We start from the raw sequence: 56,739 nt of genomic DNA, 5'->3' as shown, positions 1-56,739 counted from the left end.
TATGCCTATCAGGCCGGATTGACCAGCGCCAGACAGTCTGCCGCCTGGAGAGAGATTGTTGAGGCTGTCCATGGTCAGGGAGGTCATATTTTCGCCCAGATCCAGCACGCTGGTGCGCTCTCGCAGGGTAACAATTTCGAGGAGGGCACCGTTGGGCCCTCAGCAATTCGTCCTGTCGGGAAGCAGATGTCATTTTATCGGGGCGAAGGTGAGTATCCTGTTCCGCGAGAGCTGGCAGAGGCGGAGATCCTCGGCATTATTGCCAGCTTTGCCGATGCCGCAGCACGCGCGGTTGAGGAAGCCGGTTTTGATGGCGTAGAGATCCACGGGGCGAACGGTTATTTGCTTGATCAATTCTTTACCGACTACACCAACCTGCGTACCGACAGATGGGGCGGGGACATCGCTGGACGGCTCACCCTCAGCCTGGAGACGATCAAGGCTGTCAGAGCACGCATAGGTCAGAGCGTCCCCGTAGGGATCCGCATCTCACAGGGCAAAGTTAATGACTTCTTCCATAAGTGGGCCAACGGTGAAGAGGATGCCCGGACGGTATTCACGTTACTTGCCAATGCAGGTCTGGACTATCTGCATCTGACCGAGTACGAAGCGTGGCAGCCTGCCTTTGCAGATAGTCCGCTGTCGCTTGTTGCTCTTGCACGAAAATATGCGCCAGAGTTGACGATTATGGCTAACGGCAGCCTGCAAGATACAGAAAAAGCGCTGGAGGTAATGAATTGCGGAGCAAACTTTATCGCCCTGGGGCGCGGGGCGCTGGCTAACCATGACTGGCCATTACGCGTTGAGCGTGGTCAAGCGCTTCAGCCATTTGATAACGCCATCCTCGGTCCCATCGCGAATATCAAAGAGTGCGAACTACCCCAGCCGTAGCGCCGATCGGGCTTTAGAAACAGGCCGGGCAATGACGGATGTACCCGGCCTTTCACCATTTCACACGCTTCTTCTCCGCTCACAGAGCGTGATCCTTTTCTCTTTTTAAGAAATTACCTGCGCAAACCGTAGACAGTTTACCCACTCGGCTTTATCGTTAATTTGAATAATAAATCATTATTGAATAAATATTCAATGTGGAGAAAACGATGAACGCTACCTTTGTAAAATCCGTCCTGCTCGCTTCCATGATTGCCGCTTCCGGTTCGCTGTTTGCTGCTGATAATGGACTGATCGCTATTATTACCCCTTCACACGACAACCCTTTCTTTAAAGCAGAGGCCGACGGCGCGGCGGCGAAAGCCAAAGAGCTGGGGTACACCACCCTTGTCGCCTCACATGATGATGACGTAAACAAGCAAAACCAGCTAATTGAGACCGCCATCGCCCGCAAGGCGAAAGCGATTATTCTCGATAATGCCGGGGCTGACGCCACCGTTGGACCGCTGGAGAAAGCCAAGGCCGCAGGCGTTCCGGCCTTCCTGATCGATCGTGAGATTAACAAAACCGGCATCGCCGTGGCACAGATTGTCTCCAACAACTATCAGGGTGCGCAGCTCGGGGCTGAAAAGTTTGCCAAGCTTCTGGATGGCAAAGGTAAATATGTTGAACTGCTGGGCCGCCAGTCGGATACCAATGCCAGCGTCCGCTCTCAGGGTTACCACGATATCCTGGATGACTACCCGGACATGAAAATGGTGGCGCAGCAGACCGCTAACTGGAGCCAGACCGAAGCGTTTAACCGTATGGAAGCCATTCTGCAGACCAACCCAGACATTGTGGGCGTCATCTCCGGCAACGACACTATGGCATTAGGTGCCGAGGCCGCGCTGAAGGCTGCCGGGAAAACTAACGTTATCGTTGTTGGCTTCGACGGCAGCGACTACACCCGCGACTCCATTATCAACAAAGGCAATATCAAAGCCACCGTACTGCAGCCAGGCTGGGAGCAGGCGCAGATGGCCGTTGTCCAGGCGGACTACTTCCTGAAAAACGGCAAAGCGCAGAAAGATGAAAAACAGCTGATGGATTGCGTCCTGATCGATGAGTCAAACGCTAAAAAACTCAACATGTTTAAACTCGGCGAGTAAGGCGGAGGCGCTATGGGCTTAAAACAATGGGGTGTCGCGCTGATAGGGTGCACCACCCTGTTGCTAACGGCCTGCACGGTGGTGGATCTGGATGAAAACGGCAAGCCAATCATGCCTGCCGATCCAAATGCGAAACAGAGTTTCGACAATCTGACCCCGCAGCAGATCGCGCAACAGACATGGCAGCCCCGCGTTATGGATGCCGCTAACCAACACGCGCTGGATGCCAGCGCGTTTACCAGCCAGCTGAAAGCCGCCAGCGGCGCACCGAAGAGCGTTTTTGTTCGTCTGACCAGCCCGGTCACCGCGGTTGACGTCAGTAATGCGCGCGAGCAGAAGCTGACGTTCACCGTCGACAACCAGCCGCTGACCATCCAGCTTGGGCCGGTGATGCGCGGCAACGCCATTCGCGATGCCACCGGCTTTAAGTTTGAAGATTTTACTAACCAGGTGCAGTTTGCCCAGCTCTCTCGCGCCTATAACCGCGAAGCCGCGAAGCACCTGCCGAAAATCGACGCCAGCTGGAACGGGAAACCGGTCACCGTGCTGTTTGCGGTGACGCTGGCCAATGGCAAAGCCCAGGACGCCGCAGCGCTGGATGTTAAACAGGAGGCACAGTAATGAGCGTTACCCCTGTAGATGACATTATCCTGCGCACGCGTGGTATCTCGATGCTCTTCCCCGGCACCATCGCCCTGGATAACGTTGACTATAACGTCTGGCGCGGCAAGGTTAACGTCATCATTGGCGAGAACGGGGCTGGTAAATCGACATTAATGAAGATCCTCGCCGGCGTGCAGCAGCCCAGCCTCGGTGAGATCCTGCTTAACGGCGAACCGGTGCACTTTCCGAGCACCCGTGCAGCGGCGGCGCACGGCATCGGCATGGTGCACCAGGAGCTTAATCTGTTTGAGAACCTGAACGTTGCCGAGAATATCTTTCTTGGCCGCGAGTTGCAAAAAGGCGTCACGCCCATCAACGAGGCCGAGCAGGAGCGCCGTACCGCCGAGCTACTGCAACGCCTCGACCAGCCTATTTCGCCCAAAGATCTGGTGGGTAACCTGAAGGTGGGCCAGCAGCAGCTGGTAGAGATCGCCAAGGCGCTGGCGGAGGATGCGGACATTCTGATCCTCGACGAACCCACCTCGGCGCTAAGTAAAACCGAAGTGGAGATCCTGTTTCGCGTGATCCGCGAGCTGACCCGCCAGGGGGTCTCTATCATCTATATCTCGCATCGCCTGGAAGAGCTGATGGCCATCGGCGACGTCATTACCATCCTGCGCGACGGCAAGTTCCAGGCGGAAGCGCAGGTAAAAGATATCGACGTGCCGTGGATTGTCCGCGAGATGCTTGGCAGCGATCCGGTAAGTAACTTCCTTGAACCGGGCCGTACCTTTGGTCCCCCGCTGCTGGAGGCGGAGCACATTACCTGCGTTAACGCCGCGGGAAACACGGTGGTTAACGACGTCAGCTTTAAGGTGCATGCCGGGGAGATCGTCGGTATCTACGGCCTGATGGGGGCCGGACGCACCGAACTGTTCGAGTGTCTGCTGGGCACCGAGCGCAACTACTTCGGTAAACTGTGGCTGGACAGCAAGCCGGTCCCCCAGCGGCTGGCGACCGCCGACCGCATTCGCATGGGGATGAGCCTGGTGCCAGAAGACCGCAAGCGGACCGGGATCTTCCCCATCTCCTCGGTAGCCAGCAATCTGACCATCGCCAGCCTCTGGCGACGCCTCCAGCGCGGGCTGACCATCGCCAGAAAAGAGGAGGATGCTGTCGTGGCCGGTACCATTGGCGACCTGTCGATCAAGGTCTCCTCACCGGAGGTAGAGATCCAGGCGTTGAGCGGCGGTAACCAGCAGAAGGTGGTGATTGGCCGCTCGCTGCTGACCAATCCGAAGGTGTTGTTTCTTGACGAGCCGACGCGGGGTATCGATGTCGGTGCCAAGGCGGACGTGTTCCGTATGATGGTACAGCTCTCTCAGCAGGGCATCGCGGTGGTCTTCTCCACCTCGGATTTGAAAGAGATCATGGCGGTTTCCGATCGTATTCTGGTGATGTCCGGCGGCAAGCTTACCGCCGATATCGTCCGCGATCGAGCCGAAGAATCAGCGCTGGTCACAGCAAGTGCTCAGGGGTTTTAAAATGAAAACAGTCCAATCGGCCACGTTGACGCCGCGCGGCGGGGCATCGCTGTCCCGCGAGAATATTCTGCTTATTCTGTTGAAACTACGTACGTTTATTGCCCTTTTTCTTATTGTCGGCTTCTTCACCGCGATGGTGCCGGGGTTTCTGTCCGCAGGCAGTATGGTGATCATGATTAAGCATATCGCCATCAACGCCTTTCTGGCGCTGGGGATCACCTTTGTTATTATCACCGCCGGGATCGACCTCTCCATCGGCGCGACGCTGGGCCTGTGCGGGATGATTGCCGGGTGGATGATCACCAAAGGCATCGTACTGCCGATGTTTGGCATCGCTATCTTCCCCAGCGTCTGGGTGATTGTGCCCGTGGTGTTGCTGATCGGTGCGCTAATAGGCGGGGTGAACGGCTGGATCATCACCCGCTACAACGTCGCGCCCTTTATCTGCACCCTCGGTACGATGTACGTCCTGCGCGGTGCGGCGATGCTCACCTCCGATGGCCAGACCTTCCCGGGACTGTCCGGAAACCCGCTGCTGGGCAATACCGGTTTTGACGAGATTGGGGCCGGCTCGCTGTTCGGCATTCCGTGGGCAATCTGGATGATGATCGTGCTGGCGCTGATTATCGCCTACGTCGCCCGTCGCCTGCCCTTTGGCCGCCACGTCTACGCCATTGGCGATAACGAGCGCGCCGCCGAACTCTCCGGCGTGAAGGTGAAGCAGGTTAAGGTGCTGGTCTACATGCTCTCCGGCTTCTGTGCCGCCATCGCCGGGATCGTGGTCTCTGCCCAGCTGGTGGCCAGCCATCCGGCCAACGGCACCGCCTTTGAGATGAACGCCATCGCGGCGGTGGTGCTGGGTGGTACCTCGCTGGCGGGCGGGCGCGGCACCATTCTCGGCACGCTGATCGGTGCCTTCGTCATCGGTTTCCTGGCTGACGGGCTAGTGATGATGGGCGTCAGTGAATTCTGGCAGATGGTGATTAAGGGCATCGTGATTATCGTGGCGGTGATCATCGACCAGATGCAAAACCGGATGCAGCAGAAAGCGGCGGTGGTGGCGCAGAAAGCGGTGATGGAGGGCAAGTAGCGCCCGGCCCTCTCTTCCCGGGCGATACGGCCCGGGGAGTTTCACCCTACTTTTTCATCAGGCTGCGCGCCGTCGCGAAGTCGGTAATTAACACATCGATGTAGTTACCCTCCAGCGCGCCGCGAATGGCGTTGCTTTTCTCTAAGCCGCCCGCCAGGGCGATAACGTGCTGGCAGGCGCGCATCTGTGCCAGCTCCATACCGATCACCGGATCCTCCTCCTGGCTCAGCACCGGATTACCGGCGGCGTCGTAGTAGTGCAGGCAGATATCCCCCACCGCACCGCGCTCTGCCAGCAGGGTCAGCATCTCTTCGTTGTAGTAGTTGCCCGAGTTTTTCAGCAGCTGAGACGGCTCCAGCTCACCGATGCCGACGATAGCAACATCTACCTCATCAAACTTCGCCACCGCCGCCGCCACGTCCGGGCTGTTAACCAGCCGGGCGCGCTCCTCCACCGAGTGCTCAATGCTCTGGGACGGCAGCAGCCACGCCGGACAGCCCAGATGCGCCGCCAGCTGCTGGGTAAGAATGGTCGCCTGCACGTTACCGTTGGGACCGACGCCCCCCAGCAGCTGGATGACCCCGGCCGCGCGGATATTCTGCGGATGCATCTCGTCCACCATGCAGCGAATGGTGCTGCTCCAGGAGGAGATGCCCACCAGATCTTCTGGCCGGACGCGGGTTTCGACATAGTGCGCCGCCGCGCTGCCGATAGCGTGTTTAAGCTGTCCATTGCTGGCGTTCTCGCCAACGTCCACCACGATGGCCTGACGAATGCCGAAACGCTCCTCAATGGCCTTCTCCAGCTCGACAAAGATATTGGTCGGCTGAACCACGGTAATTTTGACCAGCCCCTCTTTCTGGCAACGCGTCAGGGCGCGTGAGACAAATGATTGTGACAGGTGCAGCAGCGAGGCGATTTCAGACTGCTTTCTGTTTTCGCTGTAGTAGAGCGTGGCGATCTTCACCAGCAAGCGTTGTTCATCCTGCTTCGACATAATATTCCCCTTGATTTTATGTCCGTTATTTTTATGCATACCTGAATAGATAACAAGCACGCCCTGGTTTTTTGCTTGCTGAAGCAACTGTGATCGTTTTCTCCTTTCTCAGAAAATTGCCTGTACACGTCGTGACAAAGGGAAAAGGAAGGCATATCTTACATCAATGAATAATAAATCATAAATGAATATATATTCAAGAAAGATTACTGGAGAGAGAACAATGTCCCGAATACCGCAGAACCTGACCATGGGCGTCATTATCGGCAACCGTGGATTTTTCCCCAGCTATCTGGTGGCCGAAGCGCGCGAGCAAGCTACGACGCTCTTTGCACGGCTGGGTATCAACACCATTATGCTTGACGATACGCAGACCGAGCTGGGCGGGGTCGAAACCCGTCAGGATGCAAAAATCTGCGCCGAGCTGTTTCGCGCCCACCGGGATGAGATCCACGGCGTGGTGGTGCTGCTGCCTAACTTTGGCGATGAGAAAGCGGTAGCTGAGACCCTGCGTCTCTCGGGCCTTAACGTCCCGGTACTGATCCAGGCCGAAGAGGACAACCTCGATAAGATGGGACTGGCGACGCGCCGGGACAGCTTCTGCGGCAAGATCTCCCTTTGCAACAACCTGCGTCAGTACGGCATCCCCTTTACCCTGACCACCCAGCACGTCTGCGCCCTCAGCGGCGAGGTATTTGAACAGGATCTCCGCCGCTTCGAACAGATCTGCCGCGTGGTGAGCAGCATGCGCGGCGTCCGCGTCGGGGCCATCGGCGCACGCCCGGCTGGCTTCAACACCGTGCGTTACAGCGAGAAGCTGCTTGAGCGGCTGGGGATTGCGGTTGAGACGCTGGATCTCTCCGAGGTCTTTACCCGGGTCAAGCAGCTGCGCGATGACGATATTCGCGTCGATGAGAAACGCCGCCTGCTGCTCGACAACGCCGATGCCAGTGGGATCCCGGCAGATAAAATCGTCACCATGGCGAAGCTGTTCGTGGTCATCAGCGAGTGGGTTATCGCCAACGATATCGACACCACCGCCATCCAGTGCTGGACATCGCTACAGGAGAACCTCGGCATCAACGTCTGCTCGATTATGAGCATTATGTCCGGGCAGCTGATGCCCAGCGCCTGTGAGGTAGATGTAATGGGCGCGCTGTCGATGTACGCCCTCGCCAGCAGTAATATGAGTCCGGCCTCCATTGCCGACTGGAACAACAACTTTGGCGACGATCGCGACAAGTGCGTGCTGTTCCACTGCGGCAACTTCGCGTCGGCCAGCCTTGAGGATCCGCACATGGGCACCGCCGATATCATCGGCACCACCGTCGGGAAAGAGAACACCTGCGGGGCGGTGCATGGCCGCCTGAAGAGCGGCAACCTGACCTACTTCCGCCTGAGCACGGACGATCTCACCGGCGAGATCAAAGCCTACGTCGGCGAAGGCCAGTCGGTGGACGATCCGCTGGATACCGTCGGCTGCCGGGCGGTGATTCAGGTTCCGCACCTGGAGAATCTGCTGGCGTGGATCTGCCGCAACGGCTTTGAGCACCACGTGGCCATGAACCACTCTGCCAGCGCTGAAATCTTGCAGGAGGCCTTCACGCGCTACCTCGGGGTTAGCACCTATCTGCACCGGTAGGGTTATATCGGGCGGCGGATGGGGAGATAGTAAATACTCATCGTGCCGCCCTCCTCTCTCTGCACTTTTGCCTGCACCTTCCACCGCCTCTCTATTTCATCCGGGGTGAGCACCGCCTCTGGCGTCCCGACGCTGACCACCTTTCCCATCTCGATCAGCACCAGCTGCTGGCAGTAGTTTGCCGCCAGATTGAGATCGTGCAGGGCGATCACCACCGTCATTGGCAGCCGGGATATCAACCCCATCAGCTCCAGCTGGTGATGAATATCAAGATGGTTGGTAGGCTCATCAAGCAGCAATACCTCTGGCTGCTGGGCCAGCGCTCGGGCAATCTGGCAGCGCTGGCGCTCCCCGCCAGAGAGCTGACGCCATAGCCGGTGCCGCAGCCCGGCCAGCTGCATCAGGCTCATCGCCTTCTCTACGGCGGCGCAGTCGTCGGCACGCAGAGATCCGAACGCTCGGCGGTGCGGCGTGCGCCCAAGGCGGACAATCTGCTCCACGCTGAGTTCGCCGTCGGCGTCCGCATGCTGGGGGACGAAGGCCATCCGGCGCGCCAGCGATTTCAGCGGAAGAGCGCTTAACGGATCGCCATTGAGGTGAACACGCGGTTTAAGCGCAGGATAAAGCCCCGCCAGGCAGCGGAGCAGCGTCGATTTACCCGAGCCGTTGGGTCCCAGCAGGCCGATGGTCTGCCCGCCCGCCAGCGCCAGGCTGACATTGTTCAGGATTGTTCGTGACTGGAGGCGAACCTCCAGCCGTTCAGCGTTTATGTTCACTGATTTTTCTCCCGGCTCCGGTAGAGGAGCACAACAAAGGCGGGCGCGCCTACCAGGGCTGTGACCACCCCGATGGGCAGCACCTGATGAGTAATTAACGTCCGCGAGACAATATCGGCCACGATCATAAAATGGCTGCCGATCAGAAAGGCTACGGGCACGGTAACAACGTGGCCCGCGCCGGTGAGCATGCGTGTCACGTGGGGAATGACCAGGCCGACAAAGCCGACTGCGCCGATAGCGCTGACGATGTTGGCGGTGATCAGCGCCGTGGTGAGCAGTAATGCAATACGCACAAAGGTGACCGGGATCCCGAGCGTGGTTGAGACCTCATCGCCAAAGGTGAAGGTATCGAGCGCACGCGCAAATCGCATCACGATCAGAAATCCCAGCAGCGTGACTCCCAGACTCAGCAGCGCGTCTGGCCAGCGTACGCCGCTTAAGCTCCCCAGCAGCCAGAACATCACGCTGCGTGACTGCTCGGCATTGGCCGAGGTGCTGACCACGTATGCGGTCAGCGCGTTAAACAGCTGAGTACCGGCGATACCCGCCAGCAGGATACGCGGCGGGCTGTCGCTCATCCCCCGGGTGATCAACACGATCAGGCCAAATGCCAGACAGGCACCAACGAATGCCCCGCCGCTGATGCTCAGGACGCTGCCACCGATGCCCAGCAGCATAACGCCCACCGCCCCCAGCGAGGCGCCGGCAGAGATACCCAGCAGATAGGGTTCCGCCAGCGGGTTACGCAAAATGGCCTGCATTACCAGCCCACACAGCGCCAGTCCGCCGCCGCTGCATGCCGCCATCACCGCCCGGCTCATCCGGTATTGCCAGACGATCCCGGCCTCTACGCCAGGGAGTGAAAAGGCAGTTAATCCCAGCCCGTTACCGATCGCCCTCGCGGTATCACCAAAAGAGATCGGCATATCGCCAATGGTTGCCGCCAGCACCAGCATCAGCGGCAGCCCCGGCACGCAGGCCAGCATAAGGCCGGCAGCGCGCCATCCTGATAAAGCATGACTCATGACTTAGCCCGATCCGCCAGCCTGTCGCCAATCAGCTCAACGGCATCCACGTTCCTGAGAGAGGGATTCAGAGACATGGCGGGCACCACGATGATGCGGTTGTTTTTCACGGCAGGAATAGCCTTCGTCACCGGATCGCTGCGCAGGAACTGCGCCTTCACCGCTACGTCGTCAGCCGGATAGAGACGGCGTTCCATGTCGGCAATGACGATGATATCGGGCTGCGCGCGGGCAATGGACTCCCAGGTTACCGCAGGCCACTCATCCTTTGACTCAACAACGTTGGTCAGGCCAAGCGTTTTGCTGATCCAGCCTGGCGCGCCGTAGTTACCCGCCACCCACGGATCGCCGTTCAGACGACTGCTGGAGAACCAGAACACCACCTTCAGCGGATGCTGACGATGAGCATCAGCCTGGCGCTGCGCGTGGGCGATGCGTTCGGCCAGCGCCTGATTAAGCTTCCGGCCCCGCTCCGGAATACCGAAGATAGCCGCAAGCTGGCTCACCTCCTTTTCAATGGCCTGCAATGAGAAGGGAACGCTCCGCGCCCCGTCGGCGTTAGAGGTATCGGTCACGTTTTTACCGATACAGTCGGCAGGTGAAATCCACGTGTTGATCCCGAGGCTAGCAAACTGCTCCCGGGTACCCACCTCCCCCTGCGGCCCAATGTGCCAGTGATACTGGGCGAGAACCAGATCTGGTCTCTGGGCCACTACCGCTTCAAACGAGGGTGAGTTCTCCGCCAGTTTTTTCAGATCCTTGCCCTCCCCGGCGAGCGACTCGGGGAGTTTGCCAAACCATACCGAGGTGGCGCTGATTTTATTGCCCAATCCCAGGGCCAGCAGGAGTTCGGTTTCATGCTGCCCGACGGTGACCACCTTTTGCGGCGGCGCGATAAAGGTTTGGGTCACGCTGCAGTTCTCTACCGTGACGGGGAAAGCGGCGGCGGGCGCGACGGTGGCAAAGCCGAGCAGCGCGGCGAGCAGGAGCAGACGACTATTGCGCATCACTGCTCTCCTCAAACCAGGGGTCTATGGGATCATCGTAGCCTGCCCACCGCTGCGGTCCCTCGGCCATCTCCCTGTCCGTCAGCAGAGCCGCATCCAGCTGCGCCCGTAGCCGCGTCTCGTCCATCTCCATTCCGATAAACACCAGCTCCTGACGGGCATCGCCAACCCCCTCAAGCCAGTTAGCCATAATAAACTGCAACGACTCCTCATCCTCAGGCCAGCGCTCCCGGGGAGTGCTGGCCCACCAGCTTCCCGCCAGCCCCTGACGCGCCACCCCGCCCGCGTGAGACCAGGAGCCGGCAAATTCCGGTCGGCTGGCCAGCCAGAAATAGCCTTTCGAGCGCACAACGCCCACCAGCTCGTTCTCCATCACCTGCGCGAAGCGGGCCGGATGGAAAGGCCGACGGGCGCGGTAAGCAAAGCTGCTGATGCCATACTCCTCCGTCTCCGGGGTATGCTCTCCACGCAGCTCCTTAAGCCAGCCCGGTGCCTGGGCGGCTTTGGCGAAATCAAACAGCCCGGTATTCAGTACCTCGCTAAGCGGCACCTGGCCGAATTGCGCAGTCACCACTTTCGCCCCAGGGTTGAGGGAGCGCAGAATAGCCAGCAACCGGCGCTGCTGCTCGTCGCTGATCAGATCGATCTTGTTGATCACCAGCACATCGCAAAACTCTACCTGTTCGATCAGCAGATCGACCACGCTGCGGGTATCGTCTTCGCCTAACGATTCACCCCGCGAGTGGATGCTCTCTTCCGAGCCGTAGTCGTTAAGAAAGTTAAAGGCATCGATGACGGTAACCATGGTATCGAGGCGCGCCACGTCCGCGAGGCTTCGCCCCTCATCGTCGGCGAAGGTAAAGGTCTCCGCGACCGGGAGCGGCTCCGCGATGCCGGTGGACTCGATCACCAGCTGATCAAAGCGTCCCTCGCGGGCCAGACGGTTTACCTCAATAAGGAGATCTTCTCGCAGCGTGCAGCAGATGCAGCCGTTGCTCATCTCAACCAGTTTCTCGTCGGTGCGCGACAGCTCGGCCCCGCCGTCTCTGACCAGCGCGGCGTCGATATTGACCTCTGACATATCGTTAACGATAACCGCCACGCGTCGGCTCTCCCGGTTGTTCAGAATATGGTTAAGCAGCGTGGTTTTCCCTGCGCCCAAAAAACCGGACAGGACGGTAACCGGTAAACGCTTCACTGCGCCTGTTTTGATGATTGTTTCTGCCATATTTACTTACCCCTCATTATTTACATTATGTTATAACATAACATTATTCAGGTTCAAGACCTGAATATGAGGTTGGTGGCAAGGATAGTCAGGGTAATTTTTATACGATGGAGACAGTACAACAGCAGACGGAACGCACTGCTGATTGCGCGTATAACCGGGACTTTGCCATGACCATACGCGCGCTTGACGACAGATCAGAATGATCCCAGGAGGAGATAGCGCGCTGGCTATCAGTGGATCATTTTACTGCCGGAGGGATACTCGCTAACGGCATAAAAACCGTTGAACTCTGCGGACTGAACCAAAAGACTGCTCTGTACTTCCATAATAGCGTTGGTAAAGGCTTGCTTTCTGAACGCTATGTTTTCCGCGAGGGCCATAAGCTGAAGTTGTTTAATCAAGCTGGATGGCGTTATGGGATCGCCCTCGCTCAAAAGAGCAAGAATGGCTTCTCCCAGCACAATATCGGTCAATCTTTTATCATCGAATCTATTCATATCTGTGCCAGTTGCTTCTTTTGCCGGAAGTTTCAAACGGTACGACGCTAAACAATCTAGTCCATAATGTACCGGTTTAAGCTATGGCGATACCGTAAAAAACGTAATCAGGCTAAAAGGTATCTCCGAGAGTGTAGTCTGTCTCCCCGTTTATGCCATAGTCTGCAGCATGATTCATTGGCGAGAATGCTGCTTTAAACCTGTGCGTAAACGTTGGCCAAACCCTCTATCAACGCACCACGCCACCAGGCATAGTCGTGGCCGCCGGTATAGATCGACATCTCGCTCTCTACCCCGGCGGCGACCAGCCGCATGTGCAGCTGCTCAACATGGGCGACCGTCGCCCCTTCTAAACTGCCTACGCAGAGTTGAACGCGGACTGTGTCGGGGGGCATAGCAAGCACCTGCTCGCTTACCCAGGATTTCGCACTCTCGCTAAACATCGATGGCGGTTTGCTCTCATCGGGCGTCCACCACATCGAAGGTGAGTGACTGAGAACGCAGCCGAACGTATCCGGAGCATAAAGGGCAGCCATGAAGGCCGTTACGCCCCCCAGGCTCTGTCCCGCGAATACGGTTTTTTCACGCCCTGCCCATACCCTGTCTGGATAGGCGATCCGTAACTGCGGCACCAGCCGCTGAGCAATATCCAGTACCAGCGCTTTGCGTCCGCCCAGCAGGGTATTACGATCCGATCCGTCAAGGTTATCTACCCCCAGCACGGCCAGCGGACCCAAGCGGCCACTGCTGATGCCGTGGTCGATAGCGGCGGGTAGCCCCAGCCGCTCAAACCATATCTCTGCGTCAGGCACTACCAACAACCCCAACGGCTCTGAGACGGGCACATCCGGAAGATAGAGGCGGATCCGGCGCTGATGGCCAGCAACCCGGGAGAATGATGACGACAGGGTTCCCCGAACGGGGGCGGATTGCGTAGCCCACTCGCGCTGGTGGGGGGCGCGATCCAGAGCCAGAAGGGACTCTTCCAGTCCGCGCACGTTAATGCCAACCGCGGGATTAAGCGGATCGGCCTGCCCGCTTAGCGGGGAGAACCGGCTGCCAAGCTGAGCGATCTGTTCGGATCCGGTTCCGTCAGGAATTTCGACGATGGTGTATGACCCACAATAGCTGGCTGGCAACCGCAGCGTCAGAAACCAGACGTCGCTGGCAGGTAGAGGCGTCATTAGCCCTTTTGCAACGCTCTTCTTATCCGTTATCCGGTTCAGCCGAACATAGACGCCCTGCAACGGCTCTGCCGAACGCCACAAAAAAGTGACTTCACGTTGGTTGCTGTCTCCCTTTACCGCCGCGCTCAGAGGTACTCTGACTAAGGCAACATCACGCCAGAATTGAGAGACGTCTGACGCTGCCCCTGCCGCCAGCTGGGCGTGTATCCGGGCGATGGCGCCCGGCTCATGCGGCGTGAACGGGATGGCGTCGCTCATGATGAGTATTCCATTATTTTTATATCGCTCATCCGCGTATTTTTACCCATCACCGTGGCAGCGAGGCTTACGGCTACTTCGGAGGGGGTGGCCTGCGCCGTCATCTCTTTGGCGACCTGCACCGAAGCCGTACGATAGGCCGTGTTCGCTAAAAATGAGTTAATTAGATCGCTTGTCAGCCCCTTTTCGTCGGGAATAGTACCGCATCCGCGATTGACAACGGCCTGAGCATTTACAGGGCGATCGGCTCCCTGACCAAATACAATCTGCGGTATACCGCAGTGCAGGGCCGTCAGGGTATTACCCGCGCCACCATGGTGAATAAAGCCGTCGGCTCCGTTGAGAAAGACGCCCATCGGTATCCACTCGACCAGCCGTACGTTGGATGGCAGCGAGCGCAATCCGCGGCGGGCATTGGCGCCCAGTTGAAGAATGAACTCGGCATCTACCTCCTCCGCTGAGTCCATAATCCAGGCAATCGGATCCAGCCCATCGGCCATCGGCTGGACGGTTCCCAGGCTGACCAACAGACGCTTTCTCGCTGGCGATCTCTCCCACCACTTCTCCCAGACCGCCCCGCCGTTGTAAGGCACGTACCGCATGGGAATGATGGGTTCACCATTGTTTTGCAGGATGCTCATGCTCGGCGGAGTGACATCGATCCACGCCAGATCCCGTGGCGGGCCAGCAACGCCATGACGGGCATAGGCGTTAGCCAGGGAGCGTGTCACCCCCTGTATATGCCAGGGCGTATGGGCAAACCCCACCGTTTGCATCACCACCGGAATACCAAATTTTGCCGCGACGAGTGGACCAGCCAGGCCAAGGGGCGGATAGATAATTAAATCGGGCCGCCATTGGCCGGTAAATTCTACCAGCCGATCCGTCATCTCATCGCTGAAAAATGAGAAACTGCCCTTATTGGTGCCGATTATGCCCCTTTTACGCAGATCTTCCCGCTGACAGTACTCGGCTTCGGAGTCGAGCATCGGTGCAGCATCAAATGCTACAAGGCCCGCCTCGGCCGCTTTTTGCGCAAATTTCCCGGCGCTGGCGATCGTGACCTCATGCCCATTGGCACGAAAGCCCTGAGCGAGAGACAGCACGGGATAGAGCAGACCGTATAAGGGCGGGCCGATGAAAAGAACACGCATGAGAAAATCCCTCTCCGCTTAACGAGCATCACCTAAAACAGCGTTTATTGGCCGTTTTTTAATGCATTTAATGCAGCACGCTTTGCTGCAATATTCTCAATATCCGTAATAGTTTAATCTTGCAAACAAAATTAATATTAAAAGCATAGGGCATCACGAATAAATTAGTCAACGCTGGGTCATTGCCTCCCTACTAAATTTGGTGATTGATAGATTAAAACGACTACAAATAGATTTATGGTCACCCTGCCGGCCTGCTGATAGCCGCAACCACCCCCTTAAGCAAAACTAAAATAAGAGTAAAAGCGTACTATTCCGCGCAGGACAACGCCTGCAGATAGCCTGAAAGCATCCAGCATTTTCGTACATAAGCGGGCTTTTTTATCTGATAAAAGGCTGCCAGGCCTATCCGAAGAAGCACGCTATCAATGCTTTACGCCTGAAAAGACGCAGATAAAACATTTGACTCCCTGGGGATACTCTGGCACATTCGCAGAAAACATAATAAGAATCATTCTCTTGTAGGGTAAAAATGGAACCTCTTACTGGCAATGAAGATATGGAATATCAAAATAATGAAAAACCTCTCCCCTTCCCCACTGAAGTTGCAGCGTTAATTATGGCAAGCGCACTGCTGGAATATGCTCTACTCATGTTTTGATCTTTACGCTTTTTACTTAAGCGTGACAACCAATGGCAATTTAAAACAGCGTATAAAATAATCCGGAATATAATGTGATGAGCTATTCTGCCTCCCTTGCCGATCTTACCGATAACCTGGTCCCGTTTGAGGCCCGGCAGGTTGCCTCCTCGTTGATCTGGAGCGCCCCGGACGTTGATGATGAGGAAGCACTGCGCCGTGCCTGTAGCTATCTGATCGATCCCGAGGGGAGTACCCCGACCTGCCTGTTTCACGCCGAGCGCTATGGTGGCAGCGGTATCCAGCGTAACGGGGGCGGAGCACGCTGCGGCTTTAACGGGCGCTATCAGATCAAGGGCATAGGCGCTAACCCTCTGGTAGGCGAAGGATCAGATCCCATTCACTCCAACGGTGCACTGACCGCCAGCGATGCCATTTATGAAGCCTTCTGGGGCGAGGCGCTGGCGAAGGTTTTACCCTATGGCGCGGTCAGGGCGCGAGCCGTTTTATTGACCGACAGCTTCATTGAGCTGGCGTTTAAACGTGCCGGGGGGCCATTACGCCGAGCCTTACTGGTGCGTGAGCCAGTGGTGCGTCCAGCCCACTTTGAACGCGCGCCCTACTTTCGTCCGCAGCCTTGCTATGCTACTCAGCTGATCCATGACGCCGTGCGGGTGAAAGCCGCAATTCAGATCCTGCCCAAAACGCTGCCCGCTCCGCCCGGGGGGTTTAGCGCCGAGGCCAGCCGGGATCCCCGGCGCTACGTTATTGAAGGGCTATGCGAAATGGCTCGTCGCCAGGCGTGGCAGATGGCATTTTGCCGCACCCGTTTTTTACGGGTTACTACCTCGCCATCAAACGTGGCGATGGACGGCAGGCTGCTGGACTTCAATGGCTTAAGCAGTCTGTTCCCAGGCGACTTTCGTGACAGCTTTGATTACCGTTTCAGGCTGACAGAGTTGATGAACGAGCCGGGGCTGCTGCAACAAAGCGTGGCGGATCTCTGTCTTTACCTTGGTAAGTATATGTTTGATGCCGCCTTTACCCAGGCAGCCCGGCAGCAGGTGGAAGAGGTTTTTATGCACACCTTTCATAACGCCTGCTACCGTTGCTATCTCGATCTGCTGGGTTTCCCTGCGGAGATGCTGGCATCACAGGCGTTACCTCAGCCGTTGACCCGGCTGGTAGATAGCTTTATGACGCTGCTAAGCCGCCGCCGCGCCACGCTCTATTGTTCATCAGACAGTATGCCATCCCATTCACCGCTAACGCGGCTGGCCGTGGTTTTGATCCGCCAGAGCCAGGGCGAGACCATGGCAGGCAGTGAGGATCTGATGCGCGATCCCCATTTTATTGCAACGCAGCGACTTTTTACCGAAGCATCACGCTGGCTGGTAGAGCAGTGTCGATCTCAAGGAAGGGAGGTGGCCTTTACGCTGGCAGGTATGGAGCAGCAGGCCCGCCTGAAACTCCAGCCCAGAGGCTCGTTAGGAAAGGCGCGAATGTTTAAGGACATTGCCGAGCTGCTGGATACCCACGCTGGGGATCCTCCCTCCTTGCGAAAAGCCCTGTTTGAGATGGGGGAGCGAATGCAGGCGTTTGCCTGCGATGTGTTAGGCCGTCCGCAGCAGAGCGAGCGTGGAGAGCGCAAATGACATCACAAATCAGGGAAACGGTAAACGGCCAACAGGCGTGGTCAGCCCACGAACAGGTGGGCTTTGCCGTAAGCTGCATGCTCTACAACCGTAACTACAGCCTCTACCCGGTCCTGAGCCTTCAGTACTGGACCGAGTTCGCTATTCAGCACAGACAGATTAAGTTTCTCTTTGACCGGCGCGGGCAGCCGTTAGCCTACGTAACCTGGGCCTATCTGGAAGCGGATACCGAAGCCCGGCTGCTAAACGATCCGCAATTTCGGCTGCACCCCTCTGAGTGGAATGAGGATGGCAGGATCTGGATCCTTGATTTCTGCTGCCAGCCTGGCTTTGGCCGGACAATTATGCACTATCTGGAGCAAATCCGCCCCTGGGGCCAGGGGGAGGCTCGCTGGCTGAGCCGCAGAAAGCGAATTATGACGCTGGGCGCGATCGCGCAATAGAACTTATTAAGGACGTCGATTTTGTTTCGTCAGGATGCGATAGACAATCAAAAGATGAAATGGCGGGGGCGCGCGATTTTGCTGCCCGGCATTCCTCTCTGGCTAACGGCCGCAGGCGCTGCATTTTTTATTATCGCTTTTCTCTCCTTTGTGATTGCAGGCACCTATACGCGCCGCGTTAACGTCAGCGGTGAGGTCACTACCTGGCCCAGGGCGGTCAACGTCTACGCCAGCGTTCAGGGATTCGTGGTCAAACAGTTCGCGGTTAAGGGGCAGGACGTTAAGAAAGGCGATCCCATCTACCTTATTGACGTCAGCAAAAGCACCCGGAGCGGCATTGTCAGCGACAATCACCGCAAAGATATTGAAAGCCAGCTGGAGCGTATTGCCAGCATTATTACGCGGCTGGAAGAGAGTAAGAAAACTACGCTTGCGACGCTGCAAACCCAGCGCGCGCAGTACAGCGATGCCTTTACGCGCTCGTCGGATATTATCCGCCGCGCGGAAGAGGGAATAAAACTGATGAAAGATAATATGGACAGCTATCGCCACTATCAGGCCAGGGGGCTAATTAATAAGGATCAGCTGACTAACCAGGTGGTGCTCTACTACCAGCAGCAAAATAACCTGCTGAGCCTGAGCGGACAGAACGAACAAAACGCCCTGCAGATAACCAGCCTTGCGAGTCAGATCCAGACCCAGGCCGCCGACTTTGACAACCGTATCTATCAGATGGAGCTGCAGCGCTACGAGCTGCAAAAAGAGCTGATCAATACCGACATGGATGGCGAGATCGTTGTTCGCGCCCTCTCTGACGGCAGGATCGATTCAATGAGCGTCACCGTTGGGCAGATGGTGAACGTCGGTGACAGCCTGCTACAAATTATTCCGCAACATATTGAGAGCTATTATTTGGTGCTGTGGGTGCCTAATGATGCGGTTCCTTACATCACGGAGGGCGATAAGGTCAATGTGCGTTACGAGGCCTTCCCCGCAGAAAAGTTTGGGCAGTTTTCCGCCAGGGTGACGACGGTCTCCAGAACCCCGGCCTCGCCTCAGGAGATGCAGACCTATCAGGGCGCGCCCGCTCTCCAGGGGGCATCCACTCCCTGGTACAAAGCGATCGTCAAACCTGAAAAGCAGGCCATTGCCTACGACGGGAAATCACTTCCTCTGGAAAACGGGATGAAAGCACAGAGCACCCTTTTCCTGGAAAAACGACAGGTTTATCAATGGATGCTGTCGCCCTTCTATGACATGAAGCACAGCGCCACGGGACCCGTAAATGATTAACGGCGGCTTTAAATCCTTGCTCAACCAGCTTGATATGCGCCTGCGTCGGCAGGTGCCTGTTATTCATCAAACCGAGTCGTCGGAGTGTGGGCTGGCCTGCCTGGCAATGATCGGTGGGTACTATGGTAAAAGCATCGATCTGATATCGTTACGCCGCCAGTTTAACCTCTCCGCCCGCGGCACCACTTTAGCTGGGATCAACGACATGGCGGCGCAGCTGGGTATGCAGACGCGCGCCCTCTCGCTTGACCTTGAAGAGCTTGCCACCCTGAAGACTCCCTGCATTCTGCACTGGGACTTTAATCATTTTGTGGTGCTGACCAGCGTCAAGCACAACCGCTTTGTCCTGCACGATCCGGCCCGAGGGCGCAGGACGGTAAGCCTGGCGGAGATGTCGAGCGCCTTTACCGGCGTAGCGCTGGAAGCCTGGCCGGGCAGCGAGTTTACCGCCGAGACGGTGCAAAACCGGATCAGCCTGCGGACGCTGATCGGCAGTATCCACGGCATTAAAAGCACGTTGGGGAAAATATTCTGTCTTTCTCTGGTAATTGAAGCGATTAACCTGGTGATGCCGATAGGCACGCAGCTGGTTATGGACCATGCCATCCCGGCAGGGGATCGGGGTCTCCTCACGCTTATCTGTTTTGGCCTGATGTTCTTTATTCTGCTGCGCGCTGCCGTCAGCATGGTGCGAGCATGGTCATCGCTGGTGATGGGCACCCTCATCAACGTGCAGTGGCAGTCCGGCCTGTTTAACCATCTGCTCAGACTACCGCTGGGGTATTTTGAGAGACGCAAACTGGGCGATATCCAGTCCCGCTTTAGCTCACTGGATACGCTGCGTACGACCTTCACCACCAGCGTGGTCGGTGCCATTATGGATAGCATTATGGTTGTCGGGGTGACGGTGATGATGGTGCTTTATGGCGGCTACCTGACCTGGATAGTGCTGGGATTCACCACGATTTATGTCCTGATGCGCTTGCTGACCTATAGCTATTACCGACAGCTATCAGAAGAGACACTGGTCAGAGGCGCGCGCGCCAGCTCCTATTTTATGGAGACGCTGTACGGCATCGCCACGGTGAAAACCCAGGGTATGGCCGAGCGCCGGGGTACGCACTGGCTAAACCTGAAAATTGACGCCATTAATTCAGCGATCAAAATCACTAAAATGGATCTGCTCTTTAGCGGCATCAACACCTTCGTTGCCGCCTGCGATCAGGTCGTGATCCTCTGGCTCGGGACCAGCCTTGTGATTGATAACCAGATGACCCTCGGCATGTTTGTGGCATTCGGATCCTTTCGCGGTCAGTTCTCCGAGCGGGTTGGCTCCCTTACCAACTTCCTGTTACAGCTACGCATGATGAGCCTGCATAACGAGCGTATCGCCGACATCGCCCTTCACGAGCGGGAGGCAAAAAAACCGGAGCTGCCTATTGTTGCCCGCATGCAACCTGCCGCGCTATCGACGGAGCAGCTGAGCTATAGCTATGACAGCCAGTCGACACCGGTATTTAGCGATCTGAATCTTGCCATTGCGCCAGGAGAGAGCGTGGCAATTGTGGGCGCCTCGGGCAGCGGCAAAACCACCCTCATGAAAGTGCTATGCGGCTTGTTTGCGCCTGACAGCGGCAAAGTGAAGGTAAACGGTAGCGATATTCAGCAGCTGGGGGTCAATAACTTCCATAAGATGATCGCCTGCGTAATGCAGGACGATCGTCTTTTTTCGGGTTCAATCCGGGAAAACATCTGCGGTTTTGTTGAAGAGATGGATGAAGGCTGGATGATAGAGTGTGCCAAAGCCAGCTATATCCACGACGTGATTATGAAGATGCCGATGGGCTATGAAACCCTGATTGGCGAGCTGGGGGAAGGGCTTTCCGGCGGCCAAAAGCAGCGCATTTTTATTGCCCGGGCGCTATACCGAAAGCCGGGCATCCTGTTTATGGATGAGGCAACCAGCTCTCTTGATACCGAGAGTGAACGCTTCGTCAACGGCGCGATCAAAAGACTCAATATTACCCGCGTGATTATTGCCCATCGAGAGACAACGATAAGAACCGTCGATCGTATTATTTCCTTATAGACAGAAGTTAACCGCGCACGGAATGACCCCATTTAATGGCAAGGTAACTTAATGAAAAAATTAACATCTTTTATCCTGCGGTTTTTGGATAAGACGGGACCATTCTACTTTATTTTATCGTCAATATTCGCCTTAAGCGGCGATATGGATAGCACCGTTACCTGGCTTTTACTTATCAGCTGTTTTTTCGGGGCTGTCATGACATTGATGGATCGTAAGAAGCCCAGCAATTAATACAGCCTTAATTCACTAGCACAAGGAGTTACTGGCTTAACGCCTCAAACTCTTGCCAGCTCACCGCATCGATCGCGATCCCCTCCTCCAGTCGGCGGGCATAGGCCCGCAGCTCCGGCTCGCCGGGGATCTGCACGTCGCGGCCACCCTGTCCGGTACGGACCCAGTCCACCTGCGCCAGCAGCGCCTGCTTATAGTTTTCTCCCGCTCCCAGCCGCTCGGGGTCGAAGATAATCGACAGCATATTGTTAATGATGCCCGCCCGGGGAGAAATGTCATGGCTCTCGGTCTCGCCGCCGGTCAGCGCCGCGCCAAGCAGGCTGCATATCAACGACAGCCCGGCCCCCTTATGGCCGCCAAAGGGCAGCAGCGCGCCGCGCGGCTCGGTCATCAGTACCGCCGGATCGGTGGTTGGCTGGCCGCTGGCATCGACGATGCACCCTTCCGGCACCGGGCGACCCTCGTTCCAGGCTACGCGGGCCTTGTTCCCGGCGATGGCGCTGGTGGCGAAGTCGAGCACCACCGGCGGACGGCCCTGCAACGGCACGCCGACACAGAAGGGGTTGGTGCCCAGCCGGGCCTGGAGGCCATCGAACGGCAGTACCGCCGAGGGGGCGGCCACGTTGGCAAAGTGGATCGAGACCAGCCCGGCGTCGGCAACCTGCTCTGCCCAGGCACCAATGCGCCCCAGATGGTGAGAGTTCGAAAGGCCGACCATCGCCACGCCAAACTCCCGCGCCCGGGCAATGCCCGCCGCCATCGCCTGCTCCCCCAGCAGCTGGCCAAAGCCGTGCCCGCCGTCAAAGGAGATGACCGGCCCGGCATCGCGGACCTGGGTTAAATGGGCGTTGGGCTTAAGATCCCCGGCGACGATAGCGCGAATATAGCGCGGCAGCAGCGTGACGCCGTGGGAATCATGCCCCTTTAAGGAGGCGTCAACAAGACTATCCGCCACTTTTTGCGCGATATCCGGCGCGGTATTAACGGCCACAAGATGCTGCTTTAATAGCGTGCGAAGCTGCTGATGTGAAAAAAGAGGCATAGATCTTCCTGCGATATTATCCCTGAAGCGCCAGAGGATATTTAAACGAGTTTCGATTATAGCGGGATCGTTTCCGCTGCCTTATCTCATTTCCGGGAATCTATTTCTGGTTAAATCATTTCCTTTAACGCCGCCCCTCTGACCATGATTGTTCATTATTAATGAATACATTCTCTGGGGTTTGGCATGAATAAACGGAATGGCTTAATTGCCTGGACGCTGGCGCTTTCAACGCTGGGTGGAATAAGCCAGTCGGCGTTTGCCGAGGGGAATATCAGCATCGCCCAACAGTTTGGTATCGGCTATTTAATTCTGGACGTGGTGCGCGACCAGCAGCTGATTGAAAAAGAGGGCAAAAAAGAGGGGCTGGATATTAACGTCGAATGGCGCACCATTTCCGGCGCAACCGGGATGAACGAGGCGCTGCTCTCGGGCGCGCTGGACGTCGCCTCGGCGGGCCTACCGCCGCTGCTGACCCTCTGGGACCGCACCAAAGGCAGGCAGAACGTCAAGGCCATCGCCTCGCTGGGTTCGATGCCCAACTACCTGCTCAGCAACAATCCGGCGGTGAAGAGCGTTAAGGATCTCACCGATAAGGACCGCATTGCGGTTCCGGCGGCGGGGGTGGGTTTCCAGTCGCGTACCCTGCAGATCGAAACCGCTAAGCTGTATGGCAACGACGATTTCAAGCGCTTCGATAAAATCAGCGTGAGCCTGCCGCATCCGGACGCCAGCGCGGCGCTGATTGCCGGTGGCTCCGAGATCACTACTCACTTCTCCAGCCCGCCGTTCCAGTACCAGGCCCTGGAGCACAGCAACGTGCACAAAATTCTCAGCTCCTATGACGTGCTGGGCGGACAGGCCACCTTTAACGTTCTCTACACCACGCAGAAGTTCCACGATGAGAACCCGAAAACCTACAAGGCGTTCTACCGGGCGCTGAGCGAGGCGGCAAAGATTATCAACGCCGATAAAAACGCCGCTGCCGAGACCTACATTCGCGTAGAGAAGTCGCGCCTGCCGCTGCCGCTGGTGCAGAAGATCGTTAACGATCCGGAAATCAGCTTTACCGTCTCTCCCGAGCGCACCGGCGTCTACGCCGAGAAGCTTCATGAGCTTGGCGTCCTGAAGAACAAGGCCAGCTCATGGCAGGATTACTTTTTTAACGACGCGTGGGAAAACCCAGGCAGCTAAGCCGCAACACAGGAGGCCCAGATGGCAACTCAGCACAGCGATGGACCACTATTGCAGGTCAGCAACGTCGATATTGAATACCGGACCCGCGAGCGGCAGGTGCGTGCTACCCACGACGTCAGCTTTGATGTCTGGCCGGGGGACCGCTTTATTCTGCTTGGGCCGTCGGGCTGCGGCAAATCGAGCCTGCTGAAGGCTGCCGGCGGCTTTCTCTCCCCCAGCGGCGGGCAGATTTCGCTGGCGGGCGCGGCGATTAAGGGGCCAGGGCCGGAGCGGATGATGGTGTTCCAGGAGTTCGATCAGCTGCCGCCATGGAAAACGGTGCTGGAGAACGTCATGTTTCCCCTGCTGGCGAGCCGCAAGGCCAGCCGCGCCGAGGCTAAAGATCGGGCGCTGCATTTCCTTAACAAGGTGGGGCTGGCGGAGTTTGCCGACGTGATGCCGCATATGCTCTCCGGTGGCATGAAGCAGCGGGTGGCGATTGCCCGGGCGCTGGCGATGAAGCCGCGCATCCTGCTGATGGATGAGCCGTTCGCCGCGCTGGATGCCCTCACCCGCCGCACCATGCAGGAGGAACTGCTGGCCCTGTGGGAGGAGGAGCGCTTCACCCTGCTCTTTGTCACCCACTCCATTGAGGAGGCGCTGGTGGTAGGCAGCCGCATCCTGGTGCTCTCTCCGCACCCGGGTCGCGTGCGGGCCGAGTTGAACTGTCACCAGTTTACCCTGAACGACTTTGGCAGCGAGGCGTTCCAGCACGCCGCCAGCCATATTCACGACCTGCTCTTCCCGGCTAACGGGAACATCCCCTCACACTCAACCGGCAAGGAGCCTGCCTATGTCGCAGCCGCCGTACATCCGTCCTGAATTTGAGCGCGAGCTGCCGCCGCTGCGCAATCTGCCGGTAGAGACGCCGCTCCCCGTAGGCCAGCGCCTGTGGAATCAGGCCTGGCTGCGCAAGTCCCTGATCGTGCTGCTGGTGCTGGCGCTGTGGGAGATCGCTGCCCGCATCCAGCAGAACGATCTGATGCTGCCCGGCGTGCTGCAAACCCTACGCGTCTTTAGCGAGGATATGCACAACGGCGAGCTGCCGGGGAAGATCGCCAACTCGCTGAGCATCCTGCTGAAGGGCTACCTGATCGGCAGCGTGCTGGCGCTGGTCGCCAGCGCCCTGGCGGTCACCACCCAGTTTGGCCGGGATCTGCTCAGCACCCTCACCTCCATGCTTAACCCGCTGCCTGCTATCGCCCTGCTGCCGCTGGCCCTGCTCTGGTTCGGGCTGGGCAACGCCAGCCTGATCTTCGTTATCGTGCACTCGGTTACCTGGCCTATCGCCCTCAACACCTGGTCGGGTTTCAGCAGCGTGCCGGAGACCCTGCGCATGGCGGGACGCAACTACGGCCTCAGCGGGCCGCGCTACGTTGCCACGATCCTCATCCCGGCCTCGCTGCCTGCCATCCTCTCCGGACTGAAGATCGGCTGGGCCTTCGCCTGGCGGACGCTCATCGCCGCCGAGCTGGTTTTCGGTGCCTCCAGCGGCGAAGGCGGTCTGGGCTGGTATATCTTCCAGAACCGCAACGAGCTGTTTACTGACCGGGTCTTCGCCGGGCTGCTGACGGTGATCGCCATCGGTCTGCTGGTGGAGGGAGTCGTCTTCGCCACTCTGGAGAAGGTCACCGTCAAGCGCTGGGGAATGCAGCGCTAGCGGGTTCAACGCTGCTTTCGCTAAGCGCTTGCAAGGGCGGTCACCGCATAGCTAAATGCTGTTATCGCCTGTGCGACATCGTCACTCTCTACCGACTCCGCCGGATGGTGGCTAATACCACCCTTGCAGCGGACAAAGAGCATCCCTACCGGCCAGCGTTCGGCCATCGCGATGGCGTCATGCCCTGCTCCGCTGGGCAGCGTCAAGGATACGCCCTGCGTCTGATGTACCGCATCGGCCAGCAGGCCCTGTAGACGCCGATCGCAGGGGGTAGCGGCGATGCGATAGAACTCCTCGGCGCTGAATGTGAGTCCCCGTCGGGAGGCGATCCTCTGCGCCTGGGTCAGCAGCTCAGCCAGCAGTGCATCCAGCGATGCGTCCTGCGGCCCGCGAATATCCAGCGATAGCATCACCTCGCCAGGGATGACGTTAACCGCACCCGGCAGACAGCACAGCGTCCCCACCGTAGCGACCAGGTTGCCGCCCCGCTCGCGGGTTAGGCTCTCCACGGCCACCATCCACTCGGCGGCAGCGGCCAGAGCATCTTTACGCTGGCCCATCGGCACGGTGCCCGCATGGCCCGCCTCGCCGGTAAAGCAGCAGTTCAGACGGCGCGCGCCGTTAATCGCTTCCACCACCCCCAGCGCCAGCCCCGCCTGCTCCAGGCAGGGTCCCTGCTCAATATGCAGCTCCAGATAGGCGGCAATCTCGTCTGCACGACGCGCTGCATGGGAAACGCGAGCTGGATCCAGCCCGGCCAGCACCATCGCCTGCGCCACGCTTACGCCGCTGGCATCGGTCTGCATCAGCCAGTGCGCTGGCCATGTCCCCGTCAGGCCCCGGCTGCCGAGTAGAGTAATGCCAAACCGCGTCCCCTCCTCATCGCAAAAGCCGACGATCTCAATCGCTTTCGCCAGCCGCTGCCCCTGCTGATGCAGACTCTGCACCACCTCGATGGCCGTCAGCACGCCAAGCATGCCGTCGTAGCGTCCGGCGTTGCGCACGGTATCCAGGTGTGAACCCAGCAGAATTGCTGCGGCACCCTCCTGCTCACCCTCGTAGCGACCGCAGATGTTGCCCACGCTATCCTGCCAGACGGTCATTCCGGCCTCCGCCATCCACTGCGCTACCTGCTGGTTGGCCTGCAAATGCTGCGAAGAGAGGTAGATCCGGGTCAGGGCATCCGGGGTTTCGCTGATGGCGGCAAGGATATCGGCGCGCGCCATCACACGCTCTGCCGCCTGGCTCATAGTGGACGCTCGCTGCGGTAGCAATCCCACGCGGCCTGCATCGCCGCCCCCTGGATCGTCGAGAACTTAAGGTAGTTAAGCACCGACTCCAGCGCGCTCAGGGTGGTCATCACGCAGTCTTTGCGTGCGTTATACCCCATGGTGCCGATGCGCCACACCTTACCGTGCAGCGGGCCGAAGGAGGTGCCGATCTCAATGCCGAAATCCTCCAGCATCAGTTTGCGCAGCAGGTCGCCGTTGATGCCCTGCGGGATCACCACGCCGAGCACGTTGTTCATCTTGTGCTTCAGGTCGCCGAAGGTCTCCAGCCCCATTGCCTGGATACCTTTCAGCAGCGCATCGCCGTGCAGCTTGTGGCGGGCGATGCCATTATCCAGCCCCTCCTGCAGGATCAAACGTGCGCACTCTCGGGCGGCAAACAGCGCCGAGGTGGCCTCGGTGTGGTGATTCAGACGCTCCGTCCCCCAGTAGTCCATCACCATGCCGAGGTCGAAGTAGTTGGAGTAGATCATCTCGTCTTCGCCGTCGTGATGGGCCTCGGTACGGATCCCCTCTTCAACGCATTTACGGCGGCGGATAACCTCCTCCATGCGCGGGCTGAGGGTGATGGGTGAGGTACCGGACGGACCGCCGAGGCACTTCTGCATCCCCGCCGAGACCGCGTCCAGCCCCCAGGCGTCGCTCTCCAGCGCGTTGCCCCCCAGCGAGGCGGTGGCATCGGTGTAAAACAGCACGTCGTGGCGGCGGCAGATATCCCCCAGCTCGGCAAGCGGCTGGAGCATGGTGGTGGAGGTATCCCCCTGCACCGTGAGCAGCAGGCGCGGACGCACCCGCTTGATAGCGTCCTCGATCTGGTCGGGAGTAAAGACTTCCCCCCACGGTACCTCAATGGTATGCACCTCTGCCCGACAGCGGCGGGCGATCTCACACAGCAGATGACCGAAGCGGCCAAATACCGGCACCAGCACTTTGTCGCCAGGACGGATCGCCGAGACCAGGATTGCTTCAATCCCCGCCCGCGAGGTACCGTCTACCAGCATTGTCCAGCGGTTTTCGGTACGGAACACGCCGCGATAGAGGGCCATCACCTCGTTCATATAGTGGGTCATCGCCGGATCGTACTGGCCGACAAGCTGGCTCGCCATCGCACGCAGCACGCGCGGATCGGCGTTGATCGGACCCGGTCCCATCAGCAGGCGCTGGGGTGGATTGATTTGTGAAAATTGAGCGATATCCATGTTAGGTTCCTTAAATTAATCCAGCCCACGTACGGAGGAGATAAACTGTTTCAGTTCACTGGTTTGCGGGTTGGCGAACAGCGCTTTGCTCTCGCCCTGCTCCCAGACGCGCCCCTGGTGCATAAACACCACGCGGTCGCCCACTTCACGGGCAAAATTCATTTCATGGGTGACGAGGATCAGCGTCATGCCTTCCGCCGCCAGCTGCTCCAGCACCTTGAGCACCTCGCCCACCAGCTCCGGATCCAGCGCCGAGGTGATCTCGTCACAGAGTAAAACTTTCGGCGACATTGCCAGCGCACGGGCAATCGCCACGCGCTGCTGCTGACCGCCGGAGAGGCTGGAAGGGAAGTAGTCCAGCCGGTCGCCCAGCCCCACTTTCTCCAGCATTCTTTGCGCCAGTTCGCGGCACTCGTCGGCGCTCTTTTTCAGCACCCGGCGCGGGGCGAGCATCACGTTCTCCAGCGCCGTCATGTGCGGGAACAGGTTGAAGTTCTGGAATACCATGCCAACGGATCGGCTGATCTCCCGCGCCTGTGAATCCCGGTCGGTGATGGTCATGCCACCCAGCTTGATGCTCCCTTCCTGGTAACCCTCAAGGCCGTTAATGCAGCGCAGCAGCGTGCTTTTACCCGATCCGCTGCGGCCGATAATGGAGATCACCTCGCCCATATCGATATCCAGATCGACGCCCTTAAGCACATGGTTATCACCGTAGTACTTCTGCATCTGATTAATGGTGATGAGAGGCATTGAATTTATTCTCCAGATAGCGGCTGTAGCGGGACAGCGGGTAGCACAGAATGAAGTAGCCCAGCGCTACTAGCGCAAAGACTTTAAATGGCTGATAGGTGACGTTGGTCAGCATCGTCCCGGCTTTGGTCAGATCGACGAAGCCGATGATCGAGGCCAGGGCCGTGCCTTTGATCACCTGCACGGCAAAGCCCACCGTCGGTGCAATGGCAATGCGTAGCGCCTGCGGAGCGACTACCCGCCAGAGGGTCTGGCCAAAGCTCAACCCCAGGCAGCGAGACGCTTCCCACTGGCCTTTCGGCAGGGCGCGAATGCTGCCAAACCAGATATCGAGTAAAAAGGCACTGGTATAAAGCGTCAGCGCCAGCGAAGCTGCCGTCCAGGGTGAGACGTCGATACCAAACATCGCCACGCCGAAGAAGGCCAGAAAGAGCTGCATCAGCAGCGGTGTCCCCTGGAACAGTTCGATATAGCCGCGGATCAGGCGCTTTACCTGCCGTCCGCCGGTCAGACGCAGCAGCAGGAGCGGCAGCGTCACCAGCGCACCGCCGGTAAAGGCCACCAGCGAGAGCAGCACCGTCCAGCGCCCGGCCAGCAGCAGGTTGCGGATAATGTCCCAGTCGGTAAAGGTCGTCATCATGCCTGCACTCCAAGCCATTTCCGCCCGGCTGCCAGCAGCAGCTGGCGCATGGCAATCGACAGAATTAAGTAGATCCCAGCCGTCACCAGATAGACCTCGAAGCTGAGAAAGGTTCGGGACTGGATCAGGTTGGCGGCAAAGGTCAGCTCTTCATAAGAGACCTGCGACACCACCGACGATCCCAGCATGACGATGATGCACTGGCTGACCAACGCCGGGTAGATACGCTGCAGTGCGGGAGGCAGCACGATGCGGATAAAGGTCTGGGTGCGGGTCAGGCCCAGTACCCGCCCGGCTTCCCACTGCCCCTTCGGCGTAACCTGAATCCCGGCGCGCACGATCTCGGTACTGTAAGCGCCCAGATTGATCACCATTGCCAGCAAGGCAGCCTCGCCAGCCGTCATTTTGAGGCCCATATTGGGCAGGCCAAAGACAATAAAGAACAGCTGTACAACGAAGGGGGTGTTGCGGATCAGCTCCACATAGCCCCCCCAGATGCGGCTGAACCACGTCGGCCGTCCGCTGCGGATGGCGGCTCCGAGAATGCCCAGCGCCAGGCCGCCCACCGTCGCCATCACCGTAAGCTGCACGGTGATCCACAGTCCCGCCAGCAGCTCGGGCCAGTGCGGCCAAAGCTCAGAAAAGTGCAGTTGTTCAGTCATTCACCGGCCTTACACGCCAAGGCTTGCCGGCAGCGGGGCTTTCATCCACTGCTCAGAGAGTTTATTCAGGGTGCCATCCTTCACGCCCTGCTCAATCAGCGCATCAACCTTTGCCTTCAACGCTGGCTCGTTCTTCTTTAGGCCGATAAAGCACGGTGAGTCCTTGAGCATAAAACTCGGCACCGGCGCTTTGTCAGCGTTCTGCCGGGAGATGGCCGCCACGACCAGGTTGCCGGTGGCGACATACTCCACCTGGCCCGACAGATAGGCCGACAGGGTGGTGTTGTTATCCTCATAGCGCTTCACCTGTGCCTCTTTCGGTGCAATGCTGGTCAGGACCATGTCCTCAACCGCACCGCGGGTGACGCCGATGGTTTTTCCGCTCAGCCCCGCAGCATCCTTCAGCTCCGTCCCCTTTGGACCAAAGACGCCAAGGAAGAACGGCGCATAGGCGCGGCTGAAATCAATCACCTTTTCACGCTCGGCATTTTTACCGAGGCTGGAGATCACCAGATCCACCTTGTCCGTTTGCAGATAAGGCACCCGGTTGGCGCTGGTCACCGGAACCAGCTGCAGTTTGAGCTTCATCTCTTTAGCCAGGTAACGCGCCATATCAATGTCATAGCCCTGCGGCTGGAGGTCGGTCCCTACCGAGCCAAACGGCGGGAAGTCCTGCGGGACAGCGACACGAAGCGTGCCGCGCTTCTCAATATCCTGCAGCTGGTCGGCTCTGGCGACCGACAGGTTAGTTAACAGACAAGCGGCTCCGGCCAGTGCGATCAACAGTTTTCTCATGGTGTTTACCCGTTACGTTAGCGTGAAACAAAAGATTCTATAATTAGACTTTTGCAACTTATGTGCCAAATGCGGATAAACCTGAAAATGGGATTAACGCGTTAAATAACGACCAGAAGCGCGAAAAAAGCCGCGTTTTAACCTGACTCGCCTGCACCAAAAAAGTGCCAAACACCAGCATGGTGCCCCATTATCGCTGCTCAAGCTCGTCCAGCTGCTGATAGAGGGTGGCGATGTTGTGAATGCGCGGTCGCCCCTTATCGAGAATTTCATGTAAAAAGGCGTTGGCCAGCAGGTTAATCAGACTGTTCACCGCCGCATAACTGTCGTAGGCGGAGACGCTGTCCAGCGGGGTGCAGAGCTGCCAGCGCGCCAGCGGCAGCAGGCTATGCGCCTGCGGCTCGCACATCAGCAATACCGGGACGCCGTCGGCCTGCAGCTGCTGAAGCAGCGGACGCATAATGCGTGGACGGCGGCGAAACGCCATCACAATCACCAGATCCTCGGCGCTGAGATCTACCAGCTCCTCGCTCAGGCTCTGTCCCGGCTGCGGCAGCACCAGCACCTGGCCGCGAGCCTGCAAGAGCTGCTGTCGCAGATGCAGCGCTGCCGGATAGGCGTTACGCATGCCGATAACCACGATCCGCCGGGCGGCCACCATGGCGGCGATCGCCTCGGCAAACTGCTGCGCATCGAGGGCGTTGACCCATTGGGTCAGGTTCGCCATCTCCTGCTTATAGTGGCGTGCCAGCAGCGTATTGCCCTGCACCGCATCGCGGTTGTCGGTCAGCGGCATACCGCTCTGACGCAGGGTGCGCAGCTCGTCGCGCATGTCCTTATATTTCTCATATCCCAGGCGCTTAAACAGACGGCTCACCGTCGCCTTTGAGACCCCGCTCAGCTGCGCCAGCTCGGCGCTGTTGTAGCTAATCAGATCGTCAAAGTGATCAAAAATAAAGTCCGCCACCCGCTGCTCCTGGGGTGATAGCGACGCATATTGCCCTTTCAGGCGTTCATCAAGCTGTTCCATAGGGCCTCTGTAACTTTTGTTTCAGCAAACTATACCGCTAACCCCTTTCACAATGCATGCCAGATGCGATAAAAACGCTGCCCCCTTCGCGGCTGAAACTTTTCGCCCGGAAGTGGAACAGCTTTTGCAAGTCCACGGACACACTTCAGATCATGAGGACAGCCCGTGCAGAGTCATCTATCCGCTCATGGAATGGCGGTGGCCCCCCACCATCTGGCAAGCCAGAGCGCGCTTGCCGTACTACGCGAAGGCGGCAGCGCTATTGAAGCGATGGTGGCCGCAGCCGCTACCATCGCCGTCGTCTATCCCCATATGAACGGCCTCGGCGGCGATGGCTTCTGGCTGATCGTTCCGCCGGAGGGTGAGCCGATTGCCATTGATGCCAGCGGCGCGGCGGGTTCGCTGGCAACCCCTGCTGCCTACGCCGATGTCATGCAGATCCCGCACCGGGGACCGCGCGCTGCGCTGACCGTCGCGGGAACCGTCAGCGGCTGGGAGGAGGCGCTAACGCTCTCCAGATCATTGACCGGTAAGGCGCTGCCGCTCTCACGCCTGCTGGCGGATGCCATCGGCTATGCCACAGAGGGGATCCCGGTCACGCAATCTCAGGCCAGTGCAACCGCCAGCAAGCTAGAGGAGCTGCGTCACCTGCCCGGCTTCGCTGAAACCTTTCTGGTCAACGGGGAGCCGCCGGTGACCGGCAGCCGCTTCCACCAGCCCGCTCTCGCCTCGACCCTGCAACGGCTGGTTGAAGAGGGGCTGGAGAGCTTTTATCGCGGTCCGCTGGCGGAGCAGATGGCTGACGGCATGGCAAAGTACGGCCTCCCTGTTACCCTTGCCGATCTGAACCAGCATCGCGCCCGCCGTCCGCAGCCGCTCAGGCTTCAGCACCAGCACGGCGAGCTGTGGAACCTGGCTCCGCCCACCCAGGGACTGGTGTCGCTGGCGATCCTTGGCATCACCGACCGCCTGAATATGGCTGAGGCCGATGAGGCACAAACCGTACACCGCATCGCCGAGGCCACCAAGCTGGCTTTTCGTCTGCGGGATGCGCACATCACCGATCCCCGCCATCTCGATACGGATATTCAGAGCCTGCTCGAACCTGCTGCGTTACAACCGCTGGCCGATCGGATAGATGACAGCCGTGCCGCGCCCTGGGGGACGGGTAAAGGCCCAGGCGACACCGTGTGGATGGGGACGATGGATAGGAGCGGGCTGGCGGTCTCCTTTATTCAGAGCCTCTACCATGAGTTTGGCAGCGGCGTGGTGCTTCCCGATACCGGTATCGTCTGGCAGAACCGTGGAGCCTCGTTCAGTCTCGATCCGTCACATTTGTTGGCGCTGGCACCGGGCAAGCAGCCGTTTCATACCCTCAATCCTGCCGCTGCGCGCCTTAGCGATGGCCGGGTGATGGTTTACGGTTCGATGGGCGGCGACGGCCAGCCCCAGACCCAGGCGGCGATCTTTACCCGCTACATTCTACAGGGCGTGCCGCTGCAGGAGAGCATCTCCCGTCCGCGCTGGCTGCTGGGGCGCACCTGGGGGCAGACTTCGGATTCGCTGAAGCTTGAAGGACGTTTTACGCCAGAGAGCATTGCTCGTCTGCGCGCGCTGGGACACGAGGTAGAGGTGCTGCCCGATTTTAGCGAGGCGATGGGCCATGCAGGCGCTATCGTCCGCCATCCCAACGGTCTGTTTGAGGGCGCCTCCGATCCGCGCAGCAACGGCTCGGCGGCCGGTTTTTAAGGAGAAACGCATGAACAATACACAGCCCGACTGGGCCGCTTACCTGACGCAGATGACACAGATCCTCAACCTGGAGCTGGACGACGCCCGTCGCGCCGAGCTGGAGATCCAGTTTAGCCGTATCGCCGCCATGGCCGAACCGCTGATGGCTTTTCCCCTCGACGATCGTCTGGAGATTGCAGGAGTCTATAAAGCATGACGCTTAACGAGATGAGTATTAATGATATCCAGCAGGCGCTGGCCAGCGGGAGCGTAAGCGCCGGGGAGATCGCCCGCCAGACGCTGGATGATATTGCCCGGGTCAATCCGCACATCAACGCATGGACAGCGGTAACAGAGGCGCGGATGCTGGCGGAAGCGGAGCGTATCGATAACCTGCGTCGGGATGGGCAGCCCCTGCCTCCGCTGGCGGGCGTGCCCTACGCGGTGAAAAACCTGTTTGACGTGGCCGGACACGCTACCCTTGCCGGAGCGCAGCTGTTCAGCGATCGCCCTGTCGCCACTGACGATGGTTTTGCGGTGCGCCAGCTTAAGCGCGCCGGGGGTCTCCTCTCCGGGATGTTGAACATGGACGCCTATGCCTATGGCTTCACCACCGAAAACAGCCACTACGGCGCGACGCGCAATCCGCACGACCTGACGCGCATTGCGGGCGGCTCCTCCGGCGGATCGGCAGCGGCGGTGGCCGCCGGGCTGGTGCACTTCTCTCTTGGCACCGATACCAACGGCTCAATCCGCGTCCCCGCCTCCCTGTGCGGTATTTTTGGCCTGAAGCCGACCTTTGGCCGCCTCTCCCGCGCGGGCAGCCATCCTTTTGTCGCCAGCCTCGACCATATCGGTCCCTTTGCCCGTCGGGTTGATGATCTGGCGGCAGTTTATGATGCGTTACAGGGGCAGGATCCCGACGATGGCTTCCAGCGCGACTACGCCAGCGAGCGGACAACGCCGCTGCTGGATCGCGGGCTGGAGGGGCTGCGCTGTGCGGTGCTCGGCGGCTACTTTACGACCTGGTGCGATGACGACGCCCGGGAGGCGGTAAGCCGTGCCGCACGCGCCCTTGATGCCCACGAGGAGCTGCTCTTCCCGGAGGCAGAGCTGTCGCGTTCGGCGGCGTTTATCATCAGCGCCTCCGAGGGGGGGAATCAGTATCTCCCCGCCCTGCGCCGCGAGCCGGCGCGCGTTGAGCCGCACTCCCGGGAGCGTCTGCTGGCGGGGGCGATGATCCCCTCCGCCTGGTACGTACAGGCCCAGCGCTTTCGCCGCCACGCCCAGCAGGCGTTCAGGGCGCTGTTCAATCATGCTGACGTGCTGATCGCTCCGGCCACGCCCCGCAGCGCGACACTGATTGACGAGCAGACGATGATGATTAACGGCCAGCCGCTGCCCATCCGCGCCAGCATGGGAATGCTGACCCAGCCGATCTCGTTTTTGGGTTTGCCGGTGACTACGGTGCCGCTGCGCAGCCGTAGCGGGCTGCCGACAGGTTTGCAGCTGATTGCCGCCCCCTTTAATGAACAGGCCTGCCTGCGCGCCGCGCGGGTGCTGGAACAACAGGGCATCGCTGATGCCCACGCTGCGGAGCTAGCATGATACATCTGGATAATATCAACCGTCCGCTGGTGCTTGTCGAGGTTACCGCCGCCTTCTACCGGTACGAAGAGGCGCTGGTGAGCAATGACGTTGCGGTGCTGGATGAGCTGTTCTGGCATGACGCCCGCACCGTACGGCTGGGTGCCGGGGAGAACCTCTACGGCATCGATGAGATCCGCGCCTTCCGCGCCGCCCGCCCCGCCACAGGGCTACAGCGCGAGTTGCGCAACACGATGATCACCACCTTTGGTGAGGACTATGCAGTATGCAGCACCGAGTTTACCCGCGAAGGCAGCGACCGTATTGGCCGCCAGCAGCAGACGTGGGTGCGTTTCCCCTACGGCTGGCGCATCGTTGCCGCGCAGGTGAGCGTGATGAGCTGACCGTAACGCCGGGCGGCACTGCGTTTGCCCGGCCTACTCCTATTTCTGAAACGGGTGTTTCTCCCGCCAGTGGTCGGCAATCTGCTGGCGGGTGCAGATCCAGACGCGGTCGTGCTGCTGGATATAGTCCAGGAAGCGTTGCAGAGCGCGGAAGCGGCCCGGGCGACCCAGCAGACGGCAATGCATACCGATGGACATCATCTTCGGCGCGCGCTCTCCCTCCTCGTACAGCACGTCAAAACTGTCCTTCAGATAAATATAAAACTGCTCAGCGGTATTAAACCCCTGGGCGGTGGCGAAGCGCATATCGTTAGCGTCGAGGGTATAGGGGACGATCAGGTGCGGTTTGTGGGAACCGTCGCTGCACGGCACCTCGGTCCAGAAAGGCAGGTCGTCGCCGTAGTAGTCGCTGTCGTAATCAAAGCCGCCGTGCTCGGCCACCAGCTGGCGAGTGTTGGGGCTGTCGCGTCCGGTATACCAGCCGGTGGGGGCTTTACCGAACAGATCGGTCAACACCTGCATCGCCTTGTGCAGATGCTCGCGCTCCTGGTTAATATCCATACTCTGATAGTGGATCCAGCGCCAGCCGTGGCTGACAACGTCATAGTCCGCCGCTTTGATTGCCGCGACAATATCCGGCTGGCGGGCCAGCGCCATCGCCACGCCAAAGACGGTGAGCGGCAGGCCCCGCCTGCTGAACTCGTGATGGATACGCCAGAACCCGGCGCGGCTGCCGTACTCATAGAGCGAGTCCATCGACATATGCCGGTCCGGATAGCTGGCGGCCCCGATAATATCAGAGAGAAACTGCTCGGATCCGGCATCGCCGTGCAGAACGTTGTTCTCTGCCCCCTCCTCGTAGTTCAGCACGAACTGGACGGCAATGCGTGCCTGCTGCGGCCACTGTGCATGAGGCGGTGTCCCGGCGTATCCGCGTAGGTCGCGGGGGTAGTCATCGTCTAAAAATGCCATTATGGATCCCTCACGTTAATATGGATTCAGTGTCTGAAACTTGCCGCTCAGCGCCTTGGCTTCCGGAAAAGCTAAGTCTCCGTGCTTACTGGTGGAGAGACCCAGCGTGACCAGCGACTCCACCATCTTCACCGCCGCGCTAACTCCGTCGATTACCGGCACGCGCAGCTCCCGGGTTAGCTCCTGAGCCAGCGTCGCCATTCCGCCGCAGCCCAGCACGATCGCGCCGCAGTCATCCTCTTTCAGCGCCCGGATGCAGCGCTCACGCACCCGCTCCTGCGCCAGTCCGCTGCCATCTTCCAGCGTCAGCACAGGCAGATCGATGGCGTGCAGCGCGGCGCAATGATTATGAAAACCGTACTGGTGCAGCAGGTGGCGGGCGATGATCAGTGTGCGCGGCAGCGTGGTGACAATAGAAAAACGGGTGGCGACAAGAGTTGCCATATGCATCGCCGCCTCGGCAATGCCGATCACCGGCCCCTGGGCCAGCTCGCGCGCTGCCAGCAGACCTGGATCGCCAAAGCAGGCGATCACATGTCCATCTACCCCCTGCTGGCGGCCGGCTTTGATCTGCTCCAGCACGCCAACGGCAGCAATGGCCTCATCAAAATGGCCTTCGATGGAAGGTACTCCCTCAATGGGGCAGACTGACACAATCTCAGTGCCCGGCGCGGCCACTGCCCTGGCCGCAGCGCCAATGGTCTCGGTCATTGCCTGGCTGGTGTTGGGGTTGATAACCTGGATTCTTAAAGCCGACATCACTGCTCCTTATAACCAGCAAAAAGCCGGGCAAAATCCGGCAGGGTGACGCCAGCACGCTCGAAGCAGAGGCTGGCGACGATATGTTCAAAGTGGTGCATCAGGGCAGCACTTAACGGCGCAAGCGCTCCATCTCGCAGCAAAGAGACCAGCCGCTCATGATCGTCACAGCGGCAGCCCTGGCGCCACGGCGCGCCCCAGGCGGCAATCACTAATGAAGATCGCTGGCTGAGGCGAGTTACCGTTTCGGTCAGTACCTGATTGCCGGAGATCGCCTGTAGCTGAATATGAAACTCGGCGGAGTAACGGATCGCCGCCGGGCCGTTGTAAGTCTCATGCGCGTGCTCCTCCTGACGAATAATGGCTTCCAGTGCCGCGAGATGCGGCGGCTGGCAACGGGCCAGTACATCAGGCAGGTTGGCAACCTCCAGCAGGGCGCGGGTACGGAAGATATCCTGCGCCTCCTCAACCGTTGGGCTGGCAACCTGTGCACCACGTTTGGGCATCAGGGTGACCATTTGCACAGCGGCGAGTCGTTGCAGCACTTTGCGGATCCCGGTTCGGCTGACGCCAAACACCTCCGCCAGCGCCTCCTCTGGCAGTTTGCTTCCCGGCGGCAGCTGATGTTCGACGATGGCCGTCATCAGCGCCTGATAGATCGATTCGTCCCGCTCCTGCTGGGCTGACGCCGCTTGCAGCCCGTTTTCGTTATGCATTACTTCACTCCGGATTAACTTTTTGGCTTCAAATCGTATACATAAAAATAAAGTTTCGTATACAAAAACAAACATTCTGGCCTAAATCCTGCAACGTCCTCTGCAGTCCATTTCAAAACGCTTTTAGTGAGAGGAGCAGGTTTCATGCCAAATAGACAAAACGTGCAACAGATTAAGGCCGCTGACTCCACCGCGGGCTACAGTCCACGGCTTTGCAATGAGGATCTGGCCCCAACGCGGGACCAGAACTGGAGCTGGTACAACATCTTCTCGTTCTGGATGTCAGACGTGCATAGCATGGGGGGCTATGTAGTAGCCGCCAGCTTCTTTACCCTCGGGCTGGCGAGCTGGCAGGTTCTGCTCTGCCTTTTGGTGGGGATCTGCATTGTGCAGCTATGCGCTAACCTGGTGGCGAAGCCCAGTCAGATGGCGGGTGTGCCCTATGCGGTGATTTGCCGCCAGGCGTTCGGCGTTTTTGGGGCGAATATTCCGGCGGTGATCCGCGGCCTGATTGCCTTTGCCTGGTACGGTATTCAGACCTATCTGGCCGCCAACGCGCTGATGCTGGTAATGCTGAAGTTCTGGCCGTCGCTGTCGGCGCTGACGCAGGGATCGTTTCTTGGCCTGTCTCACCTGGGCTGGCTCTGCTTCACGGTGATGTGGGTGTTGCAGGCAATGGTCTTCTGGCACGGCATGAGCGCCATCAAGCGCTTTATCGATATCGCCGGGCCAGCAGTCTACGTCGTAATGCTGGCGCTGGCGGGCTGGATTGTATACAAGACCGGCTTCGATGGGATCTCCTTTACCCTTGCCAGTAAATCCCTGACCGTCGGGGAGCAGACCTGGCAGATGATCACCGCCACCGCGCTGGTGGTCTCCTACTTCTCCGGGCCGCTGCTTAACTTCGGTGACTTCTCGCGCTACGGTAAAAGCATGGGCGAGATCCGCCGCGGCAACCGCTGGGGACTGCCGTTTAACTTCCTGCTCTTCTCCGTGGTGACGGTGGTGATTGTCTCCGGCACCCAGTCGCTGTTTGGCCGCATGATCACCGATCCTATCGAGACCGTGAGCCGCGTCGGCAACGATCTGGCGGTCGCCATCGGCCTGCTGACCATGATTACCGCCACTATCGGCATCAACATCGTGGCCAACTTTGTCTCGCCGGCCTTTGACTTCTCTAACTGCTCGCCGCAGAAGATCAGCTTCCGTACCGGGGGGATGATCGCCGCCGTTGGCTCGATCCTGCTTACGCCCTGGAACCTGTTTAACTCGCCGGAGCTGATCCACTATACCCTGGACGTGCTGGGTGCCTTTATCGGTCCGCTGTTTGGCATCCTGATTACCGACTTCTATATCATCAAGCGCGGGCGGGTCTCGGTTGACGATCTCTTTGACGATACGCCGAAAGGTAAATACTGGTACCGCAACGGCTTTAACCCGAAAGCCATTGCCGCGCTGGTGCCTTCGGTTGCGATCGGCCTGGCGATCAGCTTTATTCCTGCGCTGCATGAGGTCGCTAACTTTAGCTGGTTTATCGGCGTCTTCCTGGGCGCGGTAGCCTATCGCTGGCTGGCCCGTGACGAAGTTGCCGTTGCCCCGGCAGCAGGGTTCAACGCGGGCGTCATGGCCCAGAAAGAGTAACCTTCCGCCTGGCTGCGGTGTCCTGCCGCAGCCTCTCTGTCCTGGCACCAATTTTGCTCATACATTTCTACCAACAATAAAAAGAGAAGGCAGAGCTTATGATTGCTTACGATACGGCGATTCGCGGCGCATTTTTTGACGTTGCCCAGGTGGCAGACAGCGCCGACGATATTGCCCGCCACGCGCGCTATCTTCCTGACGGGCTGCTGTTTATTGCCGGGGGACATATTCAGGTGCTGCTGCCGTGGCAGGAGGGCGAACAGTATCTCGATCCGCATAAAGGTTATATCGACCAGAGCGGCAAGCTGCTGCTGCCCGGTTTTATCGACGCCCACGTGCACTATCCGCAAACCGAAATGATCGGTGCCTTTGGTGAGCAGCTGCTGGAGTGGCTAACCACCTACACCTTTCCGGTCGAGAGCCAGTTTTCTGACGAGGCCTATGCCAAAGAGATAGCTGAATTTTTCCTCGGTCAGCTGCTGAGCCACGGTACCACTACCGCGCTGGTGTTCTGCACTCTGCACCCTGAATCAGTCAACGCCCTGTTTAGCGAGGCGCTGCGCCTTAATATGCGCATTATTGCCGGCAAGGTGATGATGGATCGGCATACGCCCGACTATCTGACAGAAACCGCTGAGGAGAGCTATCTACAGACCCGGGCGCTGATCCAGCGCTGGCACCAGCAGGGCCGCCTTGGCTACGCCATCACGCCGCGCTTTGCCCCTACCTCAACGCCGGAGCTGCTGTCGGCGGTGCGCCAGTTACGCCAGGAGTTTCCGGACACCTGGCTTCAGACTCACCTGAGTGAAAACCCGAACGAGGTCGCGTGGGTGAAGGATCTCTGGCCGGAGCACGAGCGCTACCTGGATGTCTATCACCACTACGGGCTAACCGGCGAGCGCAGCCTCTTTGCCCACGGTATTCATCTGGAGGATCGGGAGTGGCAGTGCCTGCATGAGACCGGTTCAGCGGTTGCCTTCTGCCCTACCTCTAACCTGTTCCTCGGCAGCGGTCTGTTCCGCCTGCCCGCCTGCTGGCAAAACCGGGTGCGGATGGGCATCGGCACCGACGTTGGTGCAGGCACGACCTTCAGCATGCTGCGCACTCTGGGAGAGGCCTATAAGGTGGGACAGCTGCAAAGCTATCGCCTGCGCGCCAGCGAAGCCTTCTATCACGCCACCCTCGGCGGGGCGCACGCCCTGCGCCTGGACGAGAAGATCGGTAACTTCCAACCGGGCAAGGAGGCTGACTTTGTGGTGCTTGACCCGGCGGTGACGCCGCTCCAGCAGCTGCGAATCAGCCGCTGCAAGGATATCTACGAGCAGCTGTTTGTGCTGATGACGCTGGGAGACGAGCGCAATATTCGCGAGACCTGGGTTAACGGCGAGCGGGTATGGCAGGCCTCAGCTTCCCCGGTAGGTTGACCAGCCGCCGGGGGCGATGAGAAACGGCAGATGGAAATGTACCTCTGCCGTCCCGGCAAGCACAAAATCGATCTGCGCGCAGGGGAAGATACTCTCCCGCCCGCCTGCGGCAAACCACTCGCCCGTCTCGGCCACCAGTCGATAGCGGCCAGGGGCCAGCGCCGCCGGGGTAAACTCGCCGATGCGGCCGTTACTATCGGTTATCTGGCTGGCGATGGCCTGCTCCTCCCGCAGCAGGCGAACCGTAACGCCCGCTGCCGGTTTGCCAGTTGAGATATCCAGAATATGGGTGCTCAGGGTGCTCATTCGCTAATCGCTCCTTCCAGTCGTAATAGAGTAATTTCACGCAGCTGCGCCAACGCTTCCGCACTCTCCTGCGCATCGCTATTTTTCAGACGCTGCTCCAGGGCAGCCAGGATCGCCTCGCCGCTGCGCCCTTTGGCGCGGATCAGAAATACCCGGCCAAAACGCGCTTCATAGCGGGCGTTACCCTCCCTTAACGCCTGCGCGAGGCGGGCGTCGCTGGCGTTAACGGCCCCCTGCTCCTGACGTGACAGCGCAGCATGGGCCTGCTGGCCAACAGGCTTCTCGCCGATCCGGGGGTGGGCGCTAAGCGCCTGCGCCAGCTCTGCCTCGCCCCACGCCTGTGCGGACTCCCGCGCCGCGCTCATCAGCGCCGGGAGATCTGCATAGGGCCGCCCCTGAACCAGCGCAGCCGTCCACGCCGGGATGGCAACGCAGGGCTGCAACAGGGCCGCAGCCTCGTCATTATCCAGCTGGTTAAAGCGTTTGAGGGCGATCATCATTGCTCCTTGTCACCGCCGCAGCGGTCAGTTTCTCTTCCGGAATAAGCAGGTTCAGCACAATCGCCACTAGCCCGCCGCTGGTCGCCGCCGAGCCAAACAGGTTGCCAATAATCGGCGGGAAATGGGTGAGAAACGTTGGAACTGCCTCCACGCCAAGCCCGAAGCCAAACGCCAGGCCAACAATCAGCATATCCCGGCGAGTGAGCGGCGTCTGGGTAATAATACGGATCCCTGCGGCTACTACGCAGCCAAACATCACCATCGTCGCTCCGCCCAGCACCGGGGTCGGGATCTGGCGCAGGATCTCTCCGAAGGGCGGAAACAGCCCCAGCAGGATCAGGATGACGCCAATATAGCGCCCTACGTAGCGGCTGGCGACGCCGGTCATCTGGATCACGCCGTTGTTTTGCGCAAAGGTGGTGTTGGGAAAAGCACAGAGCATCGCGGCCACCATACAGCTGATGCCGTCGGCCAGGATCCCGCCCTTGAGCCGGGAGCGAAACGCCCCGTCATCAATGGACTGCCGTGAGATCAGGCAGTTGGCGGTCAAATCCCCTACCGCCTCAAGTATGCAGACCAGCGATACCAGCGCGATGGGCAAAAAGATGGCGCTGTTAAACTGAAAGCCAAACGGGAAGAGCGCCGGAACACGAAACCAGGTGTTACCGATGCCGCTGAGATGAAAGTTACCGCTCAATGCCGCGCCCACGCAGCCCGCAGCTATCCCTATCACCACCGAAGAGAGCCGCAGCCAGCGATTTTTCGCACAGCTTAGCAGGACGATAACCCCCAGCGTCCCCGCACCAAGGGCGATATTGCTCATGCTGGCAAAATCCTTCGCCCCTTCGCCGCCGCACCAGTTGATAACGCTGACCTTGATCAGGCTGATGCCGATCAGGGCGATGACGCTACCGGTGATCACCGGCGTGAAAATCTTCTTCAGCGGCTCGATAAAGCGGCTAACAATAACCGGCACCAGCGCGGCAACGAAGTTAACGCCAAACAGCATCGCCATCACATCCTGGGCGCTGCCGCCCTGCCCCTTAACCCACATTCCGCCAGCAATCGCCACGCCGAGAAAAGCAAAGCTGGTTCCCTGCATGCAGATCATCCCTGCGCCAATGCCCCAGATGCGGTTGGCCTGGAGAAAGGTACCGATACCGGACGCCAGCAGCGACATGCTAATCAGGTAAGGCATCCACTCTCCCAGCCCAAGGGTCGCACCGATAATCAGCGGCGGAGTAATGATCCCCACCAGCCCGGCCAGCACGTGCTGCAGAGCGCTAAAGAAAGCCGGAAGCGGCGGGATCCGCTGCTCAAGGCCATAAAGCAAGGTGCCGTTCTTTTCATCAGACATGGTCAATCCATCCCGTTGTGAATAAGCGTTGGCTCTCTTATGCACAAAGCAGGCCAGAGTCATTCCTAAGTCAGTTGTCCCGGCGTTGCGCAATGAAACTAAAAATTCCGTAGTGCTTTTTTGGAAATTTTTGATTCAAAAAAAGGCAATCCGTGCGCACTAACGCACTGCGGCGGTGCAATTACACACTTTTTTTGTTGCGCAATGCCCATACCAGGCTGTTGCGCAACCTGGTACGCAAATTGCTCCTGTTTGTAACACGCGTGCAAAAGGAGACAACAATGAAAGCATTAGTAATTGGCGCAGGAATAGGCGGCCTGAGCGCGGCCGTAGCGCTAAAGAACGCTGGGATTACCTGTGAGGTGTTTGAAGCGGTGAAAGAGATCAAGCCGGTCGGCGCGGCAATCTCCGTCTGGCCCAACGGGGTCAAGTGCATGAACCATCTCGGCATGGGCGAGATTATGGAGACCTGGGGTGGCCCGCTGCGCTTTATGGCCTACAAGGATTATCGCCAGGGCGAGACCCTCACCCAGTTTAGCCTTGCACCGCTGGTTGCGCGTACCGGCAGCCGCCCCTGCCCCGTCTCACGTGCCGAGCTGCAGCGCGAAATGCTCGATTTCTGGGGGCGCGAGCGCGTGCAGTTTGGCAAACGCGTGGTGCGCACCGAAGAGAGCGCTGCGGGCGTGACAGTCTGGTTTACCGACGGTACCACGGCCCAAGGGGACTTTCTCATTGCCGCCGATGGCAGCCACTCGGCGTTACGTCCCTATGTGCTGGGCTACACTCCCGAGCGCCGCTACGCGGGTTACGTTAACTGGAACGGGCTGGTGGAGATAGATGAAAGCATTGCGCCAGCGGATCAATGGACCACCTTTGTCGGTGAAGGTAAACGCGTTTCGCTGATGCCGGTCTCCGGCGGACGCTTCTACTTCTTCTTCGACGTTCCCCTTCCCGCCGGACTGGCGGAGGACCGCAGCACTCTACGCGCGGATCTGACCCGCTATTTTAGCGGCTGGGCACCGCAGGTGCAGACGCTTATTGCTGCTCTCGATCCCGACACGACCAACCGCATTGAGATCCATGATATTGAACCGTTCGACACGCTGGTGCGCGGCAAGATCGCGCTGCTGGGTGATGCCGGACACAGTACCACACCGGATATCGGCCAGGGCGGCTGCGCGGCAATGGAGGATGCTGTGGTGCTGGGAGAGATTTTCCGTGCGACCTCAGACATCACGGCCGCGCTGCGCCAGTACGAAGCGCGTCGCTGCGACCGGGTACGCGATCTGGTGCTAAAGGCGCGCAGGCGGTGCGACATCACTCACGGCAAAGATATGGCGCTGACCCAGGCCTGGTACGCCGAGCTAAAAGAGGAGACCGGCGAGCGCATCATCAACGGCATGTGCGACACCATTCAGGGCGGGCCGTTAGGCTAACGCTCTGCTTCAGAAACCTTTGTGAGCAGGAAGAAAACATGAAAAAAGAACGCCCCACGCCACCCGCCCATTGCACCTTTGAGCCAGAGGACTGGCTGCGCCTGGCAAAATGCTGGCATCCGGTTGCCCGCGCCTGCGACGTCGGCCCCGCACCGGTAAAAGCCACCCTGCTGGATGAGCAGCTGGTGATCTATCGCATTAAGGATGAGGTGGTGGTCGCCCGCGACGTCTGTCCGCATCGCGGCGTGCCGCTGACCCTTGGGTTTCATGATGAGGAGGGGATCGTCTGCCCCTATCACGGGCTGCGCTTCGGCGAAGGTGGCCGCTGCAACCGCATCCCCTCCAGCCCTGGCCAGGCGGTACCGGCGAAGCTTAACCTTACCAGTTACGCGGTAGAGGAGCGCTACGGGTTGATCTGGACCTGTCTGGATTTCGACCCGGAGAACCCGATGCCGCTACCCACCATGCCCCACTGGGATGAGGAGGGCTTTCAGCAGATCAACTGCCCGGCCTTTCAGGTTAACGGCTTTGCCGGTCGGCAGGTTGAGGGGTTCCTTGATGTGGCCCACTTCGCCTGGGTGCACACTGACACCTTCGCCGATCCCGATAACCAGCTGGTACCAGACTACATCCCTCAGGAGACGCCGTTTGGTTTTGTTGCCGACTACTGGAGTTCGGTAAGCAACTATGCCCCCAACGCACGCGATCGTGCTCCGGAAGGGTTTCAGTGGCTGCGCCATTTTGAGATGCATCTACCCTTTACCGCCACCCTGACGATCCACTTCCCTGGCGAGGATCGACTGGCCATCATGAACGCAGCGTCACCGGTATCGTCGCGAATAACACGCATGTTTGCGCCTATCGCCCGGAATTTTGATCTACATATTCCTGTTGAGGAGGTTCACGCCTTTAACCTGCGGGTATTTGAGGAGGATCGCCTGATGGTGGAGACCCAGCGCCCGGAGCGGCTACCGCTGGACTTGACCCTGGAGGCGCATATTCCTGCCGACCGTAGCTCGATTGCCTATCGGCGCGGCCTGAAGAAGATGGGTTTTGGTGATTTTTTTCTGGTGTGACGGAGAATAGCTGATGAGTGACGTACTGGAAGTGGTTGTCGATGGGATTTGGTGCCAGGGGAAAAGAAGTCTGGCTGTCCGGCTGGTTGCGACGGGTGGCGAGCCGCTGCCCGACTGGCAACCGGGCGCGCATATTGATGTGCATCTCCCCTGCGGAATTATCCGCCAATACTCCCTGACCGGATCAAATACGGCAGCAGAGGGCTATCTGATCTGCGTAGCCCGGGAGAGCGCCTCCAGGGGCGGCTCGCGTTATATCCATGAGACCCTGCGCCCGGGGCAGCGGCTGCTGATCTCCCCGCCGCGTAATCTGTTTGCGTTGCAGGAGGCGGATCGGGTTCTGCTGCTGGCGGCCGGGATTGGCATCACACCGCTCTACGCGATGGCACTGCACCTGGAGGCGGCGGGCAGGCCGTTTGAGCTGCACTACTATGTGAAAAGCCGTGAAGATGCGGCGTTTATGCGCGAACTGACGCAGCCGCTGCGGCACGGCGCTTGCGTTATCCACCGTTCCGACGCGGGAGAGAGTCCGCGCCACACTCTGGCCGCCGCGATTAAAGCACCCGAGGCCGGTTCGCGGCTGTACGCCTGCGGGCCATCAGGGTTTATGGCGGCGGTACGCAACGCCGCTGCTGCCATAGGCTGGCCGGAAACAAAGATCCATACCGAGGCCTTTCAGCCGCTGGTTATGCCTGCCACGCCTGCTGAGGAAAAGACGTTTACCGTTACCCTGGCGTCATCGGGCGAGAGCTGGCCGGTCCCGGCCAATAAGAGCATTGCTCAGATACTTATGGATAACGGCGTTGCCGTTCCGCTCTCCTGCGAGATGGGGATCTGCGGCGCCTGCCTGACGCCAGTGATCGACGGCGATATCGATCACCGGGACACGGTGCAGTCCGATGCGGAAAAAACCGCCGCCAGACAGCATATCGCCCTGTGTTGCTCCCGCAGCAGGTCGGGGAACCTGGTGATTGATTTATAGGGAAAAATTAGGGTGCATGGCATGAGAATTTTTCTGCACTGACATAACCTGTCAGGAGCAGATGGGATACTATCTCAGTAGATAAACGATCCCTATTCGGAAGACATAATAACAATGGACAATAATCAGACGTCATCAGCCATTAAAGAACAAGATTTCCTGAACAATAATCTCGGCTTAATTGAAAAAATTTGGCATTTTCATCAGCTTGATGCCGAGCGGCTCGCCCAGTTTACCGCCGAGCTACAGCACTTCTCAGTGCGCCTGCCGCTGGTAGGATCGTTTAGCGCCGGTAAATCCTCACTGATCAACTTCCTGGTAAAGGATCGCCTGCTGGCTGCAAACGTTAATCCGGAAACCTGTTTGCCCGCCGAAATCCGCTATGCGGCTAATGAGCGCATCACGCTCAATGTGCCAGGCAAATCGCCTGCTGTGCTTCATCGCAGCGACCTGCGAGAAGGGAATTTCAGCACGATGCCGGAAAATAGCTGGCTGGATATCGCCGCCCCCTTCCCTTCCCTGAGCGACATGGAGGGTATTACGCTCGTCGATATGCCAGGCTGGTCTTCGGGTAACGATCGCCACTCGCAGGCCATTGATAACTATCTCTGGCGTAGCTCCGCCTACTGTCTGGTGGTGAGTGTCGATGAGGGCGGGCTGAAAGAGAGCCTGAGGCGAATTATTGAAGAACTTGCCCTGAATAAAAAGCCGATGATGCTGGTCATTACGAAAGCAGATAAAAAACCAGCCGATGAAGTCGCTAACGTCAGCGCGCATATCCAGCAGGAGGTTGAAGCCATTACCGGGACGCCTCTGCTATCGGTCAGCATTGCCCGTCGCGCAGATGCCGATAACTTTGTCGCAGCGTTACAAAAACTGGCCCCGCTCAATGCCCAACTTTTCCACCAGCGTGTAGGGATGGCAGGTCAATCTCTGTTAAGCGATCTGCTGCATCATCTGGATAAGCTGCGCAATAGCAATAACTTCACGCTCGATGAAATCAAAGACCAGCGCGAAAAAGTAATTCAGGAGCAGCAGGCTCTGAATCAGGAGCTTGTGCAGACCGAACAGCAGCTGCACGGTGAGATGAACAACGTTGAGCGCTATATCGAGCAAGAGTTTGAAAACCGTCTAAAAAACCAGCTGGAGTCACTGACTAGCGAGGTGTTAAACGGCGGAGACATTAAAGGCTCGGTAGGGACGGCGTTGCGTATGGCCTATACCTCTGGCGTAGAAAACAGACTTAAGCCGCTGATCAAACGTAAGCTGACTCATTTTGAAAAACTCTCGGCCGAGTCGCTAAGCGGCGTAAACATTAACCACAGCTTCGCTTTAAATAACGACAACAGCAGCCTGGTCAACAGCATTTTGACGCAATTCCTGCCAATCCTCTTGAATGTGCTGGCAAAAACGCCCTGGCTAGCTCCGGTTGCCGTGATATTGAAAACCCTTATCAGCTCGATTTTTAACAAGATAGAGCAGGATATGGCGCGTGAACAACAGCATGAAAGGGCAAGACACTACGTGCTGCATGACTTAATTCCAGACTGCATGGCGAAAGTGCGTCCGCATATCAGCAATACGCTGCTGAAAACCACCGACGATATTATGCAGAGCATCCGGGAAGAGATTGACAGCAAGGTTGCCGCCTATCAGTTTTCACTCCGTCAGCTAGAGCAGCAGCTTGCCGCCGAAGAGGCCGCCGATAACGATAATAGAGCGCGGATCCAGCGGGAATATGATGCTATTAGCACCCTTCAGCGCGAGTTGAAGGAGTATGCGGATGCTTGATCCTAAGAGTGAGCAGCTTAGTGAGGAGGCGCTACGCGACCGCTATGCGCTTCTCTGTACCGCATGCGAATCCGCACCGCTGGATAAAAACAGGCACCTTGAGCAGCAGCTCAGGGTACTGGAAGCGATTGTCGAACGTGATCTTCCGGCACTGGCTCTAAAAGGTAGCCCGGATAATTTCACGGAACTACACCGCGCGCTACGCCTGGAACTCGTGCGCTTTCGTGAGTTTTGTGAATACCCGGAACTGCCCGGCAAGGTGGTTGTTGGCCTGGGCGGCAGCTTCAGCTCGGGTAAATCCTCGCTGATTAATGCGCTGGTTAAGGACCGAAAGTGCCTGGTAACGGAGGTCGATCCAACCACTTCCCTGCCCACCTACTTGATTCAGGGAAAAAGCGAAGAGACGGGGGTTCGTGCCATCAATCTGTTTAATCGCGTGGTACCGTTAACCCATCAACAGTTCCGTACGTTGACCCACGAAGAGAAGCAGCGCTACGGCAGCAAGGTCAGCGACCTGCTGAAATCCGTAGTGGTAGATCACCCAGGCCTACCGTGGCAGAACCTTGCGCTTCTGGATACGCCGGGCTACAGCAAGGCGGATGAAGCCGGGAGCGAGCGCACCGACGCCAACCTGGCGCGAACCCAGCTTAACAGCGCTCAGTTTATCGTCTGGCTGGTTCCCGCCGATAAAGGCACCATTACCGAAGAGGATATTGCCTTTCTCTCCTCTTTATCGCGTGATATTCCCAAGCTGGTGGTGGTGAGTCGTGCGGACAAACACCCGCAGGAAGATATTGTTCGCATTGTGGAGCTGGTGCGTGAAACCCTGCGAAAGCGCGGTATCGCTGCGCTGGAGGTGCTGCCGTTCACCAACCGTGGCAAAGGGACCTACCCGCTGGAGCCGCTGCTGGCCTGGTTTGCACAGTGGAACAGCGCCACGCGCGAGCTGGGCTTTGCCGAGCAGTTCAAGCGCCAGTTTATGGCTTACCAGCGCTTTATTGATGAGACATGCCAGCAGGAGCAGCGGATGCTCAGCAAGTTTAACCGTATCCTGACGTTAAGTGACGATGTGGATGTCCAGGCAGATATTGTCAGCCTACAGCGCCGCAGCAGGAGCGAGCTGGCAACTGTCGAGGCGCTTAAGCAGGGTTTAACCGCACTGCAAGTCGATTTCTTTACCCAGCTTAAACAGATTGGCGATGCGGTGGGCATTCCGCTGCCGGAACCTGACGCCATGCGCCTGCTGGAACTGCCGAGTATTAACCTGGCGGATATGCTGCACGATCTGGCCGGGGAGCAAGAGATGGCAATTATGGAGATCGATCCTGCCATCTGGCAGCCGATGACTCATGATATGCCGCTGGCAAATCTCACCACGCTGTTGCGTCGCAATATGAGTTACAGCGCCGAAACGTGGGAGCCACTGACTCAGCCACAGCCGCTGGCAAACCTTGAGCGTTTACTCCGTCAGGAGAAGCCGCACTACTCAGCGCTGCATACGCTACAGGCTAACTGAAGGAATTATCATCGTGAGCCAACTATCAAAACTGATGGATCAGGTCCGCCCTGAGCTGGAGCCGCTGGCTGACCATACCCTGGCAAAAAGAGAGCTGGTGGTTAAAGAGCGTTATCTGGTACTGCTGCTGGCAAACCTGCTGGAGCATGGGGCATTAACCGAGCCGCAGACGCGCCTGCTGGAGATGCTGCTTGCCTCTGTTCAGAACGTGCAGTCGCTGGTGTTCTATATCCAGCAGGCCGCAGAGCTTGATAAGCATGCCCTGCGGGCAAGCCTGGAGATATTAAAAAAGGATAAGGCGCTGAGCAATGCGCTGATTTTCGATCTGCTGGTGGTGTTACGCACCGCAGGTGCCCTGGCAGATGCGCAGATGCGCCAGCTTAACCAGCTCGCCATGCTGCTTAATATGCGCAATGAAGAAATCTACAAGTTAGTCTATTGCTGCATGCTGCTTTTAAATGGCAAGGTAGAGATGGATAGCACGCCTTGCGTAAAACATATCTATGCTGAACCCTCATTTATCAGCATGATAGAAGCAAAAGCTAAAGCCGAAAACATTGAGCTGGGCAATAATGCCTCCTTTAAGAAACCCTCCACAAGTAATTCATGGCTTAACTCTCTCTCGACGTTTACATCAAATGTTGTACTCGCAGAAATAACAAAAATTGAAGAAAACTATATTGCAAAGAAAAATCTAACGTTGATGAAGGTTTTCCCGTTCAGAGCTAACCAGCTTATCCACGGCAACGATTTCATCGTGCGCGCCGTAAGAGTTGGGTTCTATAAAAGGGTAACTTTTCCCAAAGGAATAGTCATTGAGATATGCAAGCCTGACTGGTCGCCGTTTACGTGGTCAGAAAATAAAAATGACCTGGTTGCTAAAGTGCTGACTTTTCCTGAGGGTCTTGACGCGTGGATACCTCTTTTCGATATAAAGGATAAAAAATGATCGCCGTGCAAAATATTTTAAATCAGCTTGATGAGCTTAGCCTTCAGCAGCAACCCTACAGCGATCACTACGCGCTTAAATATGACGAAAACACCCGGACGCACTACAGCGCGCTGTTTTTGATGGCACTGTTGCAGGAGGGGGCTATCGCTGAGCAGCAGCAGCGGATGCTCGAGTCCTGGCTACCGGCAATAAACCTTGCCGGGCGACAGGTGGAACTTTGTGAAATGGCCGCTCGTCTGGCGAAAAGCGGTCTTGCCGAGGCCATAAAATTAATTCAAAAAGATGAACAGCTTGCTAACGCACTGCTGCTGGATATGATGATTTTTTCTCGCGTAGCGAAGCCGTTAAGCGACAGCACTATTCAACTCCTCGAGGCATTAGCAGGCTTTTTTAAATTAACCGAGCGCAACGTGGCTGATATTGTCTATTTTGCGGCGTTTATTTTGGGGTTGAACGTCGATAAACTAGAGCGGCCAAATGCGCATTTAAGCCTGGACGCCTACTCTGTCTACGCGGAGTTTCTTTACGATCTTCCCACATCAAGGGAAAAAAGATTGTTTGCCTGGGTGGAAGAGAATAATTTACATCACTATATCTTTTGCTATCACAACCGCTTATTGGAAGTGTCAAAAATCACGCTGGAAGAACACCACTTTCCACTGCCAGCAGAGATAGATTTGTTAGAAAACTTAACGCATATTCACGTAGTGCTTGCGAGAAATACGTTTAATAATACCTCTCTGCCGGGCTTAAAACATGTTAAAAACATCAAAACACTACAGCTGGACACGTCAAAGTTTTATGAAAGCAATAATAATCTATTCTGTACGCTGCCAGATGAAATACTCTGTTTAAATCAGCTCTCTGAGCTTAGGCTGTGGGATGGCACGAGCGAATCCCCTTCCAGGATATACGTTAATTTTGACTACATCAGTGACGAAATGAAAAGTTTTATTAAAAACAAGGATATTCGTATCGTCACGCCGAATGCTCCTATAAAGAACTTCTTCCAGTAAGGTTTGCTATGAACATCACCGCTATTTCATCCTTTCTGAATAACCAGCAGGAGAGCCTGCGGCCCTTTGCCAGCAATGCCGGCGCCCTGCAAGAGATCCTCAGCGACTACCAGACGAAGCTGCACCGCTGGCAGCAGGACGAGCAGACGCTCAATATCGGTATTATGGGACAGGTAAAAGCAGGCAAAAGCTCCTTCCTCAACGCGCTGCTGTTTGACGGCGTGCCGATCCTGCCTGAAGCCGCCACGCCCAAAACGGCTAACCTGACCAAAGTGATCTATGGTGAAAAATATAGCCTTGAAGTGGAATACTACAGCCAGGAGGAGTGGCAGGCGATTGCACAACTCGCTGCCCAGAGCGGCGACAGCGACCGGGAAAAAGTAGCCCGGGAGCTGGTGGCGATGGCGCAGCAGCACGGCGAACGCGTAGATGGCAAAGATAAAGAGACGTTTTTTGCTGACGATCTGCAGGGTTTACAGGGGCTACTAAATCAGTACACGGGCAACGATGGCGACTATACCGCGCGGGTAAAATCTACCGTCCTGACGCTGCCGGATGAGAAACTTCGCGGCTTTGCGGTGGTGGATACGCCGGGGATGAACGATCCGGTGCAGAGCCGCTCCCAAAAAACACGCGACTATATGGCAGAGAGCGATGTGGTCTTTTTCCTCTCCCGCTGTAGCCAGTTCTTTGATGAACCTGACGTACAGCTGCTGTTCCAGCAGCTGCCTGCCAAAGGGGTAAAGCGACTGGTCGTTGTGGCGGGCCAGTTTGACTCCGCTATTCAGGACGACGGCTACGATCGCGATTCGTTAGCCGAGACCCTTGCCAACCTGCATAAGCGTCTGCGCGACGTTGCCGGGGATAAGATGGCAGAGCTGCGCAGGCACCAGCAAGAGAAAGAGAACCCGCGCCTTGCCGCTATCCTTACCCAGCTAGCCGACCCTATTTTCGCCAGCACCTTCGCCTATGGCTTTGCCCACTGGCCTGAGGAGAAATGGGGCAATTCCATGCGCCACACCTACGGTCAGATTCAGGATATGGCCGAAGAGTGCTGGGGCAAGCCAATCACCCAACCAGAGTGGCTGCAAATCGCCAATTTTGATGCGCTAACCGGGCAGTACCAGCAGGCACGAAAGGATCGTAAGGCTTTGCTGCTGGCGCAACGCGAAGGGGTAGAGCGTGAAACGGCTGACCAGCTCGAGCAGTGGCGCTCCGGCTTTACGCAGACTATTCAGCAGCGTATTCACCTCCTCAACAGCCAGGATCTGCAATCCCTGGAAAAACAGCAGGCAGGTTTTAAAAAGCGGATTTCGTCCATCGCTAACGAGCTTGAAAGCATCATTGATGATGTTCGTCTGCATGCCAGCCGTGAAAGCCAGAAGATGTTAAATACGCTGAGCAGTGAACGACAAGAATATTCCCGACAGCATACCCGCACAGGCTCACGTACGGTCAGGCAATCCTATGAAGAGTCGGACTCTACCTGGTATAAACCCTGGACCTGGAGGGATACCCGCACCGTCTACTACACCACGACCGAAAATTACGAATATATGCTGGCAACGGACGCGATTGAACAGGTACGCGAATATGGCAACCGGTGCGCCACTAGCCTGCGCGATCACGTGAATCAACTGCTTGACCCGCTGACGCTGCGCAGCAACTTACGTAAGGCGCTGCTGCCTCACCTCGACACCGCAAGCGACGACTTTGACCCTGCCCTGTTTAAAAGTACGTTGAATAGCGTCATCGATAATCTGAAACTGCCGGAGCTAGACCTGACGCTGGGCGATGCCGCCGCCGTTATTCCCGACAGCGGTGAGATCAAGCAGCGGGATGAGATGGACAGGCTTAGAAAAATGCAGGAGCAGGCGCTGGCAAACGTGCTTGAGCAGCTGCGTTCTAACCTGGCGCGTGGGGTTGATGACGTGCTCAGCCAGATGGCGCAGCTGCAAAGCTCGCTGGAAGATAAGCTCACCAGCAGCATTCAGGCTGAGCTTGACGCGGTACGTATGGCCCTGGCCAATAAAGAGCAGGAGAAGCAGGCGTACCAGCAGCTGCTGGCTCAGGTTACCGCCCTGTAACCCTGTACCCGCTACCGACCTGGTAGCGGGTTTAAGGCTTTATCCCGCCGCAGGGCGATCGGCAGCAATCACTATCAGGATCCCGGCCAGAACCAGCACGGCGGCAAGCACCATCCGGATGCTCGGGATCTCCCCCAGAAACAGCGTACCGCCCAGCGCGGCCAGACAGGGTACGCTCAGTTGCAGGGTGCTGGCCGTTGCGGATGAGATGTCGCGGACGATGACATACCAGAGAACATAGGCCAGTCCAGAGGTGACACCGCCAGAAATGAGGGCAAGCAGGATGCCCCACCTGTCGGCTAAGGCGTGATCCGGCAAGAGCAGAAACAGCGTAGCGATAATCGGTACGCTGAGGAGAAAATTCCCGGTGGTGGCCCCGGCGGGGTCGGACACGCGCTTGCCTCTCACTGAGTAAGCGCCCCATGCCAACCCGGAGGCGATCATCATGATGGCAGGCAGCGCAGAGGGCATGCTGGCACCCGGCAGGAGCAGGATCGCAATACCTGCAATGGCTACTGCAATACCAGACCACTTACGCGGACCCGCTTTCTCTCCCTGCAATGCTCCCCACAGCACCATACAGACCTGAACGGCACCGAAAAGCAGCAGCGCCCCGGTGGCGGTATCAAGGTGAACATAGGCCAGCGAGAAGAGAAAAACATACGCGGTAAGCAGGCCTGCGTTAACCACGTTCCAGCGGATGCCGCCCCATCCACGTGAAGCCAGCTGGAGAAGCAGCAGCACGACCGCCCCTGCCAGCAGGCGTAGAGCGCTGAAGGTTTCAGGATCGGCATGCCCTTCGCGCAACGCGATGCGGCACAGAACAGAGTTTGCGGCGAAGGCCATCAGGGTAAAAGCGATAAGCAAAAATTTTTTCATCAGTTTCCCTTCGCCAGCGGCTGCTTAGACACTCACCCCGTTCAATTTTTCCATTACCTCGTCTGACAGGGTTAAGTGTACGCTTGCCAGGTTCTCCTGCAAATGCTGCGGCGACGACGTGCCAGGGATTAACAGAATATTGGGCGAACGTTTTAGTAGCCAGGCGAGTGCAACCTGCATCGGCGTTGCCTGCAATTCGGTGGCGACATCGTTGAGTTGTGCAGACTGTAACGGCGAGAACCCCCCGAGCGGGAAGAACGGTACGTAGGCGATCCCCTGAGCGGCCAGGTGATCGACCAACGCATCGTCCTGTCGGTTGGCAAGGTTATACATGTTCTGAACGCAGACAATCGGCGTCATCTGTTGCGCATCGGCGACCTGTTTAGCGGTAACGTGACTCAGACCAATATGCTGGATCAGTCCACGCTCCTTGAGCTTAATTAACGTTTCCAGCTCTCTTTCCAGCGAGCCTTCCTCTGGATGATGAACGTTAAACATGCTGCGCAGGTTTACCACAGGTATCACGTCCAGTCCCAGGTTCTGTAAGTTACTCTCTACTGCACGAGTCAGCTCTTCCGCACTGAACGCCGGCAGCCATCCGCCTTTTTCATCGCGACGGGCACCGACTTTAGTGACGATGCACAGGTCATCAGGATAGGGATACAGCGCTTTTTTAATCAGCCGATTGGTCTCATGCGGGCCGTAAAAGTCGCTGGTATCTATGTGGTTAACGCCAGAAGCGACGGCATCACGGAGTACCTGAATGGCCCGCGCTTCATCTTTAACAGGTCCAAAAACCCCTGGGCCTGCCAGCTGCATAGCACCATAGCCTAAACGGTTTACTTCGCGGTCGCCGAGGCGGTAACTCATAATAGGTTCTGACATGGTGATCTCCGGTGTGAGTGTGCATTGATTGTACAACCGAACGCTCTGGACGACTATTCGGCTTATCACGGAGAACCAGTAGGCGGGAGAGGAGCGCATTAGCGCGATCTTAACGTAGTCTGAAATTCCCAAAACAAAAAAGCCCTGCGATATTGCTATCGCAGGGCTATTCCGTATTTGGCGGAAGCGCAGAGATTCGAACTCTGGAACCCTTTCGGGTCGCCGGTTTTCAAGACCGGTGCCTTCAACCGCTCGGCCACACTTCCGGAATGAGGCGCACTATAAACACCTCGATGCGTCGTGTAAACCCCTATGTTATCCGTTTGCCTGAAAAACAAGCAATATGCTGTTAATCGGCTGAAAATACAGCGTATTGACCATTTAACCGGCACAACTATTAGTGTTTAGTGATGTAGAGATCCTTTGTATAGACGTAACCAAGGTTGTTGGGATCGAATCCGCCTACCCATGGTTTCACTAAACGTGCCCTGACGTAGTGGTAAACCGGAATGGCCGGCACGTCCTGCGCCAGAATCGCCTCGGCCTGCTGATAGTATTTACCGCGCTCGCCTACGTCCTGCGCCTTCGCCGCGTTCTGCATCAGCTCGTCATAGGCCGGATTGCTATACTGAGCGGTGTTCTCGCTGTCACCGGTGCGCAACGTATTCAGGAAAGTTGCCGCATCATCATAGTCCGCTATCCACGCATAGCGCACGGCGTCGAAGTTGCCGGTGTGCATGGTATCAAGCATGGTTTTCCACTCTTGATTTTGCAGCTTCGCAGTCACGCCAAGGTTTTTCTGCCACATAGAGCTGGCGGCAATGGCGATACGCTGGTGGGTCTCCATGGTGTTATAGAGCAGGTTGAAGGTCAGGGGATGCGCCGCGTCGAACCCGGCTTCCGCCAGCAGCTTTTTCGCCTCGGCAATGCGCTTTTCATGAGACCACGAGGCGTAGTCCGGAGAGGCAATAGTCACACCGCCGATCTCCGGCTGGCTGATGACCCA

General features: G+C 57.9%; 52 protein-coding genes and 1 tRNA gene (2 of these 53 running past the window's edge). 27 read left to right on the top strand and 26 right to left on the bottom strand.

Going from position 1 to position 56,739, the window contains the following annotated elements; translation table 11 throughout:
- The 5 genes from RTN40_RS14955 to RTN40_RS14935 form a co-directional block, all read left to right on the top strand.
- A protein-coding gene (locus RTN40_RS14955; RefSeq protein WP_312229143.1) for an NADH:flavin oxidoreductase crosses the window boundary here: on the top strand, positions 1–891 show its 3' portion. The gene continues 210 nt to the left of window position 1, outside the view; only the last 891 of its 1,101 coding nucleotides appear in the window; its start codon lies off the left edge, out of view; it ends in the stop codon at positions 889–891.
- 209 nt (positions 892–1,100) lie between these two features.
- A complete protein-coding gene (locus RTN40_RS14950; protein ID WP_312210603.1) occupies positions 1,101–2,042 on the top strand; it encodes a D-ribose ABC transporter substrate-binding protein in 942 nt (313 codons plus the stop codon).
- 12 nt (positions 2,043–2,054) lie between these two features.
- Complete coding sequence (locus tag RTN40_RS14945; protein ID WP_312229142.1) at positions 2,055–2,663, top strand: DUF2291 family protein; 609 nt, start codon at positions 2,055–2,057, stop codon at positions 2,661–2,663.
- Positions 2,663–4,189 (top strand): sugar ABC transporter ATP-binding protein, encoded by a 1,527-nt coding sequence (locus RTN40_RS14940; RefSeq protein ID WP_312229141.1) that lies wholly within the window; start codon positions 2,663–2,665, stop codon positions 4,187–4,189. Before RTN40_RS14945 ends, RTN40_RS14940 begins: the two co-directional genes overlap by 1 nt.
- A gap of 1 nt (position 4,190) precedes the next feature.
- The gene (locus RTN40_RS14935) at positions 4,191–5,279 is read left to right on the top strand and encodes an ABC transporter permease (RefSeq protein WP_312229140.1); all 1,089 of its coding nucleotides are present in this window, start codon (positions 4,191–4,193) and stop codon (positions 5,277–5,279) included.
- A 46-nt stretch (positions 5,280–5,325) separates the two neighbouring features.
- On the opposite strand, the gene RTN40_RS14930 is transcribed toward RTN40_RS14935, so the two are convergent.
- Positions 5,326–6,276: a sugar-binding transcriptional regulator gene (locus tag RTN40_RS14930; RefSeq protein WP_312229139.1), complete on the bottom strand. Its 951-nt coding sequence runs from the start codon at positions 6,274–6,276 to the stop codon at positions 5,326–5,328.
- Between the two features lie 223 nt (positions 6,277–6,499).
- Here RTN40_RS14930 and RTN40_RS14925 point away from each other — a divergent pair, with 223 nt between their 5' ends.
- On the top strand, positions 6,500–7,918 hold the full coding sequence (locus tag RTN40_RS14925; RefSeq protein WP_312229138.1) for an L-fucose/L-arabinose isomerase family protein: 1,419 nt from the start codon (positions 6,500–6,502) through the stop codon (positions 7,916–7,918).
- Positions 7,919–7,920: 2 nt separating this feature from the next.
- Here RTN40_RS14925 and RTN40_RS14920 read toward each other — a convergent pair whose 3' ends face one another.
- The 7 genes from RTN40_RS14920 to RTN40_RS14890 form a co-directional block, all read right to left on the bottom strand.
- The gene (locus RTN40_RS14920) at positions 7,921–8,694 is read right to left on the bottom strand and encodes an ABC transporter ATP-binding protein (RefSeq protein WP_312229137.1); all 774 of its coding nucleotides are present in this window, start codon (positions 8,692–8,694) and stop codon (positions 7,921–7,923) included.
- Complete coding sequence (locus RTN40_RS14915; RefSeq protein WP_312229136.1) at positions 8,691–9,722, bottom strand: iron chelate uptake ABC transporter family permease subunit; 1,032 nt, start codon at positions 9,720–9,722, stop codon at positions 8,691–8,693. The genes RTN40_RS14920 and RTN40_RS14915 overlap by 4 nt, the downstream gene beginning before the upstream one ends.
- The gene (locus tag RTN40_RS14910) at positions 9,719–10,729 is read right to left on the bottom strand and encodes an ABC transporter substrate-binding protein (RefSeq protein WP_312229135.1); all 1,011 of its coding nucleotides are present in this window, start codon (positions 10,727–10,729) and stop codon (positions 9,719–9,721) included. The genes RTN40_RS14915 and RTN40_RS14910 overlap by 4 nt, the downstream gene beginning before the upstream one ends.
- Positions 10,719–11,957, bottom strand: coding sequence for a zinc metallochaperone GTPase ZigA (zigA, locus tag RTN40_RS14905; protein ID WP_312229134.1), 1,239 nt, complete (start codon positions 11,955–11,957; stop codon positions 10,719–10,721). The genes RTN40_RS14910 and zigA overlap by 11 nt, the downstream gene beginning before the upstream one ends.
- Positions 11,958–12,190: 233 nt before the next feature.
- Positions 12,191–12,457: a hypothetical protein gene (locus RTN40_RS14900; RefSeq protein ID WP_312229133.1), complete on the bottom strand. Its 267-nt coding sequence runs from the start codon at positions 12,455–12,457 to the stop codon at positions 12,191–12,193.
- Positions 12,458–12,651: 194 nt separating this feature from the next.
- Entirely contained in the window at positions 12,652–13,902 is a 1,251-nt protein-coding gene (locus RTN40_RS14895; protein ID WP_312229132.1) for an alpha/beta hydrolase-fold protein, read from the bottom strand.
- Positions 13,899–15,056: a glycosyltransferase gene (locus RTN40_RS14890; protein ID WP_312229131.1), complete on the bottom strand. Its 1,158-nt coding sequence runs from the start codon at positions 15,054–15,056 to the stop codon at positions 13,899–13,901. The genes RTN40_RS14895 and RTN40_RS14890 overlap by 4 nt, the downstream gene beginning before the upstream one ends.
- A 738-nt stretch (positions 15,057–15,794) precedes the next feature.
- On the opposite strand from RTN40_RS14890, the gene RTN40_RS14885 reads away from it, so the two are divergent.
- From RTN40_RS14885 to RTN40_RS14870, 4 genes are read left to right on the top strand one after another with little or no spacing between them, the layout of a single operon-like run.
- The gene (locus RTN40_RS14885; protein ID WP_312229169.1) at positions 15,795–17,351 is read left to right on the top strand and encodes an MchC protein; all 1,557 of its coding nucleotides are present in this window, start codon (positions 15,795–15,797) and stop codon (positions 17,349–17,351) included.
- Positions 17,348–17,794: a toxin-activating lysine-acyltransferase gene (locus RTN40_RS14880; RefSeq protein ID WP_312229130.1), complete on the top strand. Its 447-nt coding sequence runs from the start codon at positions 17,348–17,350 to the stop codon at positions 17,792–17,794. The genes RTN40_RS14885 and RTN40_RS14880 overlap by 4 nt, the downstream gene beginning before the upstream one ends.
- Positions 17,795–17,815: 21 nt before the next feature.
- On the top strand, positions 17,816–19,087 hold the full coding sequence (locus tag RTN40_RS14875; RefSeq protein ID WP_312229129.1) for an HlyD family secretion protein: 1,272 nt from the start codon (positions 17,816–17,818) through the stop codon (positions 19,085–19,087).
- A complete protein-coding gene (locus tag RTN40_RS14870) occupies positions 19,080–21,176 on the top strand; it encodes a peptidase domain-containing ABC transporter (protein WP_312229128.1) in 2,097 nt (698 codons plus the stop codon). The genes RTN40_RS14875 and RTN40_RS14870 overlap by 8 nt, the downstream gene beginning before the upstream one ends.
- A 262-nt stretch (positions 21,177–21,438) precedes the next feature.
- Here RTN40_RS14870 and RTN40_RS14865 read toward each other — a convergent pair whose 3' ends face one another.
- Positions 21,439–22,452, bottom strand: a complete 1,014-nt coding sequence (locus tag RTN40_RS14865) for a malate/lactate/ureidoglycolate dehydrogenase (RefSeq protein WP_312229127.1) — start codon at positions 22,450–22,452, stop codon at positions 21,439–21,441.
- A 186-nt stretch (positions 22,453–22,638) separates the two neighbouring features.
- Between RTN40_RS14865 and RTN40_RS14860 the strand changes: the two genes are divergently transcribed.
- The 3 genes from RTN40_RS14860 to RTN40_RS14850 are packed head-to-tail and all read left to right on the top strand — an operon-like array spanning position 22,639 to position 25,348.
- Entirely contained in the window at positions 22,639–23,646 is a 1,008-nt protein-coding gene (locus tag RTN40_RS14860; RefSeq protein ID WP_312229126.1) for an ABC transporter substrate-binding protein, read from the top strand.
- Between the two features lie 21 nt (positions 23,647–23,667).
- Positions 23,668–24,510, top strand: a complete 843-nt coding sequence (locus RTN40_RS14855; protein WP_312229125.1) for an ABC transporter ATP-binding protein — start codon at positions 23,668–23,670, stop codon at positions 24,508–24,510.
- Positions 24,482–25,348 carry an ABC transporter permease gene (locus RTN40_RS14850; protein ID WP_312229124.1) on the top strand — a complete coding sequence of 289 codons (867 nt, stop codon included), beginning with the start codon at positions 24,482–24,484 and terminating at the stop codon, positions 25,346–25,348. The genes RTN40_RS14855 and RTN40_RS14850 overlap by 29 nt, the downstream gene beginning before the upstream one ends.
- A gap of 20 nt (positions 25,349–25,368) precedes the next feature.
- Here the strand turns inward: RTN40_RS14850 and hpxK are convergent, their stop codons facing one another.
- From hpxK to hpxU, 7 genes are all read right to left on the bottom strand, one after another.
- Complete coding sequence (hpxK, locus tag RTN40_RS14845; protein WP_312229123.1) at positions 25,369–26,598, bottom strand: allantoate amidohydrolase; 1,230 nt, start codon at positions 26,596–26,598, stop codon at positions 25,369–25,371.
- Complete coding sequence (locus RTN40_RS14840) at positions 26,595–27,836, bottom strand: alanine--glyoxylate aminotransferase family protein (protein WP_312229122.1); 1,242 nt, start codon at positions 27,834–27,836, stop codon at positions 26,595–26,597. The genes hpxK and RTN40_RS14840 overlap by 4 nt, the downstream gene beginning before the upstream one ends.
- 15 nt (positions 27,837–27,851) lie before the next feature.
- Positions 27,852–28,589, bottom strand: a complete 738-nt coding sequence (locus RTN40_RS14835) for an amino acid ABC transporter ATP-binding protein (protein WP_312229121.1) — start codon at positions 28,587–28,589, stop codon at positions 27,852–27,854.
- Positions 28,570–29,226: an amino acid ABC transporter permease gene (locus RTN40_RS14830; protein WP_312211013.1), complete on the bottom strand. Its 657-nt coding sequence runs from the start codon at positions 29,224–29,226 to the stop codon at positions 28,570–28,572. Before RTN40_RS14830 ends, RTN40_RS14835 begins: the two co-directional genes overlap by 20 nt.
- Positions 29,226–29,891 carry an amino acid ABC transporter permease gene (locus tag RTN40_RS14825; RefSeq protein WP_312229120.1) on the bottom strand — a complete coding sequence of 222 codons (666 nt, stop codon included), beginning with the start codon at positions 29,889–29,891 and terminating at the stop codon, positions 29,226–29,228. Before RTN40_RS14825 ends, RTN40_RS14830 begins: the two co-directional genes overlap by 1 nt.
- A 9-nt stretch (positions 29,892–29,900) precedes the next feature.
- Complete coding sequence (locus RTN40_RS14820) at positions 29,901–30,686, bottom strand: transporter substrate-binding domain-containing protein (RefSeq protein WP_312229119.1); 786 nt, start codon at positions 30,684–30,686, stop codon at positions 29,901–29,903.
- Positions 30,687–30,876: 190 nt separating this feature from the next.
- Entirely contained in the window at positions 30,877–31,716 is an 840-nt protein-coding gene (hpxU, locus tag RTN40_RS14815) for a MurR/RpiR family transcriptional regulator HpxU (RefSeq protein ID WP_312229118.1), read from the bottom strand.
- 192 nt (positions 31,717–31,908) lie between these two features.
- Here hpxU and hpxW point away from each other — a divergent pair, with 192 nt between their 5' ends.
- Genes hpxW through hpxZ form a run of 4 tightly spaced genes read left to right on the top strand, consistent with a single transcriptional unit; the run spans position 31,909 to position 35,438 of the window.
- Positions 31,909–33,465: an oxamate amidohydrolase gene (gene hpxW, locus RTN40_RS14810; protein WP_312229168.1), complete on the top strand. Its 1,557-nt coding sequence runs from the start codon at positions 31,909–31,911 to the stop codon at positions 33,463–33,465.
- Between the two features lie 10 nt (positions 33,466–33,475).
- Positions 33,476–33,664, top strand: coding sequence for an oxalurate catabolism protein HpxX (gene hpxX, locus RTN40_RS14805; protein ID WP_312229117.1), 189 nt, complete (start codon positions 33,476–33,478; stop codon positions 33,662–33,664).
- On the top strand, positions 33,661–35,055 hold the full coding sequence (locus tag RTN40_RS14800; RefSeq protein WP_312229116.1) for an AtzE family amidohydrolase: 1,395 nt from the start codon (positions 33,661–33,663) through the stop codon (positions 35,053–35,055). Before hpxX ends, RTN40_RS14800 begins: the two co-directional genes overlap by 4 nt.
- A complete protein-coding gene (gene hpxZ / locus RTN40_RS14795) occupies positions 35,052–35,438 on the top strand; it encodes an oxalurate catabolism protein HpxZ (protein ID WP_312229115.1) in 387 nt (128 codons plus the stop codon). The genes RTN40_RS14800 and hpxZ overlap by 4 nt, the downstream gene beginning before the upstream one ends.
- Before the next feature lie 39 nt (positions 35,439–35,477).
- On the opposite strand, the gene puuE is transcribed toward hpxZ, so the two are convergent.
- The 3 genes from puuE to RTN40_RS14780 are packed head-to-tail and all read right to left on the bottom strand — an operon-like array spanning position 35,478 to position 37,885.
- Entirely contained in the window at positions 35,478–36,410 is a 933-nt protein-coding gene (puuE, locus tag RTN40_RS14790) for an allantoinase PuuE (RefSeq protein ID WP_312229114.1), read from the bottom strand.
- 15 nt (positions 36,411–36,425) lie between these two features.
- Positions 36,426–37,169, bottom strand: coding sequence for an allantoin racemase (gene hpxA, locus RTN40_RS14785; RefSeq protein WP_409418533.1), 744 nt, complete (start codon positions 37,167–37,169; stop codon positions 36,426–36,428).
- Positions 37,169–37,885 carry a GntR family transcriptional regulator gene (locus RTN40_RS14780; protein WP_312229113.1) on the bottom strand — a complete coding sequence of 239 codons (717 nt, stop codon included), beginning with the start codon at positions 37,883–37,885 and terminating at the stop codon, positions 37,169–37,171. The genes hpxA and RTN40_RS14780 overlap by 1 nt, the downstream gene beginning before the upstream one ends.
- 144 nt (positions 37,886–38,029) lie before the next feature.
- Here RTN40_RS14780 and RTN40_RS14775 point away from each other — a divergent pair, with 144 nt between their 5' ends.
- Both RTN40_RS14775 and guaD read left to right on the top strand, forming a co-directional pair.
- Positions 38,030–39,526 (top strand): NCS1 family nucleobase:cation symporter-1, encoded by a 1,497-nt coding sequence (locus tag RTN40_RS14775; protein WP_312229112.1) that lies wholly within the window; start codon positions 38,030–38,032, stop codon positions 39,524–39,526.
- A gap of 98 nt (positions 39,527–39,624) precedes the next feature.
- A complete protein-coding gene (gene guaD / locus RTN40_RS14770; protein ID WP_312229111.1) occupies positions 39,625–40,950 on the top strand; it encodes a guanine deaminase in 1,326 nt (441 codons plus the stop codon).
- Here guaD and uraH read toward each other — a convergent pair.
- Genes uraH through RTN40_RS14755 form a run of 3 tightly spaced genes read right to left on the bottom strand, consistent with a single transcriptional unit; the run spans position 40,930 to position 43,113 of the window.
- The gene (gene uraH, locus RTN40_RS14765) at positions 40,930–41,256 is read right to left on the bottom strand and encodes a hydroxyisourate hydrolase (protein ID WP_312229110.1); all 327 of its coding nucleotides are present in this window, start codon (positions 41,254–41,256) and stop codon (positions 40,930–40,932) included. The two genes, guaD and uraH, sit on opposite strands and share 21 nt — an antisense overlap.
- Positions 41,253–41,753 carry a 2-oxo-4-hydroxy-4-carboxy-5-ureidoimidazoline decarboxylase gene (uraD, locus tag RTN40_RS14760; RefSeq protein WP_312229109.1) on the bottom strand — a complete coding sequence of 167 codons (501 nt, stop codon included), beginning with the start codon at positions 41,751–41,753 and terminating at the stop codon, positions 41,253–41,255. The genes uraH and uraD overlap by 4 nt, the downstream gene beginning before the upstream one ends.
- Positions 41,731–43,113, bottom strand: a complete 1,383-nt coding sequence (locus RTN40_RS14755; protein ID WP_312229108.1) for a nucleobase:cation symporter-2 family protein — start codon at positions 43,111–43,113, stop codon at positions 41,731–41,733. Before RTN40_RS14755 ends, uraD begins: the two co-directional genes overlap by 23 nt.
- A 281-nt stretch (positions 43,114–43,394) precedes the next feature.
- Here RTN40_RS14755 and hpxO point away from each other — a divergent pair, with 281 nt between their 5' ends.
- The 8 genes from hpxO (at position 43,395) to RTN40_RS14715 (ending at position 53,969) form a co-directional block, all read left to right on the top strand.
- Entirely contained in the window at positions 43,395–44,549 is a 1,155-nt protein-coding gene (gene hpxO / locus RTN40_RS14750) for an FAD-dependent urate hydroxylase HpxO (protein WP_312229107.1), read from the top strand.
- A gap of 38 nt (positions 44,550–44,587) precedes the next feature.
- On the top strand, positions 44,588–45,625 hold the full coding sequence (gene hpxD / locus RTN40_RS14745; RefSeq protein WP_312229106.1) for a molybdenum cofactor-independent xanthine hydroxylase subunit HpxD: 1,038 nt from the start codon (positions 44,588–44,590) through the stop codon (positions 45,623–45,625).
- Positions 45,626–45,638: 13 nt separating this feature from the next.
- Positions 45,639–46,607, top strand: coding sequence for a PDR/VanB family oxidoreductase (locus RTN40_RS14740; RefSeq protein WP_312229105.1), 969 nt, complete (start codon positions 45,639–45,641; stop codon positions 46,605–46,607).
- A 114-nt stretch (positions 46,608–46,721) separates the two neighbouring features.
- Complete coding sequence (locus tag RTN40_RS14735) at positions 46,722–48,398, top strand: dynamin family protein (protein WP_312229104.1); 1,677 nt, start codon at positions 46,722–46,724, stop codon at positions 48,396–48,398.
- Positions 48,391–49,914: a dynamin family protein gene (locus tag RTN40_RS14730; protein ID WP_312229103.1), complete on the top strand. Its 1,524-nt coding sequence runs from the start codon at positions 48,391–48,393 to the stop codon at positions 49,912–49,914. Before RTN40_RS14735 ends, RTN40_RS14730 begins: the two co-directional genes overlap by 8 nt.
- Before the next feature lie 13 nt (positions 49,915–49,927).
- Positions 49,928–50,863: a hypothetical protein gene (locus RTN40_RS14725; protein WP_312229102.1), complete on the top strand. Its 936-nt coding sequence runs from the start codon at positions 49,928–49,930 to the stop codon at positions 50,861–50,863.
- Entirely contained in the window at positions 50,860–51,882 is a 1,023-nt protein-coding gene (locus tag RTN40_RS14720) for a hypothetical protein (RefSeq protein WP_312229101.1), read from the top strand. The genes RTN40_RS14725 and RTN40_RS14720 overlap by 4 nt, the downstream gene beginning before the upstream one ends.
- 8 nt (positions 51,883–51,890) lie before the next feature.
- Positions 51,891–53,969 carry a dynamin family protein gene (locus RTN40_RS14715; protein WP_312229100.1) on the top strand — a complete coding sequence of 693 codons (2,079 nt, stop codon included), beginning with the start codon at positions 51,891–51,893 and terminating at the stop codon, positions 53,967–53,969.
- A 39-nt stretch (positions 53,970–54,008) separates the two neighbouring features.
- On the opposite strand, the gene RTN40_RS14710 is transcribed toward RTN40_RS14715, so the two are convergent.
- The 4 genes from RTN40_RS14710 to RTN40_RS14695 all read right to left on the bottom strand — a co-directional run.
- Positions 54,009–54,848, bottom strand: a complete 840-nt coding sequence (locus RTN40_RS14710; RefSeq protein ID WP_312229099.1) for a DMT family transporter — start codon at positions 54,846–54,848, stop codon at positions 54,009–54,011.
- A gap of 24 nt (positions 54,849–54,872) precedes the next feature.
- Complete coding sequence (locus RTN40_RS14705; RefSeq protein WP_312229098.1) at positions 54,873–55,733, bottom strand: aldo/keto reductase family oxidoreductase; 861 nt, start codon at positions 55,731–55,733, stop codon at positions 54,873–54,875.
- Between the two features lie 178 nt (positions 55,734–55,911).
- A tRNA-Ser gene (locus RTN40_RS14700) sits at positions 55,912–55,999 on the bottom strand.
- Between the two features lie 131 nt (positions 56,000–56,130).
- Positions 56,131–56,739: the 3' portion of an ABC transporter substrate-binding protein gene (locus RTN40_RS14695; protein WP_312229097.1), read on the bottom strand. 1,020 nt of this gene lie beyond the right edge of the window; 609 of the gene's 1,629 nt are visible here — the last part of the coding sequence; the start codon falls outside the window, past its right edge; it ends in the stop codon at positions 56,131–56,133.

Source organism: Pseudescherichia sp. (genome assembly GCF_031987975.1).
Classification (GTDB): Bacteria; Pseudomonadota; Gammaproteobacteria; order Enterobacterales; family Enterobacteriaceae; genus Pseudescherichia.
This window is presented reverse-complemented; position numbering and strand designations above follow the sequence as displayed.

What these genes read in the sequence shown, in the direction of transcription:
- RTN40_RS14840 (WP_312229122.1), bottom strand. Translation starts at nt 27,836, where the DNA reads ATGGATATCGCTCAATTTTCACAAATCAATCCACCCCAGCGCCTGCTG.
- RTN40_RS14890 (WP_312229131.1), bottom strand. Translation starts at nt 15,056, where the DNA reads ATGCGTGTTCTTTTCATCGGCCCGCCCTTATACGGTCTGCTCTATCCC.
- hpxU (WP_312229118.1), bottom strand. Translation starts at nt 31,716, where the DNA reads ATGGAACAGCTTGATGAACGCCTGAAAGGGCAATATGCGTCGCTATCA.
- RTN40_RS14885 (WP_312229169.1), top strand. Translation starts at nt 15,795, where the DNA reads ATGAGCTATTCTGCCTCCCTTGCCGATCTTACCGATAACCTGGTCCCG.
- RTN40_RS14735 (WP_312229104.1), top strand. Translation starts at nt 46,722, where the DNA reads ATGGACAATAATCAGACGTCATCAGCCATTAAAGAACAAGATTTCCTG.
- RTN40_RS14780 (WP_312229113.1), bottom strand. Translation starts at nt 37,885, where the DNA reads ATGCATAACGAAAACGGGCTGCAAGCGGCGTCAGCCCAGCAGGAGCGG.
- RTN40_RS14930 (WP_312229139.1), bottom strand. Translation starts at nt 6,276, where the DNA reads ATGTCGAAGCAGGATGAACAACGCTTGCTGGTGAAGATCGCCACGCTC.
- RTN40_RS14935 (WP_312229140.1), top strand. Translation starts at nt 4,191, where the DNA reads ATGAAAACAGTCCAATCGGCCACGTTGACGCCGCGCGGCGGGGCATCG.
- RTN40_RS14835 (WP_312229121.1), bottom strand. Translation starts at nt 28,589, where the DNA reads ATGCCTCTCATCACCATTAATCAGATGCAGAAGTACTACGGTGATAAC.
- uraH (WP_312229110.1), bottom strand. Translation starts at nt 41,256, where the DNA reads ATGAGCACCCTGAGCACCCATATTCTGGATATCTCAACTGGCAAACCG.
- hpxK (WP_312229123.1), bottom strand. Translation starts at nt 26,598, where the DNA reads ATGAGCCAGGCGGCAGAGCGTGTGATGGCGCGCGCCGATATCCTTGCC.
- RTN40_RS14860 (WP_312229126.1), top strand. Translation starts at nt 22,639, where the DNA reads ATGAATAAACGGAATGGCTTAATTGCCTGGACGCTGGCGCTTTCAACG.
- RTN40_RS14880 (WP_312229130.1), top strand. Translation starts at nt 17,348, where the DNA reads ATGACATCACAAATCAGGGAAACGGTAAACGGCCAACAGGCGTGGTCA.
- hpxA (WP_409418533.1), bottom strand. Translation starts at nt 37,169, where the DNA reads ATGTCGGCTTTAAGAATCCAGGTTATCAACCCCAACACCAGCCAGGCA.
- RTN40_RS14895 (WP_312229132.1), bottom strand. Translation starts at nt 13,902, where the DNA reads ATGAGCGACGCCATCCCGTTCACGCCGCATGAGCCGGGCGCCATCGCC.
- RTN40_RS14755 (WP_312229108.1), bottom strand. Translation starts at nt 43,113, where the DNA reads ATGTCTGATGAAAAGAACGGCACCTTGCTTTATGGCCTTGAGCAGCGG.
- RTN40_RS14865 (WP_312229127.1), bottom strand. Translation starts at nt 22,452, where the DNA reads ATGCCTCTTTTTTCACATCAGCAGCTTCGCACGCTATTAAAGCAGCAT.
- RTN40_RS14870 (WP_312229128.1), top strand. Translation starts at nt 19,080, where the DNA reads ATGATTAACGGCGGCTTTAAATCCTTGCTCAACCAGCTTGATATGCGC.
- guaD (WP_312229111.1), top strand. Translation starts at nt 39,625, where the DNA reads ATGATTGCTTACGATACGGCGATTCGCGGCGCATTTTTTGACGTTGCC.
- RTN40_RS14820 (WP_312229119.1), bottom strand. Translation starts at nt 30,686, where the DNA reads ATGAGAAAACTGTTGATCGCACTGGCCGGAGCCGCTTGTCTGTTAACT.
- RTN40_RS14900 (WP_312229133.1), bottom strand. Translation starts at nt 12,457, where the DNA reads ATGAATAGATTCGATGATAAAAGATTGACCGATATTGTGCTGGGAGAA.
- puuE (WP_312229114.1), bottom strand. Translation starts at nt 36,410, where the DNA reads ATGGCATTTTTAGACGATGACTACCCCCGCGACCTACGCGGATACGCC.
- RTN40_RS14730 (WP_312229103.1), top strand. Translation starts at nt 48,391, where the DNA reads ATGCTTGATCCTAAGAGTGAGCAGCTTAGTGAGGAGGCGCTACGCGAC.
- RTN40_RS14925 (WP_312229138.1), top strand. Translation starts at nt 6,500, where the DNA reads ATGTCCCGAATACCGCAGAACCTGACCATGGGCGTCATTATCGGCAAC.
- RTN40_RS14850 (WP_312229124.1), top strand. Translation starts at nt 24,482, where the DNA reads ATGTCGCAGCCGCCGTACATCCGTCCTGAATTTGAGCGCGAGCTGCCG.
- hpxZ (WP_312229115.1), top strand. Translation starts at nt 35,052, where the DNA reads ATGATACATCTGGATAATATCAACCGTCCGCTGGTGCTTGTCGAGGTT.
- hpxO (WP_312229107.1), top strand. Translation starts at nt 43,395, where the DNA reads ATGAAAGCATTAGTAATTGGCGCAGGAATAGGCGGCCTGAGCGCGGCC.
- RTN40_RS14705 (WP_312229098.1), bottom strand. Translation starts at nt 55,733, where the DNA reads ATGTCAGAACCTATTATGAGTTACCGCCTCGGCGACCGCGAAGTAAAC.
- hpxW (WP_312229168.1), top strand. Translation starts at nt 31,909, where the DNA reads ATGGCGGTGGCCCCCCACCATCTGGCAAGCCAGAGCGCGCTTGCCGTA.
- hpxX (WP_312229117.1), top strand. Translation starts at nt 33,476, where the DNA reads ATGAACAATACACAGCCCGACTGGGCCGCTTACCTGACGCAGATGACA.
- RTN40_RS14800 (WP_312229116.1), top strand. Translation starts at nt 33,661, where the DNA reads ATGACGCTTAACGAGATGAGTATTAATGATATCCAGCAGGCGCTGGCC.
- RTN40_RS14950 (WP_312210603.1), top strand. Translation starts at nt 1,101, where the DNA reads ATGAACGCTACCTTTGTAAAATCCGTCCTGCTCGCTTCCATGATTGCC.
- RTN40_RS14715 (WP_312229100.1), top strand. Translation starts at nt 51,891, where the DNA reads ATGAACATCACCGCTATTTCATCCTTTCTGAATAACCAGCAGGAGAGC.
- RTN40_RS14720 (WP_312229101.1), top strand. Translation starts at nt 50,860, where the DNA reads ATGATCGCCGTGCAAAATATTTTAAATCAGCTTGATGAGCTTAGCCTT.
- RTN40_RS14825 (WP_312229120.1), bottom strand. Translation starts at nt 29,891, where the DNA reads ATGACTGAACAACTGCACTTTTCTGAGCTTTGGCCGCACTGGCCCGAG.
- RTN40_RS14830 (WP_312211013.1), bottom strand. Translation starts at nt 29,226, where the DNA reads ATGACGACCTTTACCGACTGGGACATTATCCGCAACCTGCTGCTGGCC.
- RTN40_RS14910 (WP_312229135.1), bottom strand. Translation starts at nt 10,729, where the DNA reads ATGCGCAATAGTCGTCTGCTCCTGCTCGCCGCGCTGCTCGGCTTTGCC.
- RTN40_RS14945 (WP_312229142.1), top strand. Translation starts at nt 2,055, where the DNA reads ATGGGCTTAAAACAATGGGGTGTCGCGCTGATAGGGTGCACCACCCTG.
- RTN40_RS14710 (WP_312229099.1), bottom strand. Translation starts at nt 54,848, where the DNA reads ATGAAAAAATTTTTGCTTATCGCTTTTACCCTGATGGCCTTCGCCGCA.
- hpxD (WP_312229106.1), top strand. Translation starts at nt 44,588, where the DNA reads ATGAAAAAAGAACGCCCCACGCCACCCGCCCATTGCACCTTTGAGCCA.
- RTN40_RS14855 (WP_312229125.1), top strand. Translation starts at nt 23,668, where the DNA reads ATGGCAACTCAGCACAGCGATGGACCACTATTGCAGGTCAGCAACGTC.
- uraD (WP_312229109.1), bottom strand. Translation starts at nt 41,753, where the DNA reads ATGATCGCCCTCAAACGCTTTAACCAGCTGGATAATGACGAGGCTGCG.
- RTN40_RS14775 (WP_312229112.1), top strand. Translation starts at nt 38,030, where the DNA reads ATGCCAAATAGACAAAACGTGCAACAGATTAAGGCCGCTGACTCCACC.
- RTN40_RS14940 (WP_312229141.1), top strand. Translation starts at nt 2,663, where the DNA reads ATGAGCGTTACCCCTGTAGATGACATTATCCTGCGCACGCGTGGTATC.
- RTN40_RS14915 (WP_312229136.1), bottom strand. Translation starts at nt 9,722, where the DNA reads ATGAGTCATGCTTTATCAGGATGGCGCGCTGCCGGCCTTATGCTGGCC.
- zigA (WP_312229134.1), bottom strand. Translation starts at nt 11,957, where the DNA reads ATGGCAGAAACAATCATCAAAACAGGCGCAGTGAAGCGTTTACCGGTT.
- RTN40_RS14740 (WP_312229105.1), top strand. Translation starts at nt 45,639, where the DNA reads ATGAGTGACGTACTGGAAGTGGTTGTCGATGGGATTTGGTGCCAGGGG.